The organism is Citrobacter sp. CK194 (assembly GCF_030333395.1).
Lineage (GTDB): Bacteria > Pseudomonadota > Gammaproteobacteria > Enterobacterales > Enterobacteriaceae > Citrobacter_B > Citrobacter_B koseri.
Map to the genome: position 1 here is coordinate 1 of NZ_JAOWGA010000019.1, position 57271 is coordinate 57271.

Annotated in this window: 53 protein-coding genes and 3 pseudogenes (1 of these 56 cut by a window edge); 40 read left to right on the forward strand and 16 right to left on the reverse strand. The window is 54.4% G+C overall.

Annotated elements, in window-relative coordinates; all coding sequences use genetic code 11:
• Positions 1-273 precede the first annotated feature (273 nt).
• Positions 274-1572 (forward strand): MFS transporter, encoded by a 1299-nt coding sequence (locus tag OGX80_RS16190; protein ID WP_047461905.1) that lies wholly within the window; start codon positions 274-276, stop codon positions 1570-1572.
• Here OGX80_RS16190 and OGX80_RS16195 read toward each other — a convergent pair.
• From OGX80_RS16195 to trxC, 5 genes are all read right to left on the reverse strand, one after another.
• Positions 1569-1892: a YfiM family lipoprotein gene (locus OGX80_RS16195; RefSeq protein ID WP_058669113.1), complete on the reverse strand. Its 324-nt coding sequence runs from the start codon at positions 1890-1892 to the stop codon at positions 1569-1571. The two genes, OGX80_RS16190 and OGX80_RS16195, sit on opposite strands and share 4 nt — an antisense overlap.
• Before the next feature lie 48 nt (positions 1893-1940).
• Positions 1941-3296 (reverse strand): CDP-diacylglycerol--serine O-phosphatidyltransferase, encoded by a 1356-nt coding sequence (gene pssA, locus OGX80_RS16200; protein WP_112001748.1) that lies wholly within the window; start codon positions 3294-3296, stop codon positions 1941-1943.
• A 114-nt stretch (positions 3297-3410) separates the two neighbouring features.
• Positions 3411-6071 (reverse strand): bifunctional acetate--CoA ligase family protein/GNAT family N-acetyltransferase, encoded by a 2661-nt coding sequence (locus OGX80_RS16210; RefSeq protein ID WP_112001750.1) that lies wholly within the window; start codon positions 6069-6071, stop codon positions 3411-3413.
• A gap of 35 nt (positions 6072-6106) precedes the next feature.
• Positions 6107-6805, reverse strand: a complete 699-nt coding sequence (tapT, locus tag OGX80_RS16215) for a tRNA-uridine aminocarboxypropyltransferase (RefSeq protein WP_115181273.1) — start codon at positions 6803-6805, stop codon at positions 6107-6109.
• 69 nt (positions 6806-6874) lie between these two features.
• On the reverse strand, positions 6875-7294 hold the full coding sequence (gene trxC, locus OGX80_RS16220) for a thioredoxin TrxC (RefSeq protein ID WP_047461913.1): 420 nt from the start codon (positions 7292-7294) through the stop codon (positions 6875-6877).
• Positions 7295-7502: 208 nt separating this feature from the next.
• Here trxC and OGX80_RS16225 point away from each other — a divergent pair, with 208 nt between their 5' ends.
• Positions 7503-8549, forward strand: a complete 1047-nt coding sequence (locus OGX80_RS16225; protein ID WP_012131203.1) for a tRNA/rRNA methyltransferase — start codon at positions 7503-7505, stop codon at positions 8547-8549.
• Between the two features lie 164 nt (positions 8550-8713).
• Here OGX80_RS16225 and ung read toward each other — a convergent pair whose 3' ends face one another.
• The gene (gene ung, locus OGX80_RS16230; RefSeq protein ID WP_047461918.1) at positions 8714-9403 is read right to left on the reverse strand and encodes a uracil-DNA glycosylase; all 690 of its coding nucleotides are present in this window, start codon (positions 9401-9403) and stop codon (positions 8714-8716) included.
• 318 nt (positions 9404-9721) lie between these two features.
• On the opposite strand from ung, the gene grcA reads away from it, so the two are divergent.
• Positions 9722-10105 carry an autonomous glycyl radical cofactor GrcA gene (gene grcA / locus OGX80_RS16235; RefSeq protein ID WP_012131205.1) on the forward strand — a complete coding sequence of 128 codons (384 nt, stop codon included), beginning with the start codon at positions 9722-9724 and terminating at the stop codon, positions 10103-10105.
• 46 nt (positions 10106-10151) lie between these two features.
• On the opposite strand, the gene srmB is transcribed toward grcA, so the two are convergent.
• Complete coding sequence (gene srmB, locus OGX80_RS16240; RefSeq protein ID WP_012131206.1) at positions 10152-11489, reverse strand: ATP-dependent RNA helicase SrmB; 1338 nt, start codon at positions 11487-11489, stop codon at positions 10152-10154.
• Between the two features lie 131 nt (positions 11490-11620).
• On the opposite strand from srmB, the gene trmN reads away from it, so the two are divergent.
• Positions 11621-12358 (forward strand): tRNA(1)(Val) (adenine(37)-N(6))-methyltransferase TrmN, encoded by a 738-nt coding sequence (gene trmN, locus OGX80_RS16245; protein WP_071258085.1) that lies wholly within the window; start codon positions 11621-11623, stop codon positions 12356-12358.
• Here trmN and nadB read toward each other — a convergent pair.
• Positions 12343-13965, reverse strand: a complete 1623-nt coding sequence (gene nadB, locus OGX80_RS16250) for an L-aspartate oxidase (RefSeq protein ID WP_012131208.1) — start codon at positions 13963-13965, stop codon at positions 12343-12345. The two genes, trmN and nadB, sit on opposite strands and share 16 nt — an antisense overlap.
• A 273-nt stretch (positions 13966-14238) precedes the next feature.
• Between nadB and rseD the strand changes: the two genes are divergently transcribed.
• The 12 genes from rseD to acpS all read left to right on the forward strand — a co-directional run bounded on the left by rseD (position 14239) and on the right by acpS (position 23828).
• Positions 14239-14394: a rpoE leader peptide RseD gene (gene rseD, locus OGX80_RS16255; protein WP_123907454.1), complete on the forward strand. Its 156-nt coding sequence runs from the start codon at positions 14239-14241 to the stop codon at positions 14392-14394.
• Complete coding sequence (gene rpoE / locus OGX80_RS16260) at positions 14391-14966, forward strand: RNA polymerase sigma factor RpoE (protein ID WP_006176728.1); 576 nt, start codon at positions 14391-14393, stop codon at positions 14964-14966. The genes rseD and rpoE overlap by 4 nt, the downstream gene beginning before the upstream one ends.
• 31 nt (positions 14967-14997) lie before the next feature.
• The gene (gene rseA, locus OGX80_RS16265) at positions 14998-15648 is read left to right on the forward strand and encodes an anti-sigma-E factor RseA (protein WP_047461936.1); all 651 of its coding nucleotides are present in this window, start codon (positions 14998-15000) and stop codon (positions 15646-15648) included.
• The gene (gene rseB, locus OGX80_RS16270) at positions 15648-16604 is read left to right on the forward strand and encodes a sigma-E factor regulatory protein RseB (protein ID WP_012131210.1); all 957 of its coding nucleotides are present in this window, start codon (positions 15648-15650) and stop codon (positions 16602-16604) included. Before rseA ends, rseB begins: the two co-directional genes overlap by 1 nt.
• On the forward strand, positions 16601-17080 hold the full coding sequence (rseC, locus tag OGX80_RS16275) for a SoxR-reducing system protein RseC (protein ID WP_047461942.1): 480 nt from the start codon (positions 16601-16603) through the stop codon (positions 17078-17080). The genes rseB and rseC overlap by 4 nt, the downstream gene beginning before the upstream one ends.
• Positions 17081-17362: 282 nt before the next feature.
• Positions 17363-19162, forward strand: a complete 1800-nt coding sequence (lepA, locus tag OGX80_RS16280; protein ID WP_047461945.1) for a translation elongation factor 4 — start codon at positions 17363-17365, stop codon at positions 19160-19162.
• A 15-nt stretch (positions 19163-19177) separates the two neighbouring features.
• Positions 19178-20152: a signal peptidase I gene (lepB, locus tag OGX80_RS16285; protein ID WP_012131213.1), complete on the forward strand. Its 975-nt coding sequence runs from the start codon at positions 19178-19180 to the stop codon at positions 20150-20152.
• A 221-nt stretch (positions 20153-20373) separates the two neighbouring features.
• A complete protein-coding gene (gene rnc / locus OGX80_RS16290; RefSeq protein WP_024130107.1) occupies positions 20374-21054 on the forward strand; it encodes a ribonuclease III in 681 nt (226 codons plus the stop codon).
• Positions 21051-21956 carry a GTPase Era gene (gene era, locus OGX80_RS16295; RefSeq protein WP_012131214.1) on the forward strand — a complete coding sequence of 302 codons (906 nt, stop codon included), beginning with the start codon at positions 21051-21053 and terminating at the stop codon, positions 21954-21956. The genes rnc and era overlap by 4 nt, the downstream gene beginning before the upstream one ends.
• Before the next feature lie 11 nt (positions 21957-21967).
• Positions 21968-22705 (forward strand): DNA repair protein RecO, encoded by a 738-nt coding sequence (recO, locus tag OGX80_RS16300; protein ID WP_024130108.1) that lies wholly within the window; start codon positions 21968-21970, stop codon positions 22703-22705.
• Between the two features lie 11 nt (positions 22706-22716).
• Positions 22717-23448, forward strand: coding sequence for a pyridoxine 5'-phosphate synthase (gene pdxJ / locus OGX80_RS16305; protein WP_115181274.1), 732 nt, complete (start codon positions 22717-22719; stop codon positions 23446-23448).
• Positions 23448-23828: a holo-ACP synthase gene (acpS, locus tag OGX80_RS16310; RefSeq protein ID WP_115181275.1), complete on the forward strand. Its 381-nt coding sequence runs from the start codon at positions 23448-23450 to the stop codon at positions 23826-23828. The genes pdxJ and acpS overlap by 1 nt, the downstream gene beginning before the upstream one ends.
• Positions 23829-23899: 71 nt before the next feature.
• Here the strand turns inward: acpS and yfhL are convergent, their stop codons facing one another.
• Positions 23900-24160: a 4Fe-4S dicluster ferredoxin YfhL gene (gene yfhL, locus OGX80_RS16315; RefSeq protein ID WP_012131218.1), complete on the reverse strand. Its 261-nt coding sequence runs from the start codon at positions 24158-24160 to the stop codon at positions 23900-23902.
• Between the two features lie 55 nt (positions 24161-24215).
• Positions 24216-25064 (reverse strand): MurR/RpiR family transcriptional regulator, encoded by an 849-nt coding sequence (locus OGX80_RS16320; protein WP_012131219.1) that lies wholly within the window; start codon positions 25062-25064, stop codon positions 24216-24218.
• Between the two features lie 115 nt (positions 25065-25179).
• Here OGX80_RS16320 and murQ point away from each other — a divergent pair, with 115 nt between their 5' ends.
• The 4 genes and pseudogenes from murQ to tadA all read left to right on the forward strand — a co-directional run bounded on the left by murQ (position 25180) and on the right by tadA (position 27375).
• Positions 25180-26073, forward strand: a complete 894-nt coding sequence (gene murQ / locus OGX80_RS16325; RefSeq protein ID WP_115181276.1) for an N-acetylmuramic acid 6-phosphate etherase — start codon at positions 25180-25182, stop codon at positions 26071-26073.
• A gap of 1 nt (position 26074) precedes the next feature.
• A pseudogene (locus OGX80_RS16330) lies at positions 26075-26176 on the forward strand (PTS transporter subunit EIIC); the annotation flags it as partial.
• A gap of 3 nt (positions 26177-26179) precedes the next feature.
• Positions 26180-26815 carry a phosphatidylglycerophosphatase C gene (gene yfhb, locus OGX80_RS16335; RefSeq protein WP_012131221.1) on the forward strand — a complete coding sequence of 212 codons (636 nt, stop codon included), beginning with the start codon at positions 26180-26182 and terminating at the stop codon, positions 26813-26815.
• Positions 26816-26832: 17 nt separating this feature from the next.
• Positions 26833-27375: a tRNA adenosine(34) deaminase TadA gene (tadA, locus tag OGX80_RS16340; protein ID WP_012131222.1), complete on the forward strand. Its 543-nt coding sequence runs from the start codon at positions 26833-26835 to the stop codon at positions 27373-27375.
• Positions 27376-27408: 33 nt separating this feature from the next.
• On the opposite strand, the gene mltF is transcribed toward tadA, so the two are convergent.
• The gene (mltF, locus tag OGX80_RS16345) at positions 27409-28956 is read right to left on the reverse strand and encodes a membrane-bound lytic murein transglycosylase MltF (RefSeq protein ID WP_115181277.1); all 1548 of its coding nucleotides are present in this window, start codon (positions 28954-28956) and stop codon (positions 27409-27411) included.
• Positions 28957-29223: 267 nt separating this feature from the next.
• Here mltF and purL point away from each other — a divergent pair, with 267 nt between their 5' ends.
• The 5 genes from purL (at position 29224) to glnB (ending at position 37666) form a co-directional block, all read left to right on the forward strand.
• Positions 29224-33111 carry a phosphoribosylformylglycinamidine synthase gene (gene purL / locus OGX80_RS16350; protein WP_115181278.1) on the forward strand — a complete coding sequence of 1296 codons (3888 nt, stop codon included), beginning with the start codon at positions 29224-29226 and terminating at the stop codon, positions 33109-33111.
• Between the two features lie 608 nt (positions 33112-33719).
• On the forward strand, positions 33720-35150 hold the full coding sequence (gene qseE / locus OGX80_RS16355) for a two component system sensor histidine kinase QseE/GlrK (RefSeq protein ID WP_047461964.1): 1431 nt from the start codon (positions 33720-33722) through the stop codon (positions 35148-35150).
• Positions 35151-35173: 23 nt separating this feature from the next.
• Positions 35174-35917: a two-component system QseEF-associated lipoprotein QseG gene (qseG, locus tag OGX80_RS16360; RefSeq protein ID WP_071258081.1), complete on the forward strand. Its 744-nt coding sequence runs from the start codon at positions 35174-35176 to the stop codon at positions 35915-35917.
• Complete coding sequence (gene glrR / locus OGX80_RS16365; RefSeq protein WP_024130114.1) at positions 35917-37251, forward strand: two-component system response regulator GlrR; 1335 nt, start codon at positions 35917-35919, stop codon at positions 37249-37251. The genes qseG and glrR overlap by 1 nt, the downstream gene beginning before the upstream one ends.
• A gap of 76 nt (positions 37252-37327) precedes the next feature.
• Positions 37328-37666, forward strand: a complete 339-nt coding sequence (gene glnB, locus OGX80_RS16370; RefSeq protein WP_002914032.1) for a nitrogen regulatory protein P-II — start codon at positions 37328-37330, stop codon at positions 37664-37666.
• Here glnB and OGX80_RS22435 read toward each other — a convergent pair.
• A pseudogene (locus tag OGX80_RS22435) lies at positions 37663-37758 on the reverse strand (hypothetical protein); the annotation flags it as partial. The gene glnB and the pseudogene OGX80_RS22435 sit on opposite strands and share 4 nt — an antisense overlap.
• A gap of 4 nt (positions 37759-37762) precedes the next feature.
• Entirely contained in the window at positions 37763-38953 is a 1191-nt protein-coding gene (gene hmpA, locus OGX80_RS16375; protein ID WP_012131231.1) for an NO-inducible flavohemoprotein, read from the reverse strand.
• A 326-nt stretch (positions 38954-39279) separates the two neighbouring features.
• On the opposite strand from hmpA, the gene glyA reads away from it, so the two are divergent.
• Together glyA and OGX80_RS16385 are read left to right on the forward strand one after the other, a co-directional pair.
• Complete coding sequence (gene glyA, locus OGX80_RS16380; protein WP_049009096.1) at positions 39280-40533, forward strand: serine hydroxymethyltransferase; 1254 nt, start codon at positions 39280-39282, stop codon at positions 40531-40533.
• An 80-nt stretch (positions 40534-40613) separates the two neighbouring features.
• Positions 40614-40700 (forward strand): annotated as a pseudogene (locus OGX80_RS16385) (hypothetical protein); the annotation flags it as partial.
• Positions 40701-40717: 17 nt separating this feature from the next.
• Here OGX80_RS16385 and OGX80_RS16390 read toward each other — a convergent pair.
• Complete coding sequence (locus OGX80_RS16390) at positions 40718-41911, reverse strand: ROK family transcriptional regulator (protein WP_115181280.1); 1194 nt, start codon at positions 41909-41911, stop codon at positions 40718-40720.
• A 114-nt stretch (positions 41912-42025) separates the two neighbouring features.
• Here OGX80_RS16390 and OGX80_RS16395 point away from each other — a divergent pair, with 114 nt between their 5' ends.
• The 4 genes from OGX80_RS16395 to OGX80_RS16410 all read left to right on the forward strand — a co-directional run bounded on the left by OGX80_RS16395 (position 42026) and on the right by OGX80_RS16410 (position 48873).
• A complete protein-coding gene (locus OGX80_RS16395; protein ID WP_115181281.1) occupies positions 42026-45292 on the forward strand; it encodes a DUF5107 domain-containing protein in 3267 nt (1088 codons plus the stop codon).
• Between the two features lie 71 nt (positions 45293-45363).
• Positions 45364-46803: a sugar porter family MFS transporter gene (locus OGX80_RS16400; protein WP_012131236.1), complete on the forward strand. Its 1440-nt coding sequence runs from the start codon at positions 45364-45366 to the stop codon at positions 46801-46803.
• Positions 46803-47645 (forward strand): aldose 1-epimerase, encoded by an 843-nt coding sequence (locus tag OGX80_RS16405; protein WP_047461983.1) that lies wholly within the window; start codon positions 46803-46805, stop codon positions 47643-47645. Before OGX80_RS16400 ends, OGX80_RS16405 begins: the two co-directional genes overlap by 1 nt.
• A gap of 88 nt (positions 47646-47733) precedes the next feature.
• Entirely contained in the window at positions 47734-48873 is a 1140-nt protein-coding gene (locus tag OGX80_RS16410; protein WP_047461985.1) for a 3-phenylpropionate MFS transporter, read from the forward strand.
• On the opposite strand, the gene csiE is transcribed toward OGX80_RS16410, so the two are convergent.
• A complete protein-coding gene (gene csiE / locus OGX80_RS16415; protein WP_115181282.1) occupies positions 48868-50145 on the reverse strand; it encodes a stationary phase inducible protein CsiE in 1278 nt (425 codons plus the stop codon). The genes OGX80_RS16410 and csiE overlap by 6 nt on opposite strands.
• Positions 50146-50269: 124 nt before the next feature.
• On the opposite strand from csiE, the gene OGX80_RS16420 reads away from it, so the two are divergent.
• A complete protein-coding gene (locus OGX80_RS16420; protein ID WP_115181283.1) occupies positions 50270-50908 on the forward strand; it encodes a DUF1007 family protein in 639 nt (212 codons plus the stop codon).
• The gene (locus tag OGX80_RS16425; protein ID WP_115181284.1) at positions 50899-51879 is read left to right on the forward strand and encodes a nickel/cobalt transporter; all 981 of its coding nucleotides are present in this window, start codon (positions 50899-50901) and stop codon (positions 51877-51879) included. The genes OGX80_RS16420 and OGX80_RS16425 overlap by 10 nt, the downstream gene beginning before the upstream one ends.
• 104 nt (positions 51880-51983) lie before the next feature.
• Here the strand turns inward: OGX80_RS16425 and suhB are convergent, their stop codons facing one another.
• Entirely contained in the window at positions 51984-52787 is an 804-nt protein-coding gene (suhB, locus tag OGX80_RS16430; protein WP_024130116.1) for an inositol-1-monophosphatase, read from the reverse strand.
• A gap of 118 nt (positions 52788-52905) precedes the next feature.
• Here suhB and trmJ point away from each other — a divergent pair, with 118 nt between their 5' ends.
• The 7 genes from trmJ to hscA all read left to right on the forward strand — a co-directional run.
• On the forward strand, positions 52906-53637 hold the full coding sequence (trmJ, locus tag OGX80_RS16435; RefSeq protein WP_071258072.1) for a tRNA (cytosine(32)/uridine(32)-2'-O)-methyltransferase TrmJ: 732 nt from the start codon (positions 52906-52908) through the stop codon (positions 53635-53637).
• A gap of 231 nt (positions 53638-53868) precedes the next feature.
• On the forward strand, positions 53869-54360 hold the full coding sequence (iscR, locus tag OGX80_RS16440) for a Fe-S cluster assembly transcriptional regulator IscR (protein WP_012131246.1): 492 nt from the start codon (positions 53869-53871) through the stop codon (positions 54358-54360).
• A 244-nt stretch (positions 54361-54604) separates the two neighbouring features.
• On the forward strand, positions 54605-55819 hold the full coding sequence (iscS, locus tag OGX80_RS16445) for a cysteine desulfurase (protein WP_024130117.1): 1215 nt from the start codon (positions 54605-54607) through the stop codon (positions 55817-55819).
• Positions 55820-55846: 27 nt separating this feature from the next.
• On the forward strand, positions 55847-56233 hold the full coding sequence (gene iscU / locus OGX80_RS16450; RefSeq protein ID WP_002913991.1) for a Fe-S cluster assembly scaffold IscU: 387 nt from the start codon (positions 55847-55849) through the stop codon (positions 56231-56233).
• A 17-nt stretch (positions 56234-56250) separates the two neighbouring features.
• The gene (gene iscA, locus OGX80_RS16455) at positions 56251-56574 is read left to right on the forward strand and encodes an iron-sulfur cluster assembly protein IscA (protein WP_004104506.1); all 324 of its coding nucleotides are present in this window, start codon (positions 56251-56253) and stop codon (positions 56572-56574) included.
• Positions 56575-56669: 95 nt separating this feature from the next.
• Positions 56670-57185, forward strand: coding sequence for a co-chaperone HscB (gene hscB / locus OGX80_RS16460; protein ID WP_114848602.1), 516 nt, complete (start codon positions 56670-56672; stop codon positions 57183-57185).
• Positions 57186-57200: 15 nt separating this feature from the next.
• A protein-coding gene (gene hscA, locus OGX80_RS16465) for a Fe-S protein assembly chaperone HscA (protein WP_115181285.1) crosses the window boundary here: on the forward strand, positions 57201-57271 show its beginning. The gene runs 1780 nt beyond the window's last position; the window shows 71 of its 1851 coding nt (coding positions 1-71); it begins with the start codon at positions 57201-57203; its stop codon lies off the right edge, out of view.

Below are 57271 nucleotides of genomic sequence, written 5' to 3' on the forward strand. Positions count from 1 at the left end.
GTAGTGTGGGGTCTCCCCATGCGAGAGTAGGGAACTGCCAGGCATTAATTAAGTGAAGAGGCCATCCTGAGGGATGGCCTTTTTGCGTTCATGCGCCCGGGGCAGCCGGATGACTATTCCCTCCGTATACTCCTAAATCGTTTTCCTGCTAACTAAAATATCGATCTCTGTCACAAAATAAATAATAACAATTATATAACATTTCATTCACTAAAAAAGACAGTGAAAAGCACCGACGAGCTCGGGTGGATCTTTGGCGGGAGTATATTTCTAATGACTGAAAGCAGTGTAACTGTAAACGGGTCGCTGGCAAGCAGTGACACCCGTCGTCGTGTATGGGCAATTGTGGGGGCATCATCAGGGAATCTGGTCGAGTGGTTTGATTTCTATGTCTATTCCTTCTGCTCTCTCTACTTTGCGCACATCTTTTTTCCTTCGGGAAATACCACTACTCAGCTTTTACAGACCGCCGGAGTTTTCGCCGCAGGCTTCCTGATGCGTCCCATTGGCGGCTGGCTTTTTGGTCGGATTGCCGATAAGCATGGTCGTAAGAAATCAATGCTTCTCTCTGTTTGCATGATGTGTATGGGCTCGTTAGTCATTGCCTGCCTGCCGGGGTATGCCACGATCGGCACCTGGGCTCCGGCTCTTCTGCTGTTGGCTCGTCTGTTTCAGGGGCTGTCTGTTGGAGGAGAATACGGAACCAGTGCGACCTATATGAGTGAGGTAGCTGTTGAAGGCCGCAAAGGTTTTTACGCATCGTTCCAGTATGTCACTCTGATCGGCGGTCAGTTACTGGCACTGCTGGTTGTGGTTATCTTGCAGCAAACGCTGGAGGAATCTTCCCTCAGAGAATGGGGATGGCGTATTCCTTTTGCATTGGGCGCCGTACTGGCCGTTGTCGCGCTTTGGTTGCGTCGACAGTTGGATGAAACCTCAAAACAAGAAACCCGCGCGCTGAAAGAGGCTGGATCGCTCAAAGGACTATGGCGTAACCGTAAAGCGTTTATCATGGTACTGGGATTTACCGCTGCGGGCTCGCTGTGTTTCTATACCTTCACAACCTATATGCAGAAGTATCTGGTGAATACCGCTGGTATGCATGCCAATGTCGCCAGCGGAATCATGACGGCGGCGCTGTTTGTCTACATGCTAATTCAACCCCTGTTTGGCGCTCTTTCAGATAAAATCGGCCGACGGACATCAATGCTCTGCTTTGGCGCTCTGGCTGCGCTATTTACCGTACCTATTCTGTCAGCATTACAGAATGTCACTTCACCTTACGCAGCCTTTGGGTTGGTGATGTGCGCCCTGTTGATCGTGAGTTTCTACACCTCAATCAGTGGGATCCTGAAGGCGGAAATGTTTCCTGCCCAGGTGCGGGCATTGGGGGTAGGGCTTTCCTATGCGGTGGCGAATGCGCTGTTCGGCGGCTCTGCGGAATATGTTGCGCTGTCTCTGAAGTCCGTTGGTATGGAGACATCATTCTTCTGGTATGTGACCATTATGGCTATCGTGGCATTTCTGGTGTCGCTGATGCTGCACCGCAAGGGAAAAGGGTTACGTCTCTAGTTCCGCGCCATTTGCCAGACGGCGTAACCCGTGGTTGCGCCTGCGACATCCCAGGCGAAATCTTTCCAGCTCCAGCCGCTCCCTCCGGGGCGGCTGTCCCACATCTCTTTTGACGCACCGAGACTAATGGAGAACAGCAGCCCAACGGTTGCACTGCGATCGTGGCTCATTCCCTGATGCCGGGCATACTCATTCCCGGCGGCGGAAAGCATGGCTGATGCAATGAAGTGTTGTGCTTTATCCTGCCCGCTCCAGCTGTCATTGGACATATGGCTACAGCCTGAGAGCAACAACATGCTAAAAAGTATAAGGAAACGCACCGTGACCCTCACAGGAAAAACCCCGTCGCAGGGACGGGGCTTTTTGATTTACAGAATACGGCTGATTAATCTGTCGATTCGAATACGACGGAGTCTGCGGATGAGCTTACGGACTTTGACCGGATAGTCAGCGATGCTTTGTAGATCGCGGTAATGCTTAACAACCGTGGTGTGAGTGCGGATAAGCTCCAGCTCTTTCTCTCTCTGGGGAGCAAGTTCCTGTTTTGGATCGTGAATCAGAATTGCGTTTTCCAGATCCAGACGCCATGCTCGTGGGTTAAGGTTGTTCCCGGTGAGCAGCATCCACTTATCATCAACCCACATTCCTTTCAGGTGATAAGTATTGTCGTCATCTTTCCACAAACGCACTACGAGCTGATCGGTGTTGACGTAATACTGCAAGCGGCTGAGGAAGCGACGCAGGTTAATCTCGTAGAGATAGGGAAGCGCGCCGATGATTTTAAACGGCTCATCCTCAGGGATATAAAAGTCGTTGGCGGTTTTATCACCCACGATAATCTCAACCTTTTTCCCTTCGCGCAGCAGTTGGATGATGTTACGAACCAACAGCGCAGGCAAGTTGAAATAAGGTGTGCAAATTGTGAGCTTATGCTCTGCGCAGGGCATAAGATGGAAAATGGTCTTATTCAGCAGGCTCGATTTTCCCAGCCCAACCAGTGGTGTAACGGAAAGTTGCTCGTTGTCGGCATCGCCCTGGAAATGGTATGACGCATCGCGCAATTCCTGGCGATACAAACGAATGTCGTTTTTAATCTCCGGGCTTTTCGGACGCTGGGCACTGTCCAGGCGATTTACGCCGCGACCGTTAAGCAGATTCTGCGTGACCCACTCATACATGATGTCGGCCATCTTTGCATTACGAATCAACTGGTAACGATCATAACGATATTTATCATGCTGATGCAGATAGACGTCGTTCAGGCTGGCGCCGCTGTAAAGGACGCTATCATCAATGATAAAGCCTTTAAAATGCAGTACGCCAAGCGCTTCACGCGTGTTAATCGGCACGCCGTAGACAGGAATATCGATGCCTGGGTTTTCTTGCGCCATTCGGCAATACCAGTCAGCGTTGGTATTAGACGCGGCTGCGCCAATACGTCCACGCTGAGCGCGGTGCCAGTCGACAAGTACCCGAACATCCAGCTCAGGACGCTGCTGTTTAGCCTCATAGAGCGCGTCGAGTATGCCCTTGCCGCCGTCATCCTGTTCAAGATACAGGGCAATAATGCAAATACGCTGCGTCGCGCTGGCTATCTTCTCCAGCAGAGTCTCCCTGAAATTAGCGGGAGCATAAAAGAAATCTACATCATCAACTGGCTGAGAGATCTTAGGTAGTTGGGCAAGGTGTTGTTGATGTTTATTACGCTTAAATTTTGACAACATCACAGTGCATTTCTTCTCTGTTCATTGAAGGGTCCTCTGTGCTATGCAGACGACATAAGCGAGCAATGATAACACCAGTACCCGTTAAAGTGGTCAACATTTCCAGTACCTTACTCACGATTCCTCGTATTGGGCCAGATTCAGCGTCAGCCCAACAATCCCCTCTTCGAGCTGGATATCAACATCAAACCCGAGCTTTCGGGCCAGTGCCACCATGCCGCGATTGTTTGGCATCGTAATGCCATTCAGACGTCTCAGTCCGTGATCTCGGGTATAAGCAATCAATTTTTCCATTAATCGCCGGCCTAATCCTAACCCTTTGAGATCTGAGCGAACCAGCACGGCAAATTCCGCATCAATGTTATCCGGGTCGGAGATCGCGCGCGTTACCCCGAGGATCTCTTCAGTTTGATCAATACGGCGCACGGCAACAAATGCCATTTCCCGATCGTAGTCGATCTGCGTCATGTTGGCTAAATCTTCATGAGTAAATTCATTGATCTCGCTAAAATAACGGTAATACAAATCCTCTTTTGTCACCTGAGAAATGAACTGCTGTAGATAAGGCTCATCTTCCGGCAGGATAGGGCGAAACAGGCAATGTTCGCCGTTTTTCATCTCAACCCACTCTTCAAGCTGCTGCGGATAGGGGCGAATAGCGAGTCGGCTCTCGTTGTCGCCATCATAAGGGGTGATATCCAGCGTGACGTCCAGCGCGGTAAACTCGCCAGCAGAAGCCAGCAGGGGATGGATATCCAGACGCTGAATTTCCGGGCAATCGACAATCAGGTTCGAGACCTGTACCAGCAACTGGCTTAACCCTGTGATATCCAGCGGGCGTAGCGCGCTCCGGCCACGAATTTTTTTACTTTTGATTCCCTGAATAACCAAATAGCGCGCCAGATTCATGTTTAACGGCGGCAGCGCGACGACGGCCTGTTCTTCGGGTCGCCACTCTACGCCGCCTTCGCCAAGCATAATCAGCGGCCCAAAGACCGGGTCGTGTTCGACGACGACGCGAAGTTCCTGCGCGCCGGCACGGTTCGCCATACTCTGGACTAACAGACCGTGAATGCGCGCCTGGGGCCAGGCCATTTTTACACGATCGAAAATGGCATTCGCGGCTTGCTGAACTTCCGTTGCCGTGCGCAGATAGAGCATTACCCCCTGAACTTCCGATTTATGCGGAATATCCGGCGAACGCAGTTTTAATGCTACCGGATAGCCAATTTGCTCGGCGATATGCACAGCTTCCGCGCTGTCGCCAGCAATCCAGGTAGGAAGCGTGTGTAACCCATACGCCTGCAAGATAGGCTGAACTTCATGGGTATCCAGCGACGTTGCGCCCTCTGCAATCGCCTGCTGTAACAGGTTATGCGCTTGAGCCGTGTCTGAGGTCAGGTTGTCTGGCAACACCGGGGTTTCCCGTAATTGCTTCTGGTTACGCCGGTATTCCACCATGTGCATAAAGGCAGTGATGGTGCCTTCCGGTGTTCGATAGGTAGGTAATCCCGCTTCACTGAACATTTTGCGGGCTTCCTGAGAGGAAAACTCGCCGCACCAGTTGGTGAGTAAGGTGACGAATTTCCCTCTGGGATGATGTTTTACCGCTTCAATGAGCGCGTGTGCGCTCTCGGTGCCTGGTGCGGCGGCGCTGGGTGAGTGGATCACCATCAGCGCATCAAAATCCTGGCTGGCGAGTAAGATATTCAGCGTTTTGACGTAGTGTTCACAGCTGGCATCATCACGCAAATCCAGCGGGTTGGCGATATCGACGTGAGCAGGTAGCGCTTCGCTTAGCTTAAGTCGGGTCTCTTCGCTCAGGGTGGCGAGCTTGCCGTTGCGCGACCACAGCTCATCCAGCGCCAGCGCGGCGGGCGCAGCGCCATTGCTGATGATCATCAACCTGTCGCCACGTAATGGCCGCATATGACTCAGCGTTTCGACCGCCGAGAAGAGTTCGTGAGTATCCTGCACGCGTAAAAGCCCCGCACGCTGGATGGCGGCATCCCATGCCGGGTCCATGCCGACACTGGTATTTAACAAACGTTGCGCCGCCGGGCTGCGACCGCTTTTAATCACCAGAATGGGTTTATTTCGTGACGCGCTACGGGCGGCGGAGACAAAGCGTCGCGCGTCGCTCAGATGTTCGAGATAGAGCAAAATGGCGCTGGTTTTGCTGTCGCGCGCCAGATAATCCAGCAGTTCATCAACATCAATGTCCAGACTGTCGCCAAGCGCGATAAAATAAGAAAAGCCCATCTCCCGCTGTTGCGCCCAGTCGAGAATCGTATTGGAGACGGCGGCGGATTGCGAAATAAAAGCGAGTTTTCCACGCTTGATCGGAACCGGAGAGAAACTGGCGTTAAGCCCTTGCCAGGGGGCGAGTAAACCCAAGCTGTTTGGGCCGAGTAGCCGCATTTTATAGCGTTGGGCACATGCCAGAAGTTCAGCGTGCTGCGCTGCGGGCGCCGACAAAATAATGCAGGTTTTACAGCCTTTTTCCCCCAGCGCCTCCAGCAACGCGATATTACGGCTGGCGTTGGTGCACAGAACGGCGAGCTCCGGTGTAAAAGGCAAACTGGCGACGTCGGGCCAGGCCAGGACGCCTAAGACGGCTTTCCATGCGGGCGTTACAGGTAATACCGGGCCATTAAAGCCTCCTGCCAGCAGGTTACGCATCATCAGGTAACCTGCGCGATTGGGCTTCATCGACGCCCCTAGCACCGCTATCGACTTTGGTCGCAGTAGTGCTTCCAGTCCTCTCTGACTCATGCCGGTCTCCCTTACGCAGAAGTGACCGAATGATTTTAAACGCTTTCTGCTGTTTCTGTTGTGACGCTTCCCTGATGTTGCGTTTTTCCTGCCAGATAGCGCGTTTTAAAACGTGAGAAGTGATCGCCTAAATGGGTTGCCGCAGCCGTGTCGCCCGCCAGATCCAGCAGCGCTATTGCCACTTCGGCAGTGCAATACTGCCCTTCGGCATGAACTTCTCGCAGGTGATAGGCGGAAAGACGCGATAAATCAACGGAAATAACCGGCAGGTTATCGAGATAAGGGCTTTTACGGAACATTTTGCGCGCTTCCGGCCAGGTGCCGTCGAGCATGATAAACAGCGGCGGTTTTCCGGCTGGTGGCGTGAAAATGACCTCGCGTTCTTCCCCGGCATAAGAGGCGGGGAATACGACCATCGGCTGATAATTCGGGTTGTTAACCAGATCGAGCAGCGCCTGCGGAGGTTCGGTACGTGACCATTGAAAGGCCGTTGTTTCCGGCAGAATATCGGCAATCAGACGCCCCGTATTGCTGGGTTTCATTGGCTCGGTATCAAACATCACCAGACAAAAACGGCTTGTCGCCTGAGAAGGTGAGAGGGTATCGCACAGGCAGAGTTTCAACGGGAGCAGACAGCGCTGACAGCGACGAATGCGGTTTCCTCTGGCAAGAAAAGGACGCGTGGCGCGTGCGAGGCGTTCGGCGCGTAACTGGAGAACAGCGTTATCAGTCATGGAAGAATACAGTGAAAAACGCTATTGTCGCAGAGGTGAAAACGGGGCACAAGATGCGCCCCGTGGAGATTACAGCGATTCGTTCAGCCAGCTGTCGAATGGCGCTTTAGGAACTGCGCCATTTAACATGTCGATGACTTCTCCGTTCTTAAAGATCATGATGGTCGGGATGCTGCGGATACCGAAACGGGCGCTGAGTTCACGTTCCGCTTCTGTGTTAACTTTCACAAAACGCACCTTACCGCTGCGCTCTTCCGCGACATCTTCAAAAATCGGGGCAAAGTTACGGCATGGGCCGCACCACGGCGCCCAGAAATCGACCACCACAGGGAGATCGTCTTTCAGCAGCTTATCCAGCGTTTCACCGGTCGCATTAATCACCTCTCCATCGAACAGGTCGTGACCACAGCGTCCACATTTTGCCGCATCCTGAATACGATCATCGGGAATGCGGTTGATTGCCTGGCAGCTGGTACAAACGGTATTCATAACTAACCTCTGGATGAGTAGGGTAGACTTTTCCGGCAATCACGCCGATATGTTTCCAATATGTTACATATTATCGATGAGACTGTTTTAAACAACAATGTGTTTTATTCAATGAGTACAATAGTCATTAGCTTTTAAATGAAATAATGGCTAACCGGGTGCACATCGGGTAATCTTCGCGCTTCGCGCAGCGCTGGTGGAGAAAAGCATGAACGATGAATTAAAGAACAAAAGCGGCAAGGTCAAAGTGATGTATGTCCGCAGTGATGATGACTCTGATAAACGCACCCATAACCCGCGTACCGGGAAAGGGGGAGGTCGTCCAGGAAAGTCTCGTACTGACGGTGGCCGTCGCCCCGCCCGCGATGCTCGTGATGAAAGAAGCGGTCAGATTCGCGATCGTAAGCGTGAAGACTCACCGTGGCGTACCGTTTCCCGTGCGCCAGGCGATGACACGCCTGAGAAAGCCGATCACGGTGGAATCAGCGGTAAAAGTTTTATCGACCCTGAAGTTTTACGTCGCCAGCGTGCGGAAGAGACCCGTGTCTACGGCGAAAATGCCTGTCAGGCCCTGTTCCAGAGTCGCCCGGATGCGATTGTTCGCGCATGGTTCATTCAGAGCGTGACCCCTCGCTTTAAAGAAGCGTTACGCTGGATGGCGGCTAACCGCAAAGCGTACCACGTTGTGGATGAAGCTGAACTGGCGAAAGCCTCTGGAACTGAGCACCACGGCGGCGTTTGTTTCCTGATTAAAAAGCGTAACGGTACGACCGTTAAGCAGTGGGTAAGCCAGGCGGACGCGCAGGATTGCGTACTGGCGCTGGAAGATGTGGCTAACCCGCACAACCTTGGCGGCATGATGCGTAGCTGTGCGCACTTTGGCGTAAAAGGTGTGGTGGTACAGGACGCGGCGCTTCTTGAATCCGGTGCGGCGATCCGTACGGCGGAAGGCGGCGCGGAGCATGTTCAGCCGATCACGGGCGACAGCATTGTGGATGTGCTGGATGATTTCCGTCAGGCGGGTTATACGATCGTCACCACATCCAGCGATCAGGGCAAGCCGTTGTTTAGTACGGCGCTGCCAGCGAAAATGGTGCTGGTGTTAGGGCGTGAGCTGGAGTCCCTGCCGGAAGCCGCGCGTGAACCTGGCGATCTGTGCGTGAAAATTGATGGCACCGGAAATGTTGAAAACCTCAACGTCTCTGTCGCAACCGGCGTATTGCTGGGCGAATGGTGGCGTCAGAATAAAGCATAATCAGGTGTAAGTGCCTGATGGCGCTGCGCTTATCAGGCCTACGGCAATGATTCGTAGGCCGGGTACTCGGCGTAAACGCCTGATGGCGCTGCGCTTATCCGGGCCTGCGGTAATGATTCGTAGGCCGGGTAAGGCGAAGCCGCCACCCGGCGCAAAGCAAAAACTTATTCGCTCTCTGCCGGTAATACCGGCATCCAGTCAATCGGCTTCTCGCCGTGCTGCTCCAGCCACTGATTCGCCAATACAAAATGGTTACAGCCAAAGAATCCCCGATGTGCCGACAACGGCGACGGATGCGGCGCTCTCAACACGTAATGGCGCTGGCGATCGATAATCGCCCCTTTCTTTTGTGCGTGCGAACCCCAGAGTAAAAAGACGACCCCTTCACGATGTTCGTTAACAAGGCTGATCACTTTGTCTGTAAAGGTTTCCCATCCCAGACTGGCGTGAGAATGCGCCTGGCCTGCGCGGACGGTCAGCACGGTATTTAATAACAATACCCCCTGACGCGCCCAGCTCTCCAGATACCCATGAGCCGGGCGGGTAAAGCCCGGTATGGACGTTTCCAGTTCTTTATACATGTTCAGCAGAGAAGGCGGTGTGGCAATACCCGGACGAACAGAAAACGCCAGACCATGCGCCTGCCCAGGGCCGTGATAAGGGTCTTGCCCCAGAATTACCACTTTGACATCACCGAGTTCAGTGAAGCGAAACGCGTTAAATACATCCTTCTGTGGAGGATAGACTGTCATTCCTGACTGACGTTCGCCCGCAACGGTATGGAGTGTGTTAACAAAATAGGGCTGCTGCTTCTCATCTGCCAGCACATCGTGCCAGGTTAAATCGGTGGCCATCTCGCTCTCCTGCGAATTTTTCAATCTGCATAGCTTAACTGCTTCTTTCTATGGTGCAAAATCGCGTGCGTCACAAACCCGGCTACCCCTTAAAGATAGTTGAAAATTTATGTAAAAAGTTTATGTGTGGATATGGCGTAAGTTGATGTAAAACAATAAATTCCATGTAACACCCTCTTTGTGGTGTGGTTTTTATTGATTTAAATCAAAGAATCAAGGGTGTGTGAGGGGTATATATACACTCAAGCAACAATGGTTTTACCAATTGGCCGGGAACAGGCCGATCATAATCAAACACTTTTGCCGGGGAGGCATCACATGATTACAGGTATCCAGATTACTAAAGCCGCTAACGACGACCTGCTGAATTCTTTCTGGTTGCTGGACAGCGAAAAAGGCGAAGCTCGTTGCATCGCGGCGAAAGCCGGTTTTGCCGAAGATGAAGTGGTTGCAGTGAACAAACTGGGTGAAATCGAATACCGTGAAATTCCGATGGAAGTAAAACCGGAAGTTCGCGTTGAAGGCGGTCAGCACCTGAACGTTAACGTTCTGCGTCGCGAAACGCTGGAAGATGCCGTTAAGCACCCGGAAAAATATCCGCAGCTGACCATCCGTGTTTCTGGCTATGCCGTGCGTTTTAACTCCCTGACGCCGGAACAGCAGCGCGACGTTATCGCTCGTACCTTTACTGAAAGCCTGTAAGGCTGACTGATAACATAAAAACGCCGGGTTAGCCCCGGCGTTTTTTTTACTCTTCGTTGGACTGCTTCTGCGCGTCCGTACCCGTACCAGCAGGCTTGCGGCGTTTACCAATGTTTTTGGTATCACGGTGACGTTTCTTCACGCGCGGCTTCTCTTTTTCTTGTTTTTTCTTCTCAGCACGTTTAGCCAGCACTTTCTTGGACGGCTTGCCGGTCAGTTTTTCGCTCGGCGCACGAGTGGTTGGACGCAATTCATCAATGACGCGCGCTTTTAGCGTCTCTTCAATATAGCGACCCACTTTTCCCAGCAGCAGATGGTCATGCGCTTCTACCAGGGAAATCGCCGTTCCTTTACGCCCTGCACGTCCGGTACGGCCGATACGGTGCAGATAGGTATCGCTGCTGCGTGGCATATCGAAGTTAAAAACATGGCTTACATCAGGGATATCAATCCCGCGAGCGGCGACGTCGGTCGCGATCAGCACGTTCACGCGGCCATCGGTCAGGCGTTTGATCGCTTCGTTACGCTTACCCTGTACCATCTCGCCTTCGAGATAGCAGTTATTGATGCCTGCTTCGCGCAGCCAGCCTGCCAGCTCATGTACACGCTCACGTTTACGCACGAAGACGATAGAACGGGTGGCTTCAGGTTGTTTTAACAGGTGTACCAGCAAAGCGGTTTTGTGCTGAATATCATCAGCACGGTAGTACCATTGATGAATCTTTTTGCGTTCGCGGGTAGACGGGGTCGCTGAGACCTCAACCGGATCTTCCAGCAGACGTTCAGCAAAATCGTTAATCGCGCCGCCTTCCAGCGTAGCGGAGAACAGCATGGTCTGTTTGCGCCAGCGGGTTTCACCTGCGATATGCTCGATATCCTGGGCGAAGCCCATGTCCAGCATACGGTCGGCTTCATCAAGAATCAGCGTTTCAACCGCGCGGCAGTCAAAGTTTTCTTCTTTAATATATTGCAGCAGGCGACCCGTGGTGGCGACCACAATATCCTGGTTCTCGCTGAACACCTCGGCATGGTTCATATAAGCCACGCCGCCGGTGATTGTCGCAATATCCAGATGGGTGTGTTTCGCCAGTTCACGGGCGTGATCGGCAACCTGCATCGCCAGTTCGCGGGTCGGCGTAAGGATCAGAATACGCGGCGGACCGGATTTTTTACGCGGGAAGTCGAGCAGGTGCTGCAACGCTGGCAGCAGGTATGCCGCCGTTTTACCGGTGCCTGTCGGCGCAGAACCGAGTACATCACGCCCATCGAGCGCAGGCGGAATGGCGGCAGCCTGAATGGCGGTCGGGCGAGTAAAGCCTTTATCCTGGAGGGCATCCAGCAGGCTTTCATCGAGTTCAAGTTCGGAAAAAGTCGTTACAGTCATGTTCTACCTCTGTGTGGGGCGCTGATTATAGACGTTACGGCTGCAATCTTCATCTGTTTGTATGGATATCGCTTCTCAGGTATTGTTTTCACCCTACGCTATTGCCGTTTTTCCAGGAAGGTTGTTCTTTCATGTCCCAGTCTACATCCACACTTCGTCGTAATGGATTTACCTTTAAGCAGTTTTTCGTGGCGCACGATCGCTGCGCGATGAAAGTCGGTACTGATGGTATTTTATTGGGAGCATGGGCACCAGTCGCAGGCGTAACGCGGATCCTCGATATTGGTACCGGCAGCGGTCTGCTGGCGCTGATGTTGGCGCAGCGTACCGACGAAAGCGTCACCATTGATGCCGTTGAACTGGACAGCGAAGCGGCGACGCAGGCGCAGGAGAATATCGCCCACTCACCGTGGCCGCAGCGGATAACGGTGCATACGGAAGATGTCCGGCAGTGGGTGCCGCGCCAGACCGCGCGCTTTGATCTTATCATCAGCAACCCGCCTTATTATGAACAAGGGGTGGAATGCGCAACACCGCAGCGAGAGCAGGCGCGTTATACCACCACGCTCAATCACGAAGCGTTACTTACCACCGCGGCTGAATGTATTACGGAAGAGGGATTCTTCTGCGTGGTGCTGCCGGAACAGACTGGCAACATCTTCACGCAGCAGGCGTTAAGCATGGGCTGGCATTTGCGTTTACGTACCGACGTAGCCGAAACGGAGTCGCGATTGCCTCATCGGGTACTGTTGGCATTTTCCCCGCGAACGGGGGAATGCTTTAGCGATCGCCTGGTGATTCGTGGGCCAGACCAGCTTTACTCTGAAGGGTACACGGCGCTGACCCAGGCGTTTTATTTGTTCATGTAAGCGTTGAGCGGCGAAAGCACCGACGGGCCGGATTCCGGCAGCAATGCGGGGTAATCCAGCGTGTAGTGCAGGCCACGGCTCTCTTTACGCATCATCGCGCAGCGCACAATCAGTTCCGCGACCTGCACCAGGTTGCGCAGCTCCAGCAGATTATTCGATACGCGGAAGTTAGCGTAATATTCGTCGATTTCCTGTTGCAGCATCGTAATGCGTCGCAGGGCGCGCTCCAGACGTTTGGTGGTGCGCACAATGCCGACATAGTCCCACATAAACAGACGTAGCTCATGCCAGTTATGCTGGATCACGACCAGCTCATCCGGGTTTTCAACGCGACTTTCATCCCAGGCCGGAAGCGTGCTAACGCTACGGGCATACGGCATACGTCTGTCGATATCCTCTGCCGCTGACCAGCCATACACCAGACACTCCAACAGGGAATTGGACGCCATGCGATTCGCGCCGTGCAGGCCGGTATAGCTTACTTCGCCAATGGCATACAGACCGTCCACATCGGTTCGGCCAAAATCGTCGACCATCACGCCGCCGCAGGTGTAGTGGGCGGCAGGTACGACCGGAACCGGCTCTTTAGTCAGATCGATTCCCAACCCCAGCAATTTTTCATAAATCATTGGGAAGTGCTGACGCACAAATGCTTCCGGTTTATGGCTGATGTCGAGGAACATGCAGTCTGCGCCGAGACGCTTCATTTCGTGGTCAATGGCGCGAGCGACGATATCGCGCGGAGCCAGTTCGCCACGCTCATCAACATCAGGCATAAAGCGCGTGCCGTCCGGGCGTTTGAGATGCGCCCCTTCGCCACGCAGCGCTTCCGTCAGCAGAAAGTTTCGTGCCTGAGGATGATACAGCGCGGTAGGGTGGAACTGATTAAATTCAAGATTCGCGACGCGGCACCCGGCGCGCCAGGCCATCGCGATACCGTCGCCGGAAGAGATATCCGGGTTGGTGGTGTACTGATACACTTTCGATGCCCCGCCTGTCGCCAGAACGACTGACTTCGCGTGGCATGTTTCGACCGACTCTTTATTCCGATTCCAGATCCAGGCGCCGACGACGCGGCGTGTTCCTGGCAGGCCGATTTTATCGGAGATGATCAGATCGACGGCGTTACTCCGCTCCAGTACGCGAATATTCGGATGGTTCTGTGCCTTGCTGACCAGGGTGGTTTCCACTTCTTTACCAGTGGCGTCAGCCGCATGCAGGATACGGCGATGACTATGGCCGCCTTCACGGGTCAGATGGTAGCTCTCTTCCCCGTTCGGTTGCACTTGGGTGTCAAATAATACACCCTGATCGATAAGCCACTGTACGCAAGAGCGGGCATTGCTGGCAACAAACTCCACCGCGTGGCGATCGCAAATACCGGCCCCGGCGATCAGCGTATCTTCAACATGCGAATCGATACTGTCCGTCTCGTCGAAAACGGCGGCAATACCGCCCTGAGCATAAAACGTTGAGCCTTCGCTCACCGGGCCTTTACTCAGGACTATCACCTGATGTTTTTCAGCCAGGCGCAGCGCCAGAGAGAGTCCGGCAGCACCGCTGCCAATAATCAGCACGTCACAGGAAAGTTCAGGAGTCGTAGTCATAGCGTTTGTTTAATTTACTAAACAGTGTTTGGGCAGCATAGCACCATACTGCGCGATACAGCACGTTTTATTTTTGAATGTGTTGCAATGGCTAAACATTAAAGGAAAATTCAAGGGGAAGTAAAACAAAGAAAATATTTTGCGAAGCAGGCCGTTAGCGCCAGATTATGTGATGAAATAAAGTGGCTGTTGGGTTACTCTTCAAGCGGCTAAAAGGGCATTTCTATACAGATAGTGCGTTGTTCAGACTCTGTAGACTTATAATGAGAGATAATGATCTGTCTACAACATGACAAACAAAAACAGATGCGTAACGGAACTTTACGAAAAAGAGACACTCTAAGCTGTTGCTTGCTCATAGTGCAGTTTATGGAGTGGCGTTTCGAGAGCGCGTGGAAATTTGGTTTGGGGAGACTTTACCTCGGATGAGCGAGCAGTTAACGGACCAGGTCCTGGTTGAACGGGTCCAGAAGGGAGATCAGAAAGCCTTTAACTTACTGGTAGTGCGCTACCAGCATAAAGTGGCGAGCCTGGTTTCCCGCTATGTACCGTCGGGCGATGTTCCCGATGTGGTGCAAGAGTCATTTATTAAGGCCTATCGCGCGCTGGATTCTTTCCGGGGGGATAGCGCTTTTTATACCTGGTTGTACCGTATTGCCGTCAATACGGCGAAGAATTACCTGGTTGCTCAGGGACGCAGGCCGCCTTCCAGCGATGTTGATGCGATTGACGCAGAAAACTTCGAAAGTGGCGGCGCATTGAAAGAAATTTCGAACCCTGAGAACTTAATGTTGTCAGAAGAGCTGAGACAGATAGTTTTCCGAACTATTGAGTCCCTCCCCGAGGATTTACGCATGGCAATAACCTTGCGGGAGCTGGATGGCCTGAGCTATGAAGAGATAGCCGCTATCATGGATTGTCCGGTGGGTACGGTGCGTTCACGTATCTTCCGTGCGCGGGAAGCTATTGATAATAAAGTTCAACCGCTTATCAGGCGTTGACGATAGCGGGATACTGGAAAAGGTATTAGGCATGCAGAAAGAAAAACTTTCCGCTTTAATGGATGGCGAAACGCTGGACAGTGAGCTGCTGAAAGAACTGGCTCACGACCCGGAAATGCAAAAAACATGGGAGAGTTATCACCTGATCCGCGATTCCATGCGGGGTGATACCGCTGACGTTCTCCATTTCGATATTTCCGCCCGCGTAATGGCCGCCATCGAAAATGAGCCGGTACGCCAGACGGCGCCGCTGATTCCTGAGGCCCAGCCCGCACCGCACCAGTGGCAGAAAATGCCATTCTGGCAGAAAATGCGTCCGTGGGCGGCGCAGCTCACTCAAATGGGTGTGGCTGCATGCGTATCACTTGCAGTTATTGTTGGCGTCCAGCACTATAATGGACAATCTGAAACGTCCCAGCAGCCCGAAACGCCGGTATTCAATACATTACCGATGATGGGCAAAGCCAGTCCGGTGAGCCTGGGAGTACCTTCTGACGCGACGGCTAACGGCGGTCAGCAACAGCAGGTGCAGGAGCAGCGTCGTCGCATTAATGCCATGTTGCAGGATTACGAACTGCAACGCCGACTGCACTCCGAACAGCTTCAGTTTGAGCAGGCGCAAACACAGCAAGCCGCTGTACAGGTGCCAGGAATTCAAACTTTAGGAACGCAATCGCAGTAATGAAGCAACTTTGGTTTGCCATGTCACTTGTGGCGGGTAGCCTGTTCTTCTCTGTTAACGCCTCGGCCAATACTGCGTCCGGGGCGTTATTGCAGCAGATGAATCTGGCCAGCCAGTCACTGAATTACGAGCTGTCATTCGTCAGCATCAATAAACAAGGCGTTGAGTCTCTGCGTTATCGACATGCACGCCTGGACAATCGTCCTCTTGCACAACTGTTGCAAATGGATGGCCCGCGCCGGGAAGTGGTGCAGCGTGGTAACGAAATCAGCTACTTCGAACCCGGGCTCGAACCGTTCACCCTGAACGGCGACTATATTGTCGATTCTCTGCCGTCCCTTATCTATGCCGACTTTAAACGTCTTTCTCCCTGGTATGACTTTATTTCCGTAGGCCGCACCCGCATTGCCGACAGGCTGTGTGAAGTCATTCGTGTTGTCGCGCGCGACGGCACCCGTTACAGCTATATCGTATGGCTGGATACCGAAACAAAGCTGCCGATGCGGGTGGATCTCCTTGACCGGGATGGTGAAACGCTGGAGCAGTTCCGCGTGATTTCCTTCGCCGTGAATCAGGACGTCGGTAATAGCATGCAGATGCTGGCAAAAGCGAATTTGCCGCCATTGCTTTCTGTTCCTGTGGGGGAAAAGGCGAAGTTCAACTGGAGCCCGACGTGGTTGCCGCAAGGGTTTAGCGAAGTCTCCAGCAGCCGACGCCCGCTGCCTACAATGGATAATCTGCCTATCGAGTCACGCCTCTATTCTGACGGCCTGTTCAGTTTCTCTGTGAACGTGAATCGCGCGACGCAGAACAGCACCGATCAGATGCTGCGAACTGGGCGCAGAACGGTCAGCACCAGCGTACGTGAAAACGCTGAAATTACGATTGTCGGCGAACTTCCGCCGCAAACCGCGAAACGCATTGCGGACAATATTAAGTTCGGGGCGGCACAATGATTAAAGAGTGGGCGACCGTTGTCTCCTGGCAAAATGGCCAGGCACTGGTGAGCTGCGACGTCAAAGCATCGTGCAGCAGTTGCGCCTCACGGGCCGGATGTGGCAGTCGCGTGCTGAATAAACTCGGGCCGCAAACCACACATACTATTGTGGTGCCAAGTGCCGAACCGCTGGCGCCTGGTCAAAAAGTGGAACTGGGCATTGCCGAAGGCAGCCTGCTGGGGTCAGCAATGCTGGTTTACCTGTCGCCGCTGGTTGGGCTGTTTATCTTCGCGGCGTTGTTCCAGGTACTGTTTGGTTCTGATATTGCCGCGTTGAGCGGCGCGGTGCTGGGCGGCGTCGGGGGTTTTCTGATTGCGCGCGGCTACTCGCGTAAACTGGCTGAACGCGAGGCCTGGCAGCCGGTCATTCTTAACGTTGCTCTTCCTCCTGGTCTGGTTCGCGTTGAAACACCATCTTCCGAAACGAACTCGTGATATTTTTGCCGGATGGCGGCTTCGCCTGATCCGGCCAGGGAACGATAAGCAGACTCTCCAGGCCCGATAAGCTCGCGCCATCGGGCATCATGCTTCCCTTACGACGTTTTACATCAGAAAAGCGATGCCGTTTCCGGTTCCCGCTATCCTTGCTGTATGAACATTTCCTCGCCTCAGTGTTGTAGTGTAGAATGCGGCGTTTCAGTTAAACAGACGTTAAGCTCAGAACAGCGACTTCTAAGAGCCTGCTCAGGCAGGCGTAAGGCACAATAATTACTCTATATGAAGAACATACGTAACTTTTCGATCATTGCTCATATTGACCACGGTAAATCGACGCTGTCTGACCGCATTATCCAGATCTGCGGTGGCCTGTCTGACCGTGAAATGGAAGCGCAGGTTCTCGACTCAATGGATCTTGAGCGTGAGCGCGGTATTACTATCAAAGCGCAAAGCGTGACGCTGGATTACAAAGCGGCTGATGGTGAAACCTATCAACTGAACTTTATCGACACCCCAGGCCACGTTGACTTCTCATATGAAGTTTCCCGCTCACTGGCGGCGTGTGAAGGCGCACTGCTGGTGGTTGACGCCGGGCAGGGCGTCGAAGCGCAAACGCTGGCGAACTGCTATACCGCGATGGAAATGGATCTCGAAGTGGTGCCGGTTCTGAACAAGATTGACCTGCCAGCCGCCGATCCTGAGCGTGTGGCTGAAGAGATCGAAGACATTGTTGGCATTGATGCGACCGATGCCGTTCGCTGCTCGGCAAAAACCGGCGTAGGCGTACAGGATGTGCTGGAACGCCTGGTGCGCGATATCCCGCCGCCGGAAGGCGATCCAGAAGGCCCGCTGCAAGCGCTGATTATCGACTCCTGGTTCGATAACTACCTCGGCGTAGTGTCGCTGGTGCGTATTAAAAACGGCACCATGCGTAAAGGCGACAAAGTCAAAGTGATGAGCACCGGGCAGGTTTATAACGCTGACCGTCTGGGGATCTTCACGCCGAAGCAGATTGACCGTACTGAACTGAAGTGCGGCGAGGTAGGCTGGCTGGTTTGCGCAATTAAAGACATTCATGGCGCCCCGGTTGGCGATACATTAACGCTGGCGCGTAACCCGGCAGAGAAAGCGCTGCCGGGCTTCAAAAAAGTGAAGCCGCAGGTATACGCCGGTCTGTTCCCGGTGAGTTCTGATGACTATGAGAACTTCAGGGATGCGCTCGGCAAGCTGAGCCTGAACGACGCCTCTCTGTTCTACGAGCCGGAAAGTTCAACCGCGCTGGGCTTCGGCTTCCGCTGTGGCTTCCTGGGTCTGCTGCACATGGAGATCATTCAGGAGCGTCTGGAACGTGAATACGATCTGGATCTGATCACCACCGCGCCGACCGTTGTGTACGAAGTGGAAACTACGGCGAAAGAGATTATCTATGTCGATAGCCCGTCCAAGCTGCCGCCGCTGAATAACATCTATGAACTGCGCGAGCCGATTGCTGAGTGTCATATGCTGCTGCCTCAGGCATACCTGGGCAACGTCATTACGCTGTGTGTCGAGAAGCGCGGCGTCCAGACCAACATGGTATACCACGGTAACCAGGTGGCGCTGACTTATGAAATCCCGATGGCGGAAGTGGTGCTCGATTTCTTCGACCGCCTGAAATCAACGTCTCGTGGTTATGCGTCGCTGGATTATAACTTCAAGCGCTTCCAGGCGTCCGATATGGTGCGCGTCGACGTGCTGATCAACAACGAACGTGTCGATGCGCTGGCGCTGATCACTCACCGTGGTAATTCGCAGAGCCGTGGCCGTGAGCTGGTGGAGAAGATGAAAGAGCTGATCCCTCGTCAGCAGTTCGACATTGCGATTCAGGCGGCGATTGGTACGCACATTATTGCGCGTTCTACCGTGAAGCAGTTGCGTAAAAACGTTCTGGCCAAGTGTTACGGCGGTGATATCAGCCGTAAGAAAAAGCTGCTACAGAAACAGAAAGAAGGTAAGAAGCGAATGAAGCAGATCGGTAACGTCGAACTGCCTCAGGAAGCGTTCCTCGCCATTCTGCATGTCGGTAAAGACAGCAAATAATCCTAAGGAGTTGGCATGGCGAATATGTTTGCCCTGATTCTGGTGATTGCCACACTGGTGACGGGCATTTTATGGTGCGTTGATAAATTTATCTTCGCGCCAAAACGTCGGGAACGTCAGGCAGCGGCACAGGCCGCTGCGGGTGATTCACTGGATAAAGCCACGTTGAAAAAAGTGGCGCCTAAGCCGGGCTGGCTGGAAACAGGGGCCTCGGTTTTTCCGGTACTGGCGATTGTGCTGGTGGTGCGTTCATTTATCTATGAACCTTTCCAGATCCCGTCGGGTTCGATGATGCCGACGCTGTTAATCGGTGACTTTATTCTGGTGGAGAAATTCGCCTATGGAATTAAAGATCCGATTTACCAGAAAACGTTGATTGAAACGGGTCATCCGAAACGCGGTGATATCGTGGTCTTTAAATACCCGGAAGATCCGCGCCTGGACTACATTAAACGCGCTGTCGGCCTGCCGGGTGACAAAGTGACGTACGATCCGGTAGCCAAAGAGGTTACTGTACAGCCAGGATGCCGTTCCGGTCAGGCGTGTGAAAACGCGCTGCCGGTGACTTACTCTGACGTTCAACCCAGCGATTTCGTGCAGACCTTTGCCCGACGTAATGGGGGAGAAGCCAGCAGTGGGTTCTTTGAAGTGCCGTTAAACGAAACGAAAGATAACGGCATTCGTCTGGCGGAGCGCAAAGAGACACTGGGTGACGTAACCCACCGTATTCTGACCGTACCGATCGCACAGGATCAGGCGGGGATGTATTACCGTCAGCCAGGGCAGCAACTGGCGACCTGGATCGTACCGCCAGGACAATACTTCATGATGGGTGATAACCGCGATAACAGCGCGGACAGCCGTTACTGGGGATTTGTACCGGAAGCGAATCTGGTTGGTAAAGCGACCGCGATCTGGATGAGTTTCGACAAACAGGAAGGTGAATGGCCGACCGGCGTACGCTTAAGCCGTATTGGTGGGATCCATTAATTTCTGATAATCGTTCATGTTGTCGTCATTGCGGCGACAACATGAATTATTTATTGGATAAATCTCCGCAGACTAACGACATCCCCTGTCGTTGTGTATAGAATATTCCCCCGAAGTTTTAGGTTGGCGCCGTCAGGTTGCCACGGCACACTAAACAGCGTTGGTTTCCTCAGGTCTGTTTCGTGTGCTGAATTGTTGACGCATTCATTTATTGGTATCGCATGAACCCCATCGTAATTAATCGGCTTCAACGGAAGCTGGGCTACACTTTTACTCATCAGGAGCTGTTGCAGCAGGCATTAACCCACCGCAGCGCCAGCAGTAAACACAATGAGCGTTTAGAATTTTTAGGCGACTCGATTTTGAGCTTTGTTATCGCCAACGCGCTTTATCACCGCTTCCCGCGTGTGGACGAAGGTGATATGAGCCGTATGCGCGCCACGCTGGTGCGCGGCAATACGCTGGCGGAATTGGCCCGTGAATTTGATCTGGGTGAATGCCTACGTTTAGGGCCAGGTGAACTGAAAAGCGGCGGCTACCGTCGTGAATCTATTCTGGCGGATACCGTAGAAGCGTTAATCGGCGGCGTTTTTCTCGACAGCGATATCCAAACCGTCGAGAAGTTGATCCTTAACTGGTATCAAACGCGCCTGAATGAAATCAGCCCGGGCGATAAACAAAAAGATCCGAAAACGCGTTTGCAGGAATATTTGCAGGGTCGTCATCTCCCGCTGCCGTCTTATCTGGTGGTGCAGGTGCGCGGCGAAGCACACGATCAGGAATTTACTATCCACTGCCAGGTCAGCGGCCTGAGTGAACCGGTGGTTGGCACGGGTTCGAGCCGTCGTAAGGCGGAGCAGGCTGCCGCCGAACAGGCGCTGAAAAAACTGGAGCTGGAATGAGCGAAGATAAAAGCTATTGCGGATTTATTGCCATCGTCGGACGTCCGAACGTAGGCAAATCCACCCTGTTGAACAAGCTGCTCGGACAGAAGATCTCGATCACGTCCCGTAAAGCACAGACCACGCGTCACCGTATCGTCGGTATCCATACCGAAGGGGCGTACCAGGCTATCTATGTTGATACGCCGGGGCTGCATATGGAAGAAAAACGCGCCATCAACCGCCTGATGAACAAGGCGGCAAGCAGCTCGATTGGCGACGTTGAGCTGGTCATTTTTGTCGTGGAAGGCACCCGCTGGACGCCGGACGACGAGATGGTGCTGAATAAACTGCGCGACGGTAAAGCGCCGGTCATTCTGGCCGTTAACAAAGTGGATAATGTACAGGAAAAAGCCGATCTGCTGCCGCATCTGCAATTCCTGGCAAGCCAGATGAATTTCCTCGATATCGTGCCTGTTTCTGCGGAAACTGGCATGAACGTGGATACCATCGCTGGTATCGTGCGTAAACACCTGCCGGAAGCGACTCATCACTTCCCGGAAGATTACATCACCGATCGTTCACAGCGCTTTATGGCGTCTGAAATCATCCGTGAAAAACTGATGCGTTTCCTCGGTGCCGAACTGCCGTATTCCGTAACCGTTGAGATTGAACGTTTCGTTTCTAACGAACGCGGCGGTTACGATATTAACGGCCTGATCCTCGTTGAGCGCGAAGGGCAGAAGAAGATGGTCATTGGCAACAAAGGGGCCAAAATCAAGACCATCGGTATCGAAGCGCGAAAAGACATGCAGGAAATGTTCGAAGCGCCTGTACACCTGGAACTGTGGGTGAAAGTGAAATCCGGCTGGGCCGATGACGAGCGTGCGCTGCGCAGTCTCGGTTATGTAGACGACCTCTGAGTTAGCACTACGTGGAAGGCTGGCAGAGAGCTTTCGTCCTGCATAGTCGCCCCTGGAGCGAAACCAGCCTGATGCTGGACGTCTTCACGGAAGAGTCGGGACGCGTGCGTCTGGTTGCCAAAGGCGCACGCTCTAAACGTTCCAGTCTGAAAGGCGCATTACAACCTTTTACGCCACTGTTGCTCCGCTTTGGCGGGCGCGGCGAGGTGAAAACCTTACGCAGCGCTGAAGCGGTCTCTCTGGCGCTCCCCTTAAGCGGTATCACGCTTTATAGCGGTTTGTACATCAACGAACTGCTTTCCCGCGTTCTGGAATATGAAACGCGCTTCTCTGAACTCTTTTTTGATTACCTGAACTGTATTCAGTCGCTGGCTGGCGCGACCGGTTCGCCCGAACCTGCGCTTCGCCGTTTCGAGCTCGCCCTGCTGGGGCATCTGGGCTACGGCGTGGATTTTCTGCATTGCGCAGGGAGTGGCGAGACGGTCGATGACACCATGACCTACCGCTATCGCGAAGAGAAGGGATTCATGGCCAGCGTGGTCATTGATAACAGCACCTTTACCGGGCGGCATCTGAAAGCGCTGGATGCACGAGAATTTCCTGATGTTGATACGTTGCGCGCGGCGAAACGCTTTACCCGCATGGCGCTAAAGCCGTATCTTGGTGGTAAGCCGTTAAAAAGCCGGGAACTGTTTCGACAATTTATGCCGAAACGGCCAGGGCGGGCAGAAAATACGAATAATGATTAACGAGGATTGTCATGGCTGAATTACTGTTAGGCGTCAACATTGACCATATTGCCACTTTACGTAATGCGCGTGGTACTGCTTACCCTGACCCGGTACAGGCGGCGTTTATCGCCGAGCAGGCGGGGGCGGATGGTATAACCGTACACCTGCGCGAGGATCGTCGCCATATTACCGACCGTGATGTACGCATTTTGCGCCAGACGCTGGATACGCGTATGAATCTGGAAATGGCGGTGACTGAAGAGATGCTGGCGATTGCCGTTGAGACGAAGCCGCATTTTTGCTGCCTGGTGCCGGAAAAACGTCAGGAAGTGACCACCGAAGGCGGGCTGGACGTCGCGGGTCAGCGTGACAAAATGCGTGATGCCTGCAAACGGCTGGCAGATGCAGGCATTCTGGTATCGTTGTTCATTGATGCCGATGAAGAACAGATTAAAGCCGCTGCGGACGTTGGCGCACCGTACATTGAAATCCACACCGGTTGTTATGCGGATGCTAAAACGGATGCTAAGCAAGCGCAGGAACTGGCGCGCATCGCCAAAGCGGCGACGTTTGCGGCAAGCCTGGGGCTGAAAGTGAACGCCGGTCATGGCCTGACCTATCACAATGTGCAGGCCATTGCCGCGCTGCCGGAAATGCATGAACTGAACATCGGTCATGCCATTATTGGGCGGGCGGTCATGAGCGGCCTGAAAGAGGCGGTCGCCGAGATGAAACGCCTGATGCTGGAAGCGCGCGGCTAATGGCGATTCTGGGGTTAGGCACGGATATTGTGGAGATCGCCCGCATTGAGGCGGTGATCTCCCGTTCTGGAGAGCGCCTGGCAAGACGCGTGCTTAGCGACAACGAATGGACTATCTGGGAGACGCATCAGCAACCGGTGCGTTTTCTCGCCAAGCGTTTCGCGGTAAAAGAGGCGGCGGCAAAAGCGTTCGGCACCGGCATTCGCAACGGGCTGGCGTTCGATCAGTTTGAAGTGTTTAACGATGAGCTGGGTAAACCGCGTTTGCGTTTGTGGGGCGAGGCGTTGAAACTGGCGGAGAGGCTGGGCGTGGCGCATATGCATGTGACATTAGCGGATGAACGTCATTACGCCTGTGCGACGGTGATCATCGAAAGCTAGATTCGGGACTTTGTAGGCCGGATAAGGCGTTTACGTCGCCATCCGGCCTGGCGTCATTCCATCAGGGAGAATTACAGCTTATCCGCGTGATGCATCAGAACAAACTTATCCCACAGCTGTTCTTCCGTTTCGACATGCGCCGGGTCTTTGAGAATGGTATTGGGGATCGGGCACACCTTCTGGCAGGTCGGTGTTTCGTAATGGCCCACGCATTCGGTGCATTTGTCGCTGTTAATCTCGTAAATGCTGTCGCCCATTGAAATCGCCTCATTCGGGCATTCAGGCTCGCACATATCGCAATTGATACACTTTTTAGTGATTAACAGGGCCATCAGGAAACTCTCAAAACATCACAAACCGGGCGGGCATTATACGCGCATTCTTTGCTCAGACCAGTTTTTTTACCAGGGCCTCACTGTGGCGAATACGCTCCGGCGCGCGTCCCAAATCCTGCTGTACCAGCGCCATAAAGAGCAAATCCGTCAACATCGTCTGCGCATGCGTAGAGGAGATTGCGGCGCTGCGCGTGGCCTGCTCTTCGGCGATCGTATACAGGCAACGGGTGGCGCGTTGTTGCAGGGCATTCGGTGTAAAGCCGGTGATCGCCAGAACCTTTCCCCCCACCCGCAACGTTTCATCCGCCGCCATATTCAATTCTCTGCGCTCGCCGCTATAGGAGATAGCCAGCAGGAGATCGTCCGGCGCCAGCGCCTGCACGGTGGCTAACAGCGCATGCATATCGTGTTCGGCGACGACATTGAATCCTATCTTCATCAGCTTCCAGGCGAAGTTCTGCGCCACCAGGCCCGATGTGCCAATACCGGTTATGACAACACGCCGGGCATTGCGCAGCATCATGACGCTTTCGAACAATTTCTCTTCGCTGTTAACATCGAGCGTTGCGTGCATTGCGGCGACATTTTCCTCGATCAATTTTTCGCCGACAAGTCGCATCGGATCGTCGCCTCTGATCTGGTTATGTACCGGAATAGAGTGAGGATTTGGATTGCTGGCCAGCGCTTCGCTGATCGCCAGCTTCAGTGCCGGAAAGCCTTTGAAGCCCAGTTTCTGCGCGAATTTTACCACGCTGGACTGACTAACGCCCGCCTCAACGGCAAGCTGTTGTGAGCTGAGATGCCGTGTATCATCCGGCTGAGCAAGAATATAATCAGCAAGCTTTTTATCGCTTTGTGCGAGGTCCGGATAACGCTGACGTATACGAATCAAACAGTTCATGAGGACTCCTGGCGAAAAACATGACGGGGATCATAAAAAGATTTTCCCTCGCCCGAAAGAATATAATATTCCATTATTATAGTTATTATGAATTAAAAATTCCTAAGGAACAAAAATGAATCTCGGCTCGTTAGTTTCAGAAACCCGCAATCCACAGACTATGGATCTTGACGCACTCCCTACGCTTGAGCTGGTTCATCGTTTTAATCAACAGGATACGCTTGTAGCGCAAGCAGTAAAAGAGACGCTGCCAGACGTTGCCCGCGCGGTAGATGCCGCCGCCGCCGCCTTAAAGGCGGGAGGGCGCATTATTTATATGGGCGCAGGCACCAGCGGACGCCTTGGCGTTCTGGACGCCTCCGAATGCCCACCGACGTTTGGCGTACCGCACGGGCTGGTGATCGGGTTGATTGCCGGCGGGCCTGGCGCGCTGCTGAAAGCGGTGGAAGGCGCGGAAGACAGTCAGCAGTTAGGGGAGGACGATCTCCGGGCGCTTAACGTGACCGCGCAGGATCTGGTTGTCGGGCTGGCGGCGTCCGGTCGTACGCCGTACGTCATTGGCGGGTTGAAATACGCGCGTCAGGTGGGCTGCGTCACGGTGGCTATCTCCTGTAATCCCGATTCTCCCATCGCGCATGAAGCTGACATCGCCATTTCGCCGGTCGTTGGGCCGGAGGCGCTAACCGGTTCGACGCGACTGAAATCCGGTACTGCGCAAAAACTGGTGCTCAATATGATCTCCACCGGGGCGATGGTGAAGTTCGGCAAGGTGTACCAGAACCTGATGGTGGACATGAAAGCCACCAACGTTAAGCTCGTCGACAGAGCGTGCCGGATGGTGGTTGAGGCTACCGGGATTATGCGTGAAGAGGCCGAAGCGCTGCTTAAGCAGACAGATTTCGAGGTTAAACCGGCCATTCTGATGGCGCTTACCGGGCTGAATGCCGAAGACGCAAGGGCGAAATTGTCCGCTCACCAGGGATTTCTACGGGCGGCGTTAGAACGCTAACGTTACCGGAAAATTGAGGTTCTATCTGTTAGTCTATCTGGTAACGATTATCGCCGGGTTTCGGTTGACCCGGCTATTGGGCTTCAACAATCCAGAGGAGTAGGGTTTGGTTAATCACGAGCGTCGTGTCGTATTTTTTGATTTGGACGGTACGTTGCACCAGCAGGATATGTTTGGCAGTTTCCTGCGTTATCTGTTGCGTCGCCAGCCGCTGAATGCGTTGCTCGTGCTGCCGTTATTGCCGGTTATCGGGATTGGCTTGTTGATTAAAGGTCGGGCGGCGCGTTGGCCGATGAGCCTGCTGTTATGGGGTTGTACCTTCGGTCACAGTGAAGCGCGGCTCAAGGCGCATCAGGCGGATTTCGTTCGCTGGTTTCGCGATAACGTCACGGCGTTTCCGGTTGTTCAGGAGCGCCTGACGACCTATCTGTTAAGCTCTGACGCTGATATCTGGCTGATTACCGGCTCTCCGCAATCGCTGGTGGAACAGGTCTATTTCGATACGCTCTGGCTGCCGCGCGTGAACCTGATCGCCAGCCAGATGCGGCGTGGCTACGGCGGCTGGCTGCTGACTATGCGCTGTCTGGGGCACGAGAAGGTCGCCCAACTGGAACGCCAGATTGGTGCGCCGTTACGTCTGTACAGCGGCTACAGCGACAGTAAGCAGGATAACCCGCTTCTCTATTTTTGCCAGCATCGCTGGCGCGTCACGCCGCGAGGGGAGCTCCAGCAACTCGAATAGAGTTAACGATAGCGCCCATGTATAATGCGCCCGCTTTTATTACCGGAGTGTCTCCTTTGTCTGATGTTGAATTTAGCCACGAATACTGGATGCGTCATGCGTTGACGCTGGCGAAACGCGCCTGGGATGAGCGTGAAGTGCCGGTTGGCGCGGTATTGGTGCATAACAATCGCGTCATTGGCGAAGGCTGGAACCGTCCGATAGGTCATCATGATCCCACTGCGCACGCTGAAATCATGGCGCTACGTCAGGGCGGGCTGGTGCTTCAGAACTACCGTTTGCTGGATACCACGCTTTACGTGACGCTGGAGCCGTGCGTGATGTGCGCGGGAGCAATGGTACACAGCCGCATTGGTCGGGTGGTATTTGGCGCTCGCGACGCGAAAACCGGCGCGGCAGGGTCGCTGATGGACGTATTGCATCATCCGGGCATGAACCACCGCGTAGAGATCACCGAAGGTGTGTTACGCGATGAGTGCGCAGCGCTGCTCAGTGATTTCTTCCGCATGCGTCGCCAGGAGATCAAAGCGCTAAAAAAATCTTCGCAAGAATCGTTGTAGGGCGGCCACGCGAAAGCGTCCAGCCCTGTGAGATTAGTTTTCGTCTTTCTTCTTCAGTGAAAACGGCAAAGAAGGAGAGTGTGACAGGTAGTTCGATGACGGCTGCGATAAGAAAGAAGAGAAAGGAAATGTCTCCGTATCAAACTCGGCCGGAGACACTGCCGGGTAATCCTGCGCCAGCTTTATCGCTTCTGCCGCCTGCTTCTCTTTTTCTTGCAGGTAGCCGACCAGGCTAATCTGATACTTCCGAATATTTTCCACATAAGCGTAGGCTTCATGCCCGCGCGCATAGCCGTACGTCAGCTTGCTGTAATATTGTTTCTGGCTGAGCAGCGGCAGCCGTTGTTTTACATCGGCCCAGCTATCCGGGTTGCCCCTGGTTTTGACCGTCAATGCACGGGCGTCAAGCATATGCGCATAGCCCATGTTATAGGCGGCGAGCGCAAACCAGATACGCTCCTCTTCCGGCACGGTTTCAGGCACTTTGCCCATCATATCCTGGATATAACGCACACCGCCGCTGATGCTCTGTTCCGCATCGGTACGGTCCGTCAGCCCCAGACTTTGCGCGGTGTTTTTGGTGAGCATCATCAGACCGCGAACGCCCGTCGGGGAGGTGGCCAGCGGGTCCCAGTGTGACTCCTGATAGGAAATTGCGGCCAGCAGGCGCCAGTCTATCTCCTGCGCATATTTTTCAAACAACGGCTGGAGATCGGGCAATACGCCGTCCACGGCCCGCAGGAAGGTGCGGGTATCGACATAATCAAAATCGTCGCCGTGCCCCAGATACTTCTCTTCCATACGCGCCAGTGAGCCGTCTTCATTAATAGCGTTGAAGAAATCGAGCAGCGCAGCGGAAAGCGTGTTGTCATCGTCCAGTTGGCTAAACCAGGTGACAGGCTGCTCATCGGTGACATCCAGCGCGACGGCCAGTTCAGGATGTACGCGCTGGAACAGGCTGATCGCGACAGAATCGGCAATGGTATAGTCCAGATTGCCGCTGATGACTTCGCTGAGCAGCGCCGCCGTTCCTTTTGTGTCGTCGACTTTCCAGCTCAGATCGGGAAATTTTGTCTCTTTCAGCGCCTGCAAGTCATTTACCACGACATGCCCAGGCGCGATAGAGAGCTGGCTTTCATTCACCGTGGCCAGCGTGCGAGGCCGGTATTGTCCTACCCGGTAAACCAGCTGTTGCGAAACGGAATAGTAGGTCGGGCCGGGTTGATAATTCTTCACGCGCTCGCTGTTGTAAACCAGTCCTGCCGCCAGCAGATCGGCGTTGCCGTTATCTAAATCGTCAAATAGCTGGCTGATATTCTGGCGTACGGTAATTTTCAGCTTTACGCCAAGATAGCTGGCGAACTGCTGCGCCAGTTCGTAATCCAGACCGTATTTTTTTCCGTTAATGCGGGCGTAAGTCAGCGGCGACTCTATTGTCGAGACGCGTAACTCTCCCCGCGATTGGATCGCGGCGATACGATTGTCGGCTTTGCCGAACCAGGGGATTGATGGCCAGAGGGCCGCTGCCAGCAGCAGAGTCAATATGCCGATGAACAGATAATTAATCTTTAATTTTTTCAATTAGTTAATTCTCTGAATCGTGCGTAATCTCAGCCTGCTAATGTCATTTTGGTGGGTTAAAATCATCATGAATGTGCGGCATTTTGCGCAACAATGCGCCAGTTGGCAACTAATTAGAATGATTGGCCGCACCGTATGATAAGAAAAGGCGGCGATTTTATTTCGACGCAAACGGTTTCGTCGGGGCGTCAGATTCTTTATAATGTCGCCCGTTTCCCCCCTTGCGCACACTTAAAGCGCCTCAGGCGCTTCGAAGACGAGAGACTTATGATGGAAATTCTGCGTGGTTCGCCTGCACTGTCTGCATTCCGTATTAACAAACTGCTGGCGCGTTTTCAGGCGGCCAATCTTCAGGTCCACAATATTTACGCTGAGTATGTCCATTTTGCTGACCTGAGCGCCCCCTTAAACGAGGATGAGCACGCGCAACTTGCACGTTTGCTGAAATATGGGCCGAGCTTAAGCAGCCATACCCCTGAAGGAAAGCTGCTGCTGGTCACGCCGCGTCCTGGCACCATCTCCCCCTGGTCTTCCAAAGCGACTGATATCGCCCATAACTGCGGTCTGCAACAGGTAAGCCGCCTGGAGCGTGGCGTTGCATACTACGTTGAAGCCGCTACGCTCACGGCTGAACAGTGGCAGACGATTGCCGCTGAACTGCACGACCGGATGATGGAGACCGTGTTCTCTTCTTTATCTGATGCGGAAAAACTGTTTGTTCATCACCAGCCTGCGCCGGTTGCCAGTGTGGATCTGCTGGGTGAAGGGCGTCAGGCGCTGACTGACGCCAACCTGCGTCTGGGTCTGGCGCTGGCGGATGACGAAATTGATTACCTGCAAGACGCCTTCACGAAGCTGGGGCGCAATCCGAACGATATCGAACTGTATATGTTCGCGCAGGCAAACTCCGAACACTGTCGCCATAAGATTTTTAACGCTGACTGGGTTATCGACGGGAAACCGCAGCCGAAGTCGTTGTTTAAGATGATCAAAAACACCTTTGAAACCACGCCGGATCATGTGTTGTCTGCCTATAAAGATAACGCGGCGGTGATGGAAGGTTCTGACGTGGGACGCTACTTTGCTGACCACGAGAGCGGTCGCTATGACTTCCACCAGGAGCCTGCGCATATCCTGATGAAGGTGGAAACTCATAACCACCCGACGGCGATCTCGCCGTGGCCGGGCGCGGCGACCGGTTCCGGTGGTGAGATTCGTGATGAAGGCGCAACCGGACGCGGCGCGAAGCCAAAAGCGGGTCTGGTGGGCTTCTCCGTGTCTAACCTGCGTATTCCGGGCTTTGAGCAGCCGTGGGAAGAAGATTTTGGTAAACCAGAGCGTATCGTTACCGCGCTGGACATTATGACCGAAGGCCCGCTGGGCGGCGCGGCGTTTAATAATGAATTTGGTCGCCCGGCGTTGAACGGGTACTTCCGTACTTACGAAGAAAAAGTAAACAGCCACAACGGCGAAGAGCTGCGCGGCTACCACAAGCCGATCATGCTGGCGGGCGGGATCGGCAACATCCGCGCCGATCACGTACAGAAAGGCGAGATCGTCGTTGGCGCGAAGCTGATCGTGCTTGGTGGGCCGGCGATGAACATTGGCCTGGGGGGCGGGGCGGCGTCCTCTATGGCTTCTGGTCAGTCGGATGCGGATCTCGATTTTGCCTCCGTACAGCGTGATAACCCGGAAATGGAACGTCGCTGCCAGGAAGTGATCGACCGCTGCTGGCAGTTAGGCGATGCCAACCCGATCCTGTTTATTCACGACGTTGGGGCCGGCGGTCTCTCCAACGCGATGCCGGAGCTGGTGAGCGACGGCGGGCGCGGTGGTAAATTTGAGCTGCGCGATATCCTCAGCGATGAGCCGGGCATGAGCCCGCTGGAAATCTGGTGTAACGAGTCTCAGGAGCGTTATGTGCTGGCCGTGGCCGCCGACCAGTTGCCGCTGTTTGATGAGTTGTGCAAACGTGAGCGCGCGCCGTATGCGGTGATCGGTGAGGCCACCGAAGAACAGCATCTGTCCTTGAACGATCGTCATTTCGATAATCAACCGATCGATCTGCCGCTGGACGTGCTGCTGGGTAAAACGCCGAAAATGACCCGCGACGTGCAGACGCTGACAGCGAAAGGCGATGCGCTGGATCGTGCTGATATCACGATTGCTGACGCGGTTAAACGGGTTCTGCATCTGCCGACCGTAGCGGAGAAAACATTCCTGGTGACCATCGGCGACCGTACCGTGACCGGTATGGTGGCGCGCGATCAGATGGTCGGCCCGTGGCAGGTGCCGGTGGCGAACTGCGCGGTGACCACCGCCAGCCTCGACAGCTACTACGGCGAAGCGATGTCTATCGGCGAACGTGCGCCGGTAGCGTTGCTGGACTTTGCCGCTTCCGCCCGTCTGGCCGTTGGCGAAGCGCTGACGAACATCGCCGCGACCCAGATTGGCGATATCAAACGCATCAAGCTGTCCGCAAACTGGATGGCGGCGGCCGGTCATCCGGGTGAAGATGCCGGTCTGTATGACGCGGTGAAAGCGGTAGGCGAAGAACTCTGCCCGCAGCTTGGCCTGACGATCCCGGTGGGCAAAGACTCTATGTCGATGAAAACCCGCTGGCAGGAAGGCAACGAGCAGCGCGAAATGACCTCGCCGCTGTCGCTGGTGATTTCCGCGTTTGCCCGCGTGGAAGATGTGCGTCATACCATCACGCCGCAGCTCTCGACCGAAGATAACGCGCTGCTGCTGATCGATTTGGGTCAGGGGCATAACGCGCTGGGCGCAACGGCGCTGGCGCAGGTGTATCGTCAACTGGGCGACAAACCGGCAGACGTGCGCGATGTGGCGCAGTTGAAAGGCTTCTACAATGCGATTCAGGCGCTGGTGGCGCAGCGTAAACTGCTGGCGTATCACGACCGTTCCGATGGCGGCCTGCTGGTCACGCTTGCCGAGATGGCCTTTACCGGTCACTGCGGCATCCAGGTCGATATTGCAACATCTGGCGACGATCGTCTGGCGGTGCTGTTTAACGAAGAGCTTGGCGCAGTGATTCAGGTGCGGGCGGCCGATCGCGAAGCGGTCGAGGTGCTGCTGGCGAAGCATGGTCTGAGTGACTGCGTACACTATTTAGGTCAGGCCGTTTCCGGCGACCGTTTTGTGATTGAATCCAATGGGCAGGTTGTCTTCAGCGAAAGCCGCACCACGCTTCGTACCTGGTGGGCGGAAACGACCTGGCAGATGCAGCGCCTGCGCGACAACCCGGAATGTGCCGATCAGGAACATGACGCAAAAACCAACGATGCCAACCCGGGTCTGAACGTGAAATTGTCGTTCGATATCAATGAAGATATCGCCGCGCCGTATATTGCTACCGGCGCGCGTCCGAAGGTTGCCGTACTGCGCGAACAGGGCGTGAACTCCCACGTTGAGATGGCGGCGGCGTTCCATCGCGCGGGCTTTGACGCGATTGATGTGCATATGAGCGATCTGCTGGCTGGCCGTATTGGGCTGGGTAATTTCCAGGCGCTGGTTGCCTGTGGCGGTTTCTCTTACGGTGACGTGCTGGGCGCGGGTGAAGGCTGGGCGAAATCGATTCTGTTCAACAATCGCGTACGCGACGAGTTCGAAACGTTCTTCCACCGCCCGCAGACGCTGGCGCTTGGCGTATGTAACGGTTGCCAGATGATGTCTAACCTGCGTGAACTGATTCCGGGGAGCGATCTGTGGCCGCGTTTTGTGCGTAACCATTCTGACCGTTTTGAAGCGCGCTTCAGCCTGGTGGAAGTGACCCAAAGCCCGTCTCTGCTGTTGCAGGGAATGGTTGGCTCACAGATGCCTGTCGCGGTGTCCCACGGTGAAGGACGCGTTGAAGTGCGTGACGATGCGCATCTGGCTGGGCTGGAAAGCAAAGGTCTGGTTGCGCTGCGTTATGTCGATAACTTCGGTAAGGTTACGGAAAACTACCCGGCCAACCCGAACGGATCGCCAAATGGCATCACCGCCGTTACCACGGAAAACGGTCGTGCAACCATTATGATGCCGCACCCGGAGCGCGTCTTCCGCACCGTCAGCAACTCCTGGCACCCGGAAAACTGGGGCGAAGACAGCCCGTGGATGCGTATTTTCCGCAATGCGCGTAAGCAGTTAGGTTAATCCGCACGTAAATGGCCCGATAAGCAAAGTACTATCGGGCCTGGACATACGCGTAGGCCGGATAAGGCGAAGCCGCCATCCGGCAAGGAAGCTTCCGTAAGGGAGCTTTTTTTTGCCCTGCCATCAACCATAAAGGTGTCGGGAAATGCCGACATCAGTAGATTGTCTGTGTCGCCAAAAGGAGACATTTAACTCATTGATTTACAAAGATAGCGTAAGGTTTGTTTTTAGGTGTCTCTGAATGGCGACATCTTGCTGAAATTTTGTTCGTTTTATAACGGTGATGATTTCTCTATAAAACCAAATAAAATCATAATGTTAATTATTTGTTTTTAAAGTTGGCACACTTACTGCATAATAGTAACCAGTGGCTCATTCACCTTCTTATGTCAGCCCCTTCGGGAAGCGCTACATAAACTTCGAATGACGCACAACAAGGTGCCTGCCGTCCAACTTCTGATAATAGCGTCGCTTTATCAACCACCGGGCGAAACGTCGAGTTAGGCACCGCCTTATTCCATAACAAAGCCGGGTTAATCCCGGCTTTGTTGTATCTGATGTTCCCCTCGGTTAGCATCCTTGTATCCTTATCCGATGAGAGTAACGCCTTGAAGCGCTGGTCTGTTTTCCCCCGGTCCTTGCGACAACTGGTTATGCTGGCATTTCTGCTGATTCTGTTGCCTTTGTTGGTACTGGCCTGGCAGGCCTGGCAAAGTCTCAACGCGCTCAGCGCCCAGGCGGCGCAGACTAACCGCACCACGCTGATAGATGCCCGGCGTAGCGAAGCGATGACCAACGTGGCGCTGGAGATGGAGCGCAGCTACCGGCAATATTGCGTGCTCGACGACCGTACGCTGGCAAAGGTGTATCAGAGCCAGCGAAAACGCTACAGCGAAATGCTGGACGCGCATGCGGGAGTATTGCCGGACGCTAAACTTTACCAGGCGCTACGCGATGATCTGAACGGTCTTGCACAATTACAGTGTAAAAATAGCGGCCCTGACGCTACCGCCGCCGCGCGGCTGGAAGCTTTTGCCAACGCCAATACGGAAATGGTGCAGGCAACGCGCACGGTGGTGTTCTCGCGCGGGCAGCAGTTACAGCAGGAAATCGCAGAGCGCGGACAATTCTTTGGCTGGCAGGCGCTGGTGCTGTTTCTGGTCAGTCTGGCGATGGTGCTGCTTTTTACAAGGATGATCATTGGGCCGGTGAAAGGGATAGAACGGATGATTAACCGGCTGGGAGAAGGGCGCTCTCTGGGGAATACCGTGTCGTTTACCGGGCCGCGCGAGCTGCGTTCGGTGGGGCAGCGCATTATCTGGTTGAGTGAACGTCTGTCCTGGCTGGAATCCCAACGGCATCAGTTTTTACGTCACCTGTCGCATGAGCTGAAAACGCCGCTGGCCAGTATGCGCGAAGGGACAGAGCTGCTGGCCGATCAGGTCGTGGGGCCATTGACGCCGGAGCAAAAAGAGGTCGTCGGCATTCTGGACGATAGCAGCCGCAACTTACAGAAGTTGATTGAGCAACTGCTTGATTACAACAGGAAACTGGCAGACAGCGCGATTGAGATGGAAACCGTGGAGCTTGAACCGCTGGTGGATATGGTGGTTTCCGCTCACAGTTTGCCTGCGCGCGCTAAAATGATGCATACCGAGGTCAGGCTGGCTATCGACAGCTGTCTGGCTGAGCCGATGCTATTAATGAGCGTGCTGGACAATCTTTATTCCAATGCGGTGCACTATGGCGCTGAATCCGGTAACATTTGTATTCGCAGCAATGTATATGGTTCAAAGGCGCACATTGATGTGATCAATACGGGCACGCCGATCCCGGAAGCGGAAAGGGCCATGATTTTTGAACCCTTTTTCCAGGGAAGCCATCAGCGTAAAGGTGCGGTGAAGGGGAGCGGATTAGGGTTAAGTATCGCCAGGGACTGCATCCGTCGTATGCAGGGGGAACTGTATCTGGTCGATGAGAATGCGCAAGAAGTTTGCTTTCGTATAGAACTGCCGCTATCTGCATCGAAAAACCACTAAAAATGAAGCTAAGCCTGGTGAGTATGCCACACGTTTTTGTTCGAGTTCTGAAGCGATTATTTCCCCGAAGAGGATGGTTAGCGAGTGTGCCTTGCCTGGTGCTGATGGGGTGCGCGCCACATGCCGCGAAGCATGTCGTAAATGATGCGTCGCAGGAAAAAATTCCACCGTATCAGCTGGCGGATTATCTCTCTACCGACTGTACGGATATCTGGTTACTCAAAGGGCCATCGACGGATAACAATCCGCTTTACTGGCTGCGGGCGATTGATTGTGCCGATCGCCTGTTGCCTGTTCAGTCACGCAATGAAGCGCGGGCGCTGGAAGATGGCAGCTGGCAGAACACGTTCAAACGCGGGATTCTGCTGGCGGATGCTAAAATTACGCCCCTTGAACGGCGCGATATGGTCACTCGCCTCGATGCGCTAAGCGCGCAAATTCCCGCTCAGGTGCGCCCGCTTTATCAGCTCTGGCGCGACGGTCAGGCGCTACAGTTACAGCTTGCCGAAGAGCGTCAGCGTTACAGTAAACTCCAGCAAGCGTCGGATAGCGAGCTTGATACGTTGCGTCAGCAGCATCAGCACTTACAGGCGCAGCTCGATCTCACGACGCGCAAGCTGGAGAATCTGACTGATATTGAGCGCCAGCTCTCCACGCGCAAACCCGCAGGCAACTACAATCCTGACGCGACACACGGAAATGATAAACCCGCAGCGCCTGACGACGGCGCATCTTCCGCACTGCCACAAGATGAGGTAACGCCATGATAAGCCGCAAACCGGCACATCTGCTGCTCGTGGACGATGACCCGGGGCTGTTGAAACTGCTGGGGATGCGCCTGACCAGCGAAGGCTACAGCGTCGTGACGGCGGAAAGCGGTCAGGAAGGGCTGCGCGTACTGAATCGCGAAAAAGTGGATTTGGTCATTAGCGATCTGCGAATGGATGAAATGGATGGCATGCAGCTGTTCACGGAAATCCAGAAAGTCCAGCCTGGCATGCCCGTCATCATTTTGACCGCACACGGCTCTATTCCTGATGCCGTGGCGGCGACGCAAAAAGGCGTGTTTAGCTTTCTGACCAAACCGGTCGATAAAGATGCGCTGTATCAGGCCATTGATGACGCGCTTGAACAATCGGCGCCAGCAATGGACGACAGCTGGCGCGAATCAATCGTTACGCGCAGTCCGTTGATGATACGCCTGCTGGAACAGGCGCGGATGGTGGCGCAATCGGATGTCAGCGTGCTGATTAACGGGCAAAGCGGCACCGGGAAAGAGATTTTCGCGCAGGCTATCCATAACGCCAGCCCGCGCAGCAGTAAACCTTTCATCGCCATTAACTGCGGCGCGCTGCCGGAACAGCTACTGGAGTCCGAACTGTTTGGCCACGCGCGCGGGGCGTTTACCGGCGCGGTCAGCAATCGCGAAGGGTTATTTCAGGCGGCGGAAGGCGGCACGCTGTTTCTTGATGAAATCGGCGATATGCCCGCGCCGTTACAGGTTAAGCTGCTGCGCGTTCTGCAAGAGCGCAAAGTCAGACCGCTTGGCAGCAATCGCGATATCGATATTGATGTGCGCATTATCTCCGCAACGCACCGCGATCTGCCTAAGGCGATGGCGCGGGGTGAATTTCGCGAAGACTTATATTACCGTCTGAACGTGGTGAGTCTGAAGATCCCGACGCTGGCGGAGCGTACGGAAGATATTCCGCTGCTGGCGAATCATCTTCTGCGCCAGTCAGCAGAGCGGCATAAACCGTTTGTGCGGGCATTTTCAACGGATGCGATGAAGCGTCTGATGACCGCGAGCTGGCCGGGAAACGTGCGTCAGTTGGTGAACGTTATTGAGCAGTGCGTGGCGTTAACTTCCTCGCCGGTCATCAGCGACGCGCTGGTGGAACAGGCGCTGGAAGGCGAAAATACGGCGCTGCCGACGTTTGTTGAGGCGCGTAATCAGTTTGAGCTTAACTACTTGCGTAAACTGCTGCAAATCACCAAAGGGAATGTCACCCATGCGGCGAGAATGGCAGGACGTAACCGGACGGAATTTTATAAGCTGCTCTCGCGCCATGAGTTGGATGCAAACGATTTCAAAGAGTAGTTTTCATGCCGTAAAGTAGCGTGAATTATGTTACGTTTATCAGATTAAAAGACAGGCGACCTTTTCAAGGAATAGCATGAAAAAGATTGATGCGATTATTAAACCCTTCAAGCTGGACGACGTCCGTGAAGCGCTGGCTGAGGTAGGCATTACCGGTATGACGGTTACTGAAGTGAAAGGCTTTGGGCGTCAGAAAGGCCATACCGAGCTGTACCGTGGCGCGGAATATATGGTGGATTTTCTGCCGAAGGTGAAAATTGAAATCGTGGTGACCGACGATATCGTGGATACCTGCGTTGACACCATTATTCGCACCGCGCAGACGGGGAAAATCGGTGACGGTAAAATTTTCGTCTTTGACGTTGCGCGCGTGATTCGTATTCGTACCGGTGAAGAAGACGACGCGGCAATTTAAGCCGCGTCGTGCTTGCCGGATGGCGGTGTAAACACCTTATCCGGCCTACAAAATCCCGTAGGCCTGATAAGCGCAGCGCCATCAGGCATGACTTAATTACAGCACTTTATGTGGGCCGAAGCATTCGTAATGAATGTTTTCGCTTTTCACGCCCAGCCCTGTCAGCTGCTTCGCAGCAAACTGCATAAAGCCGACCGGACCGCACAGATAAAACTGCATTGCCGGATCGCTGATCGCACTTTCCAGTTTATTTAAATCCATCAGACCTGTGCTGTCGAACGCGCCATTCGCACGATCGGCTTCTGTCGGCTCGCGATACCAGGTATGTGCGGTAAAGCGCGGCAGGGTTTTACCCAGCTCGCTCACTTCATCTGCGAACGCATGCACGTCGCCGTTTTCCGCCGCGTGGAACCAGTTCACCTGCGCGGTGTGGTTGGCTTTGGTCAGCGTATCCAGCATAGCCAGCATCGGAGTCTGGCCGACGCCTGCGGAAATCAGAGAAACAGGCGTATCCGTTGCGACATCCATGAAGAAATCACCTGCCGGAGCGGCTAAGTGGACGATATCGCCGACGCTTGCGTGGTTGTGCAGCCAGCTGGAAACCTGACCGCCATCTTCACGCTTAACTGCGATGCGATAACCTTTACCATCCGGCTTGCGGGTCAGGGAATACTGACGGATCTCCTGATGCGGGAAGCCTTCCGGTTTCAGCCAGACCCCCAGGTATTGACCCGGATGATATTCTGCGACCGGGCCTCCATCGACCGGTTCAAATTCAAAGCTGGTAATCAGGGCGCTGCGCGGCGTTTTCGCGACGATGCGGAACGGACGAGTGCCTTCCCAGCCGCCATTCTTGCTGGCGTTTTCGCTGTAGATTTGCGCTTCGCGATTGATAAAGACATTGGCCAGAACGCCATACGCTTTACCCCAGGCATCCAGCACTTCCTGGCCTGGGCTGAACATTTCGTCCAGCGTTGCCAGCAGGTGGCCGCCAACGATGTTGTACTGTTCTGGTTTGATCTGGAAACTGGTGTGCTTCTGGGCGATTTTTTCTACCGCAGGCAGCAGCGCAGGCAGGTTTTCGATATTGCTGGCATAGGCCGCGATGGCGTTAAACAGCGCTTCACGTTGATCGCCATTTCGCTGGTTACTCATGTTAAAAATTTCTTTGAGTTCAGGGTTGTGGGTAAACATGCGATCGTAGAAATGGGCGGTCAGTTTTGGACCGGTTTCAACCAGCAGGGGAATGGTGGCTTTTACTGTGGCGATGGTTTGAGCGTCAAGCATACTGTCTTCCTTTATCTGAGACTTTAATGATGTATGTCAAATACATCTTATAAAAAATAACCCTGTATTGTAAATGGTTCTTTGTAACTTTGCGTTTTTAACGTTACAACGTGAAAAATCTGCATCACAAACCTGAAAAGAAATCCGTTGAAATTCGTAAGGTCTTCATTCGACAAAGCCTTGTACAGCATGAAGGTAATCGTTTGCGTAAAATCCTTTGTCAAGACCTGTTATCGCAGAATGATTCGGTTATACTGTTGGCCGTTGTCCCACGGGATTGCCTTTTTAGGCCAAAAATTTATCGTTAGCTGAGTCAGGAGATGCGGATGTTAAAGCGTGAAATGAACATTGCCGATTATGATGCCGAACTGTGGCAGGCTATGGAGCAGGAAAAAGTACGTCAGGAAGAGCACATCGAACTGATCGCCTCCGAAAACTACACTAGCCCGCGCGTGATGCAGGCGCAGGGGTCTCAGCTGACCAACAAATATGCTGAAGGATATCCGGGCAAGCGCTACTACGGCGGTTGCGAATATGTGGATGTCGTTGAGCAACTGGCGATTGACCGCGCGAAAGAACTGTTTGGCGCAGACTACGCCAACGTTCAGCCGCACTCTGGTTCTCAGGCTAACTTCGCGGTCTACACTGCGTTGCTGCAACCGGGCGACACCGTTCTGGGTATGAACCTGGCGCAAGGTGGCCACCTGACTCACGGTTCTCCGGTAAACTTCTCCGGTAAACTGTACAACATCGTGCCTTACGGCATCGATGAGTCCGGTAAAATTGACTACGAAGAGATGGCGAAGCTGGCTCAGACTCACAAACCGAAGATGATCATCGGCGGCTTCTCTGCTTATTCCGGCGTCGTTGACTGGGCAAAAATGCGTGAAATTGCCGACAGCATTGGCGCGTACCTGTTTGTTGATATGGCGCACGTCGCGGGTCTTATCGCCGCAGGCGTTTACCCGAACCCGGTTCCGCATGCTCACGTTGTGACCACCACCACGCACAAAACCCTGGCGGGTCCGCGCGGCGGCCTGATCCTGGCGAAAGGCGGTGACGAAGAGTTGTACAAAAAACTGAACTCTGCCGTTTTCCCTAGTGCTCAGGGTGGCCCGCTGATGCACGTGATCGCCGGTAAAGCGGTGGCGCTGAAAGAAGCGATGGAACCGGAGTTCAAAGTCTACCAGCAGCAGGTTGCCAAAAACGCCAAAGCGATGGTGGAAGTGTTCCTGAACCGTGGCTACAAAGTGGTTTCCGGCGGTACGGAGAACCACCTGTTCCTGCTGGATCTGGTGGACAAAAACCTGACCGGTAAAGAAGCTGACGCCGCGCTGGGTCGTGCCAACATCACCGTTAACAAAAACAGCGTGCCGAACGATCCGAAGAGCCCGTTTGTTACTTCCGGTATCCGTATCGGTTCTCCGGCCATTACGCGTCGCGGCTTTAAAGAAGCAGAAGCCAAAGAGCTGGCTGGCTGGATGTGCGATGTGCTGGACAACATCAACGATGAAGCGGTTATCGAGCGCATCAAAGGCAAAGTGCTGGACATCTGCGCACGCTTCCCGGTTTACGCGTAAGCGATACGCCAGGCATCGTGAAAAAGGCTTCCTGCGGGAAGCCTTTTTTATTTCCGGGTCACGCCGTGCGGGCGAATCCAGGCGCGACTTTGATACCCGGTTATATGAATAATTTTAATACCGCGCCGGTGGTTTTTCGTTCGACAAGCGGATCTCCTTTCATCGCTGGGTGTCGGACTTATACTCAGAGCACGTTTAGCTGTGATTCGACGTACAGATAGCCGATCCCCATCAACTGTTGCGAACGACTGAGTGTGCCAAAGCCGATCCGGGTGGACCTTGCCTGCGGGTTATCGCCATGATCAAAGGGATTAAACCCCGTTTGCTGCACCAGCGTATTCAGCCAGCTTTCACCAAAGGCGCAACTGCGGCCATAAATCCAGATTTGGTTAATATTCAGGATATTCAGAAAGTTATATAAACTCAGGCCAATCGCGCTGGCGGCGTGTTCCACCCAGGCCTGGATGCGGACATCGCCCTGTTGCCAGGTGGTAATCAGTTGATCGATGGTGATAGTTTCTGGGTCGCAATCCGCCGTGGGCTGCGTTTTCATCCACCGTCGGGCCTGCTTTTTAAGCGCGCTGAGCGAAGCCACGGTTTCCAGACAGCCGTAGCGGCCGCAATCACAGGCCACCCCGTCCGGGTTGACGATGGTATGTCCGATCTGACCGCTGCCATACAAACTGCCGCGCCAGATGTTGTCGTTGATGACGAAGGAGGAACCAATCCCGTAATCGACGTTAATGACGCAGAAATCGCGGTTTGCCGCTGGGTTTTGCCACTTCTCCGCCAGCGCCAGCATCACGCAGTCATTGTCTAACCGCACCTGTACGCCGAGCATCTCCTCCAGCAAATATTTAATCTCAACCGGGGTTTTCCACGGTGCCTGCGGCATGGTTTTTGACGCCCCGGTAATGGGATCGACCTGACCGTGAACGCCTAATGCCAGATTGATGGTCACGTCGGGATAGCGCTGACGATATTCCCGCCAGTGCGCGGCAAGCGCGGTCAGCAAGGCTTTTGGCGAACCGGCATTGATCTCCGCATGGCGCCAGTCGCCCACGGCGACCAGACGCGCATCTGCCAACTGGCTGGTGATGCTGGTGGGCGTCACGTTCATACACAGCGTCCAGTCTCCCTGTTCGGGTAGATGATAGCTGCCGCTACTCAGCCCTCGTTGGCTTAACGTCTCCCGGGAATGGCAAATTCTTCCCTCATCGATCAACTCCTCCAGAATATTGCTGACCGCCGGAATCGACAGGCCGCTGAGCTGCGCCAGCCGGGATTTACTGAGCTGTTTTTCACGCCACAGGTGCGACAGAAAGATCTGCTTGTTGGCTTGCCTGACCCGGGCGTTATTGAACCCTGTACGCTGCATACACTTAACTCCCTTAACTATATTGCGTGAGCATTGCGTATTTTAACGCCAGTTATCTGCCCCAGAATAGCAGCAAGGTGAAATTTTACTTTTGTTTGTTTAGTGGAGAATGACATGTACGGTTCAGTTAAGGTCTGGCAGGAAACACTCTCACTCCCTACGTGGACAACCGGCGAAGAAGATCCGAACCCGATGTTCCTGGAAAAGCGGGTTTATCAGGGGTCTTCAGGCGCGGTTTATCCTTATGGCGTCATCGATACGCTGACCGGTGAACGTGAAATGCGTGAGTATCAGGCAGTCTGGATGGAGAATGATTTTATTCGCATCATGCTGTTGCCGGAGCTGGGCGGACGTATTCATCGCGCGTATGACAAAGTGCAGCAGCGTGATTTTGTTTACTACAACGAAGTGGTGAAACCCGCGCTGGTCGGGCTGCTGGGGCCGTGGATCTCCGGTGGGATTGAATTTAACTGGCCGCAGCATCACCGTCCAACCACATTTATGCCGGTGGATTTTACCTGTCAGCAGGGCGAACACGGAGAACAAACCGTGTGGATGGGGGAAGTGGAACCTATGCGCGGCTTGCAGGTGATGACCGGATTTACGCTGTACCCCGATCGGGCATTAATTGAAATCACCGGAAAAGTCTTTAACGGCAACGCTACGCCGCGCCATTTTTTGTGGTGGGCGAACCCGGCGGTGAAAGGCGGAGACGACCACCAGAGCGTCTTCCCGCCGGACGTTACTGCCGTATATGACCACGGTAAACGGGATGTCTCCGCCTTTCCGATCGCGACGGGCACTTATTACAAAGTGGACTACTCCGCCGGCGTGGATATCTCGCGTTATAAAAATGTGCCGGTGCCGACCTCTTATATGGCTGAAAAGTCAGATTATGATTTTGTCGGCGCCTGGCATCATGGCGAACGAGGGGGACTGCTACATGTGGCCGACCACCATATTTCGCCGGGTAAAAAACAGTGGACGTGGGGATACGGTGATTTTGGCGTGGCCTGGGATCGCAACCTGACCGATGACAACGGCCCGTACATTGAACTCATGACCGGGGTCTTCACCGACAACCAGCCTGATTTTACCTGGCTTGCGCCGTATGAAGAGAAAGTCTTCGTGCAAAATTTCCTGCCCTACAGTGAACTGGGCATGGTGCAAAACGCCAGTACGCAGCTTGCGCTGCGCCTTGAGCGAGAAGGGAACCAGCTTTCATCCGGCGTTTATGCCGTTGCGCCGCTACATGACGTTCAGGTAACGCTTTGTGCCCAGGGGCAACCGTTCTTTGAAAAAACACTCACGCTGGAACCCGGTCAAAGCTGGCGCGCCGATCTTTCTGACGCGGGCCACGCGCGGGTGAAAATGACCGTTGCCCGTCGTGATGGCGTCACGCTGCTGGCGTATGAGGAGCATATCGCGGAGGACTTGCCGTTGCCGAAAGCGGCCTGCGCGCCCGAACTGCCAGAGGCGCTGTCCTGTACTGATGAGCTCTATTTTATTGGTCAGCATCTGGAGCAGTACAACCATGCCAGCCGCTATGCAGAAGAGTATTACCAGCGAGCGCTGGACGTGGACCCGCATGACTATCGCAACAATGTTGCGCTGGGTACGCTGGCGCTGAATCGTGCGGACTGGGCGCAGGCAGAGCGCTGTGCGCAGTCTGCTTTACAGCGGGCGCATAAGCTCAATAAAAACCCGCGTGATGGGGAAGCGAGTATGCTGCTGGCCGCCGCGCTGGAACGCCAGGGCAAGGACGACTTCGCCCGTGAGCACTATTACAAAGCCAGCTGGAGCGGCAACTGTCGTGACGCGGCCTTCTGGTCGCTGGCGCGAATCGCCATGAAGCGGAATGATTACGCCGATGCGCTGGAGAAAGTGAATCTGAGTTTGCGCTTTAATGGCAGCAATAATCTGGCGATGGGGCTGAAAGCACTGGTTCTGGCCGGACTCGGGCGCACAGCCGAAGCGCTGGCGTATATTTCACAGCAGCTTATTGAGTACCCGCTGAGTTACACCTTGCATTATGCGCGCTGGGCTATCCGTCAGGATGAGGCGGCGAAAGAGGCGCTTATCGCCATTACCGGGCGCCGTGGCGCCAACGCCTGCGAGCTGGCGGGCTGGCTGGTCTCTTGTGGGCAAAAAGAGGCCGCCCGCGCGGTGCTGACGCTGCTCGACAGCCAGGAGACGCTGCCCATGCTGTGGCGCGCGTCGCTGAGTGATGATCCGCAACCGTTTATTGCGCTGGCTCGCGACTGTTTGCACAACCGCGTTCGTTTTCCCAACACGCTCGACGAAGTGCAAATGCTGCAAACGCTGTCGGATTGCGCCTTCGCTCGCTATCTGCTGGGTTGTTTCTGGTACAGCAAACGTTGTTATGAAGAGGCGGTGAATTGCTGGCAGTTTACGCTGGAGCAGGAACCGAATTTCGCGCCGGTGCATCGGCTGCTGGGAATTTACGCCTGGAACAAACAGCACGATGCGCAGAAAGCGCTGAAATACCTGTCTCAGGCGGTTGCGCTGGAGCCGAAGAATGCCCGCTTCTTGTTTGAGCTGGATTATCTGAACAAACTGATGGCAGCGCCAGCCGAGGCGCGTTTACAACGGCTGGAGGCCAGCAAAGAGATTGTTTTCCATCGCGACGATCTGACCGTGGAATTGCTTAGCGTATGGAATAGCCTCGGTCGCTACGAAGCGGCCGCCGGGGTGTTGCGCGAACGTGTTTTTCACCCCTGGGAAGGCGGGGAGGGCAAAGCCACCGGGCAATATTTACTGAATCAGATCCATCAGGCGCTGGAAGCTATTCGCCGTGGCGAGCCGCAAAACGCCACCGTTTTGCTTCAGCAGGCGTTGCACTATCCGCACAATCTCGGCGAAGGGCGTTTACCGGGACAAACGGATAATGACATCTGGTATTTGCTGGGCTATTGCGCGCGCCAGCAAGGTCATCATGATGAGGCGCAGCGCTATTTCACTCGCGCGACTCGCGGAGGCAGCTCGCTGGACGCGGGACGTTACTACAATGACCAGCCGGTGGATTATCTCTTCTGGCAGGGGATGGCGCTGAAAGCGTCAGGTGACTGCACTGAAGCGAACCTTCTTTTCCAGAGTTTCCTGCAATGGGTGGAGACGCAGCGTGACAAGGTTCCCGACGTCGATTTCTTCGCCGTATCGTTACCGGATCTGGTGGTGCTGGATACACCCGCGCAGGAGAAACACCAGCAGCACTGTCTGTTCATTACCGCGCTGGGCCATCTGGGGCTGGGCGATATCCCGGCGTGCCAGCAGGCGCTAAACGCGCTCCTGCAACGCAATCCGACGCATGACAAGGCGCAGCTGCTGCGCCATGCGCTCAACGTACCGTTATTTCAATAGACCCTGAACAGGTGGAGGCGACTCCACCTGAAACCTGCTGTTCCCTGCGTTTCCCTGAAAGAGGAATCATAATGAATAACACGCAGACACATTTAAGAATCGGTTATGTCTGGACTATCTGTCTGGTTGCCGCCTGCGGCGGCTTGCTGTTTGGCTATGACTGGGTGGTGATTGGCGGCGCCAAACCGTTCTACGAAGCCTATTTTTCAATTACCGATCCCGCGCAGTCCGGCTGGGCGATGAGTTCAGCGCTGGTCGGCTGTATCTTTGGCGCACTGATGTCCGGCTGGTGCGCTGATAAATTTGGGCGAAAAATGCCGCTGATTCTGGCCGCGATCCTGTTCAGCGCATCGTCCTGGGGAACCGCTGTCGCCAGCAATTTCGATATGTTTGTGATTTACCGTATCGTTGGCGGCGTAGGAATCGGCCTGGCGTCCGCACTTAGCCCGCTGTACATCGCGGAAGTCAGCCCGGCGGAGAAGCGTGGACGTTTTGTGGCGGTCAACCAACTCACGATCGTGATCGGCGTGCTGGCGGCTCAGCTCATTAACCTGATGATTGCTGAACCGGTGGCGACCGACGCGACCCGGCAGGCGATTGTTGAAAGCTGGAATGGGCAGATGGGCTGGCGCTGGATGTTCGGCGCGGAACTGGTGCCTGCGCTGGCGTTTCTGGTTCTGATGTTCTTTGTGCCGGAATCACCGCGCTGGCTGGTCAAAGCGGGCAAACCTGAACGCGCCCGCGCCATGCTGCAACGGATTGGCTCAGCGGAGTATGCCGGGCAGACGTTGCGGGAAATAGAACATACTCTGCTGAAAGACAACCACAAAGTGGCCTGGTCAACGCTGTTGCAGCCGCAGATTAAACCGATTGTCATCATCGGCATGGTGCTGGCCGTCTTCCAGCAATGGTGCGGGATCAATGTGATCTTCAACTATGCGCAGGAGATCTTCGCTTCCGCAGGGTTTGATATCAACGGAACGTTAAAATCCATTGTCGCCACAGGGATCATTAACCTCGTCTTCACCCTCGCAGCGCTGCCGCTGGTCGATAAAATTGGTCGCCGAAAACTGATGCTGTTTGGCGCTTCAGGACTCACGGTGATTTATGTACTGATTGCCGCCGCTTACGGGATGGGGATTATGGGCTGGCCGGTTCTGGTGCTGGTGCTGGCGGCTATTGCGATTTACGCCCTGACGCTGGCACCTGTCACCTGGGTTCTGTTGTCGGAAATCTTCCCGAACCGCGTCCGTGGTCTGGCGATGTCGCTGGGGACGCTGGCGCTCTGGATTGCCTGCTTCCTGCTGACCTACACGTTCCCGCTGCTTAATGCGGGGCTGGGAGCGGCGGGCAGTTTCCTGCTTTACGGCGTTATCTGCGCGATGGGGTATTTCTACGTGCTGCGCAATGTGCCTGAAACGAAAGGCGTGACGCTGGAGGCGCTGGAAGAGCAACTGGCGACGCGGCATGTGAAATCCAGCCCGTCAGCTCAACAGCGAAGCGCACGGTAATGGACGATACGCTGACATTACAAAACACGCATCTGCGGATGCGTGTTGATCCACAGGGCGGCAGATTGTTGAGTTTATTTTCATTAGCGCATCAGCAGGCCGTTTTACGTGAAGGATGCGGCGTAAAACCCGGCGAATGCGGCCTGTTCCCCATGCTGCCGGTCGCTAATCGCGTTGCCGAAAACCGTTTTTTGTTCCGGGGAGAGGTGGTGAATCTTCCCCGGCATGAGGAGGATGCCGTTTTCTTTCTGCACGGTGACGGCTGGCTCAGGCGCTGGGATACGATTGCCGTTCATGAGGACGCCTGTCATCTGCGTTCAGGTCGTCAAATGGCGTGCGGTTATGATTATGTCGCAGATCTTCACTATCAGCTGGACGCCGCTGTGCTTCATGCCTCGCTGACGATAACGCACCGGGGAGAACGACCGATGCTTTATGGTTGCGGATTCCACCCGTACTTTGCTTTTGATCGTCACAGTACCGTGCAGTTTGCCGCCAGCGGTTACTGGCCGGAAGGTAAGCAGCATCTGCCGCAGGAATGGCAAAGCGATATTCCCCGGCAGGCGGATTTTTCCGGCGCGCAATATGGCGAGGATGCGTGGCTTAACGTAGGGTATTCCGGCTGGAGCGGGCGGGCGATTGTGCAGCGTGATGTGATGAAGGTCACGCTTTTATCGCAAACGCCCTGGCTTATGCTATTCAGAATGCAAGGGGAGTCATTCTTGTGTCTGGAACCGCAGTCGCATCCGGTAAATGCCCACAACATGCCGGGGCAACCGGGACTCCAGGCTTTAGCTCAGGGAGACCAGTGCCATTTCGCGATGCAAATCGCTGTTGTTTAGGCCAAAAAAGATGTTATTCGCCTGTTAATGCTCTCTTGCGCCAGCCTGCATTTATCGCCAGACTATCGCCTCCATACGGGAGGGAATCATGGTTTTGCACTCCACGCGCTGGCTGGCGCTCGGTTATTTTACCTACTTCTTTAGCTACGGTATTTTTCTGCCATTCTGGAGCGTCTGGCTTAAAGGCCTGGGACTGACGCCGGAAACCATCGGTCTCCTGCTGGGGGCGGGGCTGGTGGCGCGTTTCCTCGGTAGCCTGTTGATTGCGCCACGGGTGAGCGATCCTTCCCGCTTGATTTCTGCGTTACGCCTTCTGGCGCTGCTGACGCTGGTGTTTGCCCTCGCATTCTGGGCAGGGACGCACGTTGCGTGGCTGATGGTGGTGATGATCGGTTTTAACCTCTTCTTCTCGCCGCTGGTGCCGCTCACCGATGCGCTGGCCAATACCTGGCAAAAACAGTTAACGATGGACTATGGCCGGGTGCGTTTGTGGGGGTCTATTGCGTTTGTGATCGGCTCGGCGTTGACCGGGAAACTGGTGAGCCTCTTTGATTATCAGGCGATTCTGGGGCTATTGACGCTTGGGGTGGCCTCGATGCTGCTAGGTATGCTGCTGCGACCGAGCGTATTGCCGCAGGGGGAAAGCCGTCACCAGGAGAGCGCGGGCTGGCCTGCCTGGCGTACGCTCGTCGTCCAGAGCTGGCGCTTTCTCGCCTGCGTGTGCCTGCTGCAAGGCGCGCATGCCGCTTATTACGGCTTCAGCGCGATTTACTGGCAGGGGGCGGGCTATTCCGCCTCGGCAGTGGGGTATTTGTGGTCGCTGGGCGTGGTGGCGGAAGTGGTTATTTTTGCGCTGAGCAACAAACTGTTCCGCCGTTTTAGCGCTCGCGATCTGCTATTGCTCTCCGCCGTATGCGGCGTCATCCGCTGGGGATTAATGGGCTGGAGCACCGCGCTGCCGTGGCTGATAGCGATCCAGATTCTGCATTGCGGCACCTTTACCGTTTGCCATCTGGCCGCGATGCGTTACATCGCCGCTCGCCAGGGAAGCGAAGTGATTCGTCTACAGGCGGTCTATTCTGCCGTGGCGATGGGCGGCAGCATCGCCATCATGACCGTATTCGCCGGATTCCTGTATCAGCATTTAGGGAACGGCGTATTCTGGGTGATGGCATTGGTGGCGTTGCCTGCTATTTTCTTACGGCCTAACGTCGCCGCGTCATCATGATTCCAGTATTTTGCGGATCTGCTGCTGTTGGTGTGCGGTAAGTGACAGGTCCGCATGAATCAACGGCGGCGAAAAGAGCGGCAGCGGTGTGGCATACGGGGTGACAATCAGCGCCACGCCGCGCGGCGAACCTTCTTTCTGGAAGGTCTGCGTCGGCACATGCTTAATATTGAGCGGCAGGAGCGTCAGTTCCCGTAATTGCTGCTCAATATGTGCCTCCAGTTCGCCGTTATTGCCTGTCAGTAACACGATCTGCTTTTCGTGCAGGTCGTTCTCCTGCATCAGCCATGCGCCAAAAATCACCGCGACCAGCCCTGTCTCTTCATCAGAGAAACGCACACCGTATTCGCTTTCAAACCCGGCGAGGGCGTCACGCGTGGTGCGCACCAGCCGAGGGTAGAGGCGACTGAACTCTTCCGGTAGCGTGTTATCAATACCAATGGCGAATAAACTTCGGCTCAGCGCCTGGGCAAGGTGCACATAGAGTTGGTCGTTAAGTCCTTGTTCGTCGCTGAAGCGTACCTGCCCCATTTCCCGAAAGCGCAACACCAGCCGGGCGACAGCCAGGCGCAGGCGGCGATCCTGCTGATGGTTGTCGTGGATAGGGTCGGGGATGCGAATCATGGAAAACAGTAAAGCCATAAACAGCGTTTCGTCGGGCGGCGCGTTTTGCATGACGCGGCGCTGCCAGTGACGGCCAATCTCCAGCGCGAGCGGGTATTCGGCGCAGGACTGCGCCCACTGTTTCTGTAGCGGATTAAACGCCGGTGCGATGCCCGCATGATGCTGTAGCAGGCAATATTGTAAAAACAGCCGCAGAAACTGCACATCCCGGCATTCAAACGGTTTTTGCAGCCGCCGCGAGCAAAGGTTGATCAGCGCATGCAGATTGGTATCGTCATACAACGTACGCGCGATCCCTCTCCGTTTAAGCTCGGTTTTTAATGCCGGCGTAAACTGTTGCGTAATGAAAGTCGGGCATATGCGTAAGCCGCGTCTGAGCCAGTGTAAAAGGCACAAACGTTGGTTGAGCGCAGCCCCCTCGATTCGGTAGCGTCCGTTCTGACCCGTTGTGATGGCGAGTCGATGATAGCGCTGGATCTCCAGGCCTGTTTCGGTGATATCCTCACGGGCAATTTCATCATCGACGCCATTGAGCGCGCTGAATGTTTCCGTGGTGGCGATTTGCCCCGGCTGGAAAAGCGTCAGTAAAACCCGGCAGCGGCGCTGGGGAGCAGAAAGTACAGACGGCGAAGTAAGCGTTGGCATCATCTGTCTGGTCTCCCGTTAGTTTGTTTGATAAGGATAGCTAAAGTTTGTGCGTGGAAATGGTTATAAGAGGGCTTTACGCCAGGAATGCTGGCGAGCATCACAGAATTTTTAACGTGAGGAACAGATGCAATTAGTTAAACGCAGCGCTTTAACACTCTTTCTCGCTGTTTTATCTTTTACAGCGCAGGCGCACCCTCATAGCTTTATTCGATTGCAGACGCAGCTGGTGAGTGAAAACGATCGGTTTGTGGCGCTAAAAATGCGCTGGACGATGGATGAAATCACCTCCGCAGACCTGCTTTATGACGCGGGAGACGCGAAGCCCGGTTCGGAGATCTGGAAAAAGCTGGCGGCGGAAGTGATGGCGAACGTGCTCGGCCAGCACTACTTCACCGAAGTGTGGCACAACGGACAAAAGGTCAAGTTTAAAAATCGCCCGACGGAATACGGAATGGAACGGGAAGCGCACCAGGCGGTGTTGACGTTTGTCCTGCCGTTGGCTGAACCGCAGCCGCTGAGCGGCCAGACTTATACTTTTTCAACCTTCGATCCCACATACTATGTAGATATGAGCTACGCCAACGATCGGGACGCCTCGTTGCCGCAGGCGTTAAGCACACAATGCAGCATGAGTGTGCATACGCCGACGCCGAGTGAAGATACGCTCAGTTTTGCGCAGTCGCTGGATAAAGAAGACGCGCCGCCGGAGGATATGGATTTGGGTAAACAGTTCGCGCAGAAGGTAACGGTGCAATGTCAGTAATCTCCCAACAACGCCCGCGCTCCCGACGTTGGCTGCCGCTGTGGCCGCTGGCGGTATTTCTGTTGCTGGCCATCGCGGGCGGGCTGTGGTTATGGCAGGCCTGGCCGCAGGTGATGGTGAAAAGCATTGTCTGGCAGCGGGAAGTGAATCAGCAGATGAGCGCCTTATTAAAAGCGGTGGCGGCGAATCCGGCGCAGGCGGGCGGTTCGCTGCTGTTGTTTAGCTTTCTGTATGGCGTACTCCATGCGCTGGGGCCGGGTCATGGAAAAGTGGTGATTACCACATGGCTGGCGACGCATCCATCAAAGCTGAAATCAAGCATCGGCCTGACGCTGGCCTCATCGTTATTGCAGGGGCTGGTGGCCATTGCGCTGGTGGTTGTGGTGCTGACGGTATTGCAGCTTCCGGCGAGGCAGTTACATCTGAGCAGCTTCTGGCTGGAGAAGGGCAGTTATGCGTTAGTCGGCGTGCTGGGAATATTGCTTTGCTGGCGGGCGCTAAAGACGCTTCGCGCGCTGCTGCGCAAGCCGAAATTTATCTCATTTACGCCGCATCATGTTCACCACGAACATTGCGGCTGTGGGCATCAGCATCTGCCGAACCCAGAGCAACTCAGGAATGGCGATGACTGGCGCGCGCGGCTGATGATTATTCTGTCGATGGGGATGCGCCCCTGTTCCGGCGCGATTATGGTGCTGCTGTTCAGTAAAGTTATTGGCGTCTTTAGTTGGGGAATGGCGTCGGCGCTGGCGATGGCGGCGGGAACCTCGCTGACCATTACCTCTCTGGCGTTGCTGGTTCACAGTTTCCGCGCACTGGCGGTAAAATTAAGCGGCAATAAAACGCCGGTATTGTGGCGGCAAGTGGGATGGACAACGCTGGCGTTAGCCGGTGGCGTGATTTTGGTTGTGGCGGCGGTGGTGATGTGGATGAGTGCGGTGCCGGTGGGCAGGGGATTAAGACCGTTTTAGCACAGTTGTAGGATGAATGCCTGATGGCGCTTCGCTTATCAGGCCTACGGGAAACTCCCCTGGTAGGCCGGATAAGGCGCTAGCCGTCATCCGGCATCAAACGATTAGCGCTTCAGCGCATCGCTCAATTCGTCGCGCATGCTTGCCAGCATCGCTTTAACCACGCGCGGGTTACCGGCCACGATGTTACCGGTCGTCATGTAGTTATGGCCGCCGGTAAAGTCGCTGACGATACCGCCCGCTTCACGCACCAGCAGTTCGCCACCGGCGAAATCCCACGGACGCAGACCGATCTCAAAGAAACCGTCAACGCGACCCGCAGCCACATACGCCAGATCCAGCGCAGCAGAACCGGTGCGACGGAAGTCAGCGCATTCGGTGAACAGTTTGCTAACGATATTGATGTAGGTGGTCGCATACTGTTTGGCTTTGAACGGGAAACCGGTCGCCAGGATGGTGCCATCCAGGTCGCGCGCGGTGCTGCCGCGCAGACGGTAACCGTTCAGCTGTGCGCCCTGACCGCGAGTGGCGGTGAACAGTTCGTTACGCATAGGATCGTAAACTACCGCGACTTCAGTACGGCCTTTGATGCGTACGGCGATAGATACCGCGAAGTGCGGCAGACGTTTGATAAAGTTGGTGGTGCCATCCAGTGGATCGATAACCCATTGAACATCCTGATCGGTACCTTCATGTTCACCGCTTTCTTCGGTAATGATGGTGTGCTGTGGGTAAGATTTGCGGATCGTTTCGATAATAATCGCTTCGGCGGCTTTATCGACGTTAGTCACAAAATCATTGCTGCCTTTCTGGCTGGTTTCTACTGAGTCAGGCGTTTCGTAGTGTTTGGCAATTACATTACCCGCCTTGCGCGCTGCGCGCACGGCGATGGTCAGCATCGGATGCATCGGTCTCTCTCACTGGATGTTAAAGAACGGGAAAACGGCGCAGAGTATAGCAGCGAGTTCGGAATATGTCTCCGTTTTATGATAATATGCCCGAATAATCTTTAGCCGAAGAAAGACAATGCTGCAAAATATTCGAATTGTGCTGGTGGAAACCTCTCACACCGGCAATATGGGTTCTGTTGCCCGCGCCATGAAAACAATGGGTTTAACAAACCTGTGGCTGGTCAATCCGTTGGTCAAGCCGGACTCCCAGGCTATCGCGCTGGCGGCTGGCGCCAGTGATGTGATCGGCAATGCGCAGATCGTCGATACGCTCGATGACGCGTTGGCAGGGTGTAGCCTGGTGGTCGGCACCAGCGCGCGTTCCCGCACGCTGCCGTGGCCGATGCTGGACCCGCGCGAATGCGGTCTGAAAAGCGTGGCGGAAGCCGCGAATACGCCGGTTGCGCTGGTCTTTGGCCGCGAGCGCGTTGGCCTGACCAACGACGAACTGCAAAAATGCCATTACCATGTGGCGATTGCCGCAAACCCGGAATACAGCTCGCTCAACCTGGCGATGGCGGTACAGGTGATCGCCTACGAAGTGCGTATGGCCTGGCTGGCAACGCAGGAAAACGACGAGGCGGCGGAACATGAAGAGACGCCATATCCGCTGGTGGACGACCTGGAACGTTTTTACGGCCATCTGGAGCAGACGCTGCTTTCAACCGGCTTTATCCGTGAAGGCCATCCGGGGCAGGTCATGAACAAACTGCGTCGTCTGTTTACGCGCGCGCGCCCGGAAAGCCAGGAACTGAATATCCTGCGCGGCATTCTTGCTTCTATTGAGCAGCAGAATAAAGGCAAGTAAGCGTGTTGATGCCGGATGGCTGCACGATTTGCAGGCCGAATATTGTAGGCCGGATAAGCGAAGCGCCATCCGGCAAACAGAAACGGCACTGAAGGTTAAATACCTGACTAAATTAGTCAAGTAAATAGTTGACTGATTTAGTCGGGAATGTCAGACTTGACCCTGCTATGCAATACCCCCATTTTACAATAAAAAACCCCGGGCAGGGGCGAGTTTGAGGTTAAGTAAGACATGAGACTAACATCTAAAGGGCGTTATGCCGTGACCGCAATGTTGGACGTTGCGCTCAACTCCGAAGCGGGCCCGGTACCGTTGGCTGATATTTCTGAACGTCAGGGAATTTCCCTTTCTTATCTGGAACAGCTGTTTTCACGTTTGCGTAAAAATGGTCTGGTTTCCAGCGTACGTGGCCCAGGCGGTGGTTATCTGTTGGGTAAAGACGCAGGTAGCATCGCGGTTGGCGAAGTGATTAGCGCTGTTGACGAGTCGGTAGATGCGACCCGTTGTCAGGGCAAAGGCGGCTGTCAGGGCGGCGATAAATGCCTGACGCATGCGCTGTGGCGTGATTTGAGTGACCGTCTGACCGGTTTCCTCAACAACATTACCTTAGGCGAACTGGTGAATAACCAGGAAGTTCTGGATGTGTCTGATCGTCAGCACACCCATGACGCGCCACGTAGCACCCGTACGCAAGACGCAATCGACGTCAAACTGCGCGCGTAATTTACCCGCCCTGTTTCGGGGCGCTGCTGCGTTGGCCGCGCTTGTTCATCCCGGTCACTTACTTATGTAAGCGCCAGGGTTTCACAAGCTTGTCGCCTTGCTGCACCGCAAAACAGTTAGGGTAAAAAATTATAATAGATTTCAGAATCAGGCCGGGGCGTTTACTCGCCCCGTGTACTCGGTCGTACATCCAGCCGGTTGCCTGATTCCTTGCATTGAAGCGATGTACGGAGTTTATAGAGCAATGAAATTACCGATCTATCTCGATTACTCCGCAACCACGCCGGTGGACCCGCGTGTTGCCGAGAAAATGATGCAGTTTTTGACCCTGGACGGAACCTTTGGTAACCCGGCCTCTCGTTCACACCGTTTCGGCTGGCAAGCTGAAGAAGCGGTAGATATCGCCCGCAACCAGATCGCAGAACTGGTTGGCGCCGATCCGCGTGAAATCGTCTTTACCTCCGGTGCGACTGAATCCGACAACCTGGCGATTAAAGGTGCGGCCAACTTTTATCAGAAAAAAGGCAAGCACATCATCACCAGCAAAACCGAGCATAAAGCCGTGCTGGATACCTGCCGTCAGCTTGAGCGCGAAGGGTTTGAGGTTACTTACCTGGCGCCGCAGAGCAACGGCATTATCGATCTGAAAGAACTCGAAGCGGCGATGCGCGATGACACCATTCTTGTGTCCATCATGCACGTCAACAACGAAATCGGCGTGGTGCAGGATATCGCGACCATCGGCGAAATGTGCCGTGCGCGTGGTATTATCTACCACGTTGACGCCACCCAGAGCGTGGGCAAACTGCCTATCGACCTGAGCCAGCTGAAAGTGGACCTGATGTCCTTCTCCGGCCACAAAATCTATGGCCCGAAAGGGATTGGCGCGCTGTATGTGCGTCGTAAACCGCGTATTCGTATCGAAGCGCAGATGCACGGCGGCGGTCACGAGCGCGGTATGCGTTCCGGTACGCTGCCTGTACACCAGATCGTCGGTATGGGCGAAGCTTACCGTATCGCGAAAGAAGAGATGGAAACCGAGATGGCGCGTCTGCGCACGCTGCGTAACCGTCTGTGGAACGGCATCAACGATATCGAAGAAGTTTACCTGAACGGTGACCTGGAGCAGGGCGCGCCGAACATTCTCAACGTCAGCTTTAACTACGTTGAAGGCGAATCCCTGATTATGGCGCTGAAAGATCTGGCGGTGTCTTCAGGTTCCGCCTGTACGTCCGCAAGTCTGGAACCGTCCTATGTGCTGCGCGCACTGGGCATGAATGACGAGCTGGCGCATAGCTCTATCCGTTTCTCTTTAGGTCGTTTCACTACTGAAGAAGAGATCGACTACACCATTGAGCTGGTGCGCAAATCCATCGGTCGTCTGCGTGACCTTTCCCCGCTGTGGGAAATGTTCAAACAGGGCGTGGATTTGAACAGCATCGAATGGGCTCATCATTAATCGGTATCGGAATCAGGAGAATTTATAATGGCTTACAGCGAAAAAGTAATCGATCATTACGAGAATCCACGCAACGTGGGTTCCTTTGACAACAGCGACGAAAACGTAGGCAGCGGTATGGTGGGTGCACCGGCTTGCGGCGACGTGATGAAGTTGCAGATTAAAGTCAACAATGAAGGTATCATTGAAGACGCGCGTTTCAAGACTTACGGCTGCGGTTCCGCTATCGCGTCCAGCTCCCTGGTCACCGAATGGGTGAAAGGGAAGTCTCTGGACGAAGCGCAGGCGATTAAAAATACCGATATCGCAGACGAGCTTGAACTGCCTCCGGTGAAAATTCACTGCTCCATTCTGGCAGAAGACGCAATTAAAGCCGCTATTGCGGATTACAAAAGCAAACGTGAAGCAAAATAAGAAGAGTTGAGGTTGTTATGTCGATTACACTTAGCGACAGTGCTGCAGCGCGAGTAAATACCTTTCTGGCAAACCGTGGTAAAGGGTTTGGCCTGCGCCTGGGGGTGAGAACTTCCGGCTGTTCAGGTATGGCTTATGTACTGGAATTTGTTGATGAACCGGCGGCAGAAGACACCGTGTTTGAAGACAAAGGCGTAAAAGTCGTGATCGACGGTAAGAGCCTGCAATTTCTGGACGGTACGCAGTTAGACTTCGTAAAAGAAGGTCTGAACGAAGGGTTTAAATTTACCAACCCGAACGTAAAAGACGAGTGTGGTTGCGGCGAAAGCTTCAACGTGTAACGTGCTTACCGATAACCCCACCGTGGTCACCTGCGCGTGGGGTTTGTTTTACCTGACTTCCTGAAACATCAGAGAGTCGATGCCCTGAGAATGTTATGGACTACTTCACCCTCTTTGGCTTGCCAGCCCACTATCAACTCGATATCCAGGCGCTGAGCCTCCGTTTTCAGGATCTTCAACGTCAGTATCATCCTGATAAATTCGCCAGCGGTACGCAGGCTGAGCAACTCGCCGCCGTACAACACTCCGCGACTATTAATCAGGCCTGGCAAACGCTGCGTCACCCTTTGACGCGCGCCGAATATTTACTGTCACTACACGGCTTTGATCTGGCCAGCGAGCAGCATACGGTGCGCGATACCGCGTTTTTGATGGAACAGCTGGAACTGCGTGAAGAGCTTGATGAAATAGAACAGGCAAAGGACGAAGCGCGACTGGAAAGTTTCATCAAGCGCGTGAAAACAATGTTTGATGCCCGCCATCAGCTGATGGTGGAACAGTTGGACAACGAGACGTGGGACGTGGCGGCGGACACCGTGCGTAAACTGCGTTTTCTCGATAAACTGCGAAGCAGCGCCGAACAACTCGAAGAAAAGCTGCTCGATTTTTAATTCCCGGAAGCGAATATGGCCTTATTACAAATTAGTGAGCCTGGTCTGAGCGCTGCGCCGCACCAGCGTCGTCTGGCGGCAGGCAT

Coding starts and splice junctions, on each gene's coding strand:
- purL (WP_115181278.1), top strand. CDS start 29,224: ATGATGGAAATTCTGCGTGGTTCGCCTGCACTGTCTGCATTCCGTATT.
- hmpA (WP_012131231.1), bottom strand. CDS start 38,953: ATGCTTGACGCTCAAACCATCGCCACAGTAAAAGCCACCATTCCCCTG.
- OGX80_RS16395 (WP_115181281.1), top strand. CDS start 42,026: ATGTACGGTTCAGTTAAGGTCTGGCAGGAAACACTCTCACTCCCTACG.
- qseG (WP_071258081.1), top strand. CDS start 35,174: ATGCCACACGTTTTTGTTCGAGTTCTGAAGCGATTATTTCCCCGAAGA.
- grcA (WP_012131205.1), top strand. CDS start 9,722: ATGATTACAGGTATCCAGATTACTAAAGCCGCTAACGACGACCTGCTG.
- suhB (WP_024130116.1), bottom strand. CDS start 52,787: ATGCATCCGATGCTGACCATCGCCGTGCGCGCAGCGCGCAAGGCGGGT.
- tadA (WP_012131222.1), top strand. CDS start 26,833: ATGTATAATGCGCCCGCTTTTATTACCGGAGTGTCTCCTTTGTCTGAT.
- trxC (WP_047461913.1), bottom strand. CDS start 7,294: ATGAATACCGTTTGTACCAGCTGCCAGGCAATCAACCGCATTCCCGAT.
- lepB (WP_012131213.1), top strand. CDS start 19,178: ATGGCGAATATGTTTGCCCTGATTCTGGTGATTGCCACACTGGTGACG.
- lepA (WP_047461945.1), top strand. CDS start 17,363: ATGAAGAACATACGTAACTTTTCGATCATTGCTCATATTGACCACGGT.
- ung (WP_047461918.1), bottom strand. CDS start 9,403: ATGGCCACCGATTTAACCTGGCACGATGTGCTGGCAGATGAGAAGCAG.
- OGX80_RS16410 (WP_047461985.1), top strand. CDS start 47,734: ATGGTTTTGCACTCCACGCGCTGGCTGGCGCTCGGTTATTTTACCTAC.
- glnB (WP_002914032.1), top strand. CDS start 37,328: ATGAAAAAGATTGATGCGATTATTAAACCCTTCAAGCTGGACGACGTC.
- rseA (WP_047461936.1), top strand. CDS start 14,998: ATGCAGAAAGAAAAACTTTCCGCTTTAATGGATGGCGAAACGCTGGAC.
- OGX80_RS16225 (WP_012131203.1), top strand. CDS start 7,503: ATGAACGATGAATTAAAGAACAAAAGCGGCAAGGTCAAAGTGATGTAT.
- OGX80_RS16400 (WP_012131236.1), top strand. CDS start 45,364: ATGAATAACACGCAGACACATTTAAGAATCGGTTATGTCTGGACTATC.
- hscB (WP_114848602.1), top strand. CDS start 56,670: ATGGACTACTTCACCCTCTTTGGCTTGCCAGCCCACTATCAACTCGAT.
- OGX80_RS16320 (WP_012131219.1), bottom strand. CDS start 25,064: ATGAACTGTTTGATTCGTATACGTCAGCGTTATCCGGACCTCGCACAA.
- nadB (WP_012131208.1), bottom strand. CDS start 13,965: ATGACTACGACTCCTGAACTTTCCTGTGACGTGCTGATTATTGGCAGC.
- iscA (WP_004104506.1), top strand. CDS start 56,251: ATGTCGATTACACTTAGCGACAGTGCTGCAGCGCGAGTAAATACCTTT.
- rseB (WP_012131210.1), top strand. CDS start 15,648: ATGAAGCAACTTTGGTTTGCCATGTCACTTGTGGCGGGTAGCCTGTTC.
- tapT (WP_115181273.1), bottom strand. CDS start 6,805: ATGACTGATAACGCTGTTCTCCAGTTACGCGCCGAACGCCTCGCACGC.
- rnc (WP_024130107.1), top strand. CDS start 20,374: ATGAACCCCATCGTAATTAATCGGCTTCAACGGAAGCTGGGCTACACT.
- iscU (WP_002913991.1), top strand. CDS start 55,847: ATGGCTTACAGCGAAAAAGTAATCGATCATTACGAGAATCCACGCAAC.
- csiE (WP_115181282.1), bottom strand. CDS start 50,145: ATGATGCCAACGCTTACTTCGCCGTCTGTACTTTCTGCTCCCCAGCGC.
- srmB (WP_012131206.1), bottom strand. CDS start 11,489: ATGACTGTAACGACTTTTTCCGAACTTGAACTCGATGAAAGCCTGCTG.
- era (WP_012131214.1), top strand. CDS start 21,051: ATGAGCGAAGATAAAAGCTATTGCGGATTTATTGCCATCGTCGGACGT.
- trmJ (WP_071258072.1), top strand. CDS start 52,906: ATGCTGCAAAATATTCGAATTGTGCTGGTGGAAACCTCTCACACCGGC.
- OGX80_RS16420 (WP_115181283.1), top strand. CDS start 50,270: ATGCAATTAGTTAAACGCAGCGCTTTAACACTCTTTCTCGCTGTTTTA.
- pdxJ (WP_115181274.1), top strand. CDS start 22,717: ATGGCTGAATTACTGTTAGGCGTCAACATTGACCATATTGCCACTTTA.
- OGX80_RS16210 (WP_112001750.1), bottom strand. CDS start 6,071: ATGAGTCAGAGAGGACTGGAAGCACTACTGCGACCAAAGTCGATAGCG.
- OGX80_RS16425 (WP_115181284.1), top strand. CDS start 50,899: ATGTCAGTAATCTCCCAACAACGCCCGCGCTCCCGACGTTGGCTGCCG.
- rseC (WP_047461942.1), top strand. CDS start 16,601: ATGATTAAAGAGTGGGCGACCGTTGTCTCCTGGCAAAATGGCCAGGCA.
- OGX80_RS16190 (WP_047461905.1), top strand. CDS start 274: ATGACTGAAAGCAGTGTAACTGTAAACGGGTCGCTGGCAAGCAGTGAC.
- yfhL (WP_012131218.1), bottom strand. CDS start 24,160: ATGGCCCTGTTAATCACTAAAAAGTGTATCAATTGCGATATGTGCGAG.
- acpS (WP_115181275.1), top strand. CDS start 23,448: ATGGCGATTCTGGGGTTAGGCACGGATATTGTGGAGATCGCCCGCATT.
- iscS (WP_024130117.1), top strand. CDS start 54,605: ATGAAATTACCGATCTATCTCGATTACTCCGCAACCACGCCGGTGGAC.
- rseD (WP_123907454.1), top strand. CDS start 14,239: ATGATCTGTCTACAACATGACAAACAAAAACAGATGCGTAACGGAACT.
- trmN (WP_071258085.1), top strand. CDS start 11,621: ATGTCCCAGTCTACATCCACACTTCGTCGTAATGGATTTACCTTTAAG.
- pssA (WP_112001748.1), bottom strand. CDS start 3,296: ATGTTGTCAAAATTTAAGCGTAATAAACATCAACAACACCTTGCCCAA.
- rpoE (WP_006176728.1), top strand. CDS start 14,391: ATGAGCGAGCAGTTAACGGACCAGGTCCTGGTTGAACGGGTCCAGAAG.
- glyA (WP_049009096.1), top strand. CDS start 39,280: ATGTTAAAGCGTGAAATGAACATTGCCGATTATGATGCCGAACTGTGG.
- OGX80_RS16405 (WP_047461983.1), top strand. CDS start 46,803: ATGGACGATACGCTGACATTACAAAACACGCATCTGCGGATGCGTGTT.
- iscR (WP_012131246.1), top strand. CDS start 53,869: ATGAGACTAACATCTAAAGGGCGTTATGCCGTGACCGCAATGTTGGAC.
- murQ (WP_115181276.1), top strand. CDS start 25,180: ATGAATCTCGGCTCGTTAGTTTCAGAAACCCGCAATCCACAGACTATG.
- OGX80_RS16390 (WP_115181280.1), bottom strand. CDS start 41,911: ATGCAGCGTACAGGGTTCAATAACGCCCGGGTCAGGCAAGCCAACAAG.